The following is a 55,386-nucleotide window of genomic DNA, read 5'->3' as shown; positions in this document are numbered from 1 at the left end:
GCGGGGCAGCTCATAGCGCTCGACCGGGATATCTTTTTTGGCCAACTCCCCCATCTTCTTCTCGATGGCAACAAGGTCTTCGGGGGTGAACGGGCGCTTGTAGCTGAAGTCGTAGTAGAAACCGTTTTCGATTTCCGGGCCGATCGTCACCTGCGCCTCGGGGAACAGCTCCTTGACGGCGTAGGCCAGCAAGTGCGCTGTGGAGTGACGAATAATGGAGAGACCATCGGCATCCTTGTCGGTGATAATGGCCAGATCTGCATCACGGTCGATCACATGACTAGTATCAACAAGTCGGCCGTCGACACGGCCTGCCAGCGAGGCACGCGCCAGACCGGTACCGATGGAGGCAGCGACCTCGTGCACGGAAACCGGTTTATCGAAGGAACGGACAGAGCCGTCGGGCAGGCGAATATCAGGCATGTGAACTCCAACGCAGTATGGCCGGGCAAGGCGCGATCAAATTCGGAAGACAAAAAAAAAGTGCGGCCAAAGCCGCACTTTTTTGCATGGAACATCCCGCAAGGCGCGACTAGCGCGAATAACGGGTGATAGTAGTTCGGAAAGCCATTTCCGGGAATGCTCCAATGCTGAATTTTGGTAGGCACGATTGGATTCGAACCAACGACCCCCACCATGTCAAGGTGGTGCTCTAACCAACTGAGCTACGTGCCTGTCGTCGAGGAGTGCATAATACTCACTGCAGCCATCCTTGGCAAGCCCCTAACAGCAAAAATTCGTGAGACAGACCGCTTCGGGTATACTAGCGCGCTGATTTTACTACGCAAACCTTATTTACATGCTGAAGTTTACCGTACACAAAACGTCCGGCGGCGCCCGCCGGGGGACGCTGGAACTGAACCACGGCACGGTAGAAACCCCGGTTTTCCAACCGGTGGGGACCTACGGCTCGGTCAAGGCGATGAGCCCGGTCGAACTCAACGACATCGGCGCGCAGATCATCCTGGGCAACACCTTCCACCTCTGGTTGCGCCCCGGCCTCGAAGTCATCCAACATTTTGGAGGGCTGCACGACTTTATTGGCTGGAACAAGCCGATTCTGACCGACTCCGGCGGTTTCCAGGTGTTCAGCCTGGGGGCGCTGAACAAAATCACCGAGGAAGGCGTGACCTTCCAGAGCCCGGTCAACGGCGACAAGCTGTTCCTGTCCCCGGAAAAGTCGATGGAAATCCAGAAGGTGCTGAACTCGGACATCGTGATGATCTTCGACGAATGCACCCCGGGCCAAGTTGACCACAACACCGCCGCCAAGTCGATGCGCATGAGCCTGCGCTGGGCGGAACGTTCCCGCCGCGCTTTCGACGACCTGAAGAACCCCAACGCGCTGTTCGGCATCGTGCAGGGCAACCTTTATACCGATTTGCGCCGCGAATCTCTCGAAGGCCTGATGGAGATCGGTTTCGACGGCTACGCCATCGGAGGCTTGTCAGTCGGCGAGCCCAAGCCCGAAATGTACCGCATGCTGGCAGAAATGAAGGACATGCTGCCCGCCGACAAGCCGCACTACCTGATGGGAGTGGGCACCCCGGAGGACCTGGTGCACGGGGTGGCCAACGGTGTGGACATGTTCGACTGCGTGATGCCGACACGCAATGCGCGCAATGGCTGGCTGTTCACCCAGTGGGGCGACGTGAAAATCAAGAACGCGCGCTACAAGGATGACAAGAAACCGCTGGACGAGACGTGCGGCTGCTACGCTTGCCGCAACTTCAGCCGCGCCTATCTTCACCACCTGCATCGGGTCGGCGAAATCCTGGGAGCGCGCCTCAACACCATCCATAACCTGCATTACTACCAGCAATTGATGGCGGAAATGCGCCAGGCCATCGAGGAGGACCGCTTCCCGGCGTTCCAGGTCGATTTTGCCCAGCGCCGAGCACGCGGAGCCGATTGAGGCGATGGAACCAGGACTTCAGACCAGGGTCATACCGGGTTTGCGCTGCCACAACGGTTGGAAAAGCAACACGGCGTGGCTACAATGGCCCGCTTCGGATACTGATAGACAACAAACATAAGGGAGTTAACACGATGTTCATCACCCCCGCATTCGCTGCCGGCACCGCTCCGGGCGGTTTCGACCTGATGGGCTTCCTGCCGATGGTCGTGATTTTCGCGCTGTTCTGGTTCCTGCTGGTACGCCCGCAGCAGAAGCGCGCCAAGGAACAGCAAAGAATGCTGTCCGAAATTGCCAAGGGCGACGAGGTGGTGACCCAAGGGGGTATCGTGGGCCGCGTAACCAAGGCCGGCGAGCAGTACCTGTCGGTGGAAATCGCCAACGGCGTGGAAGTCCAGATCCAGCGTGGCGCGGTATCGGCCAAACTGGAAAAGGGCACCATCAAGTCCCTGTAATACACCCGGGCCGCCTGAACGGGCGGCCATTTCCCTTCTGCCAGACTCTCGCACATGAACCGCTATCCACTCTGGAAATACTTCATCATCGTGGTAGCGCTGGTCGTCTCGACGATCTATACGCTGCCCAATTTCTTCGGCGAAACCCCTGCCGTCCAGATTTCCAGCTCGCGTCAGTCCATTCCGGTGGACACCGCGCTGATGGGCCGCGTCGAAGCCGCGCTGACTGCCCAGCACATTACCCCGGACGGCCTGTTCCTGGACGGCAATAGCCTGAAGGTCCGTTTCCACGACCCGGACACCCAGATCAAGGGGCGCGACGCCATCCAGCAGGCGCTGGGTGACAACTACATCATCGCGCTCAACCTGCTGGCGGCGTCGCCCGACTGGCTCACCAAGCTCAAGGCCTATCCGATGTTCCTGGGGCTGGACTTGCGCGGCGGCGTTCACTTCCTGCTCGAAGTGGACATGAAGGCGGCCACCGACAAGACCATGGAGCGCTACGCCGGCGATATCCGTCGCGAATTCAAGGACAAGAAGGTCCGCTACGGTGCCATCAAGCGCAACGGCAACACGCTGGAAGTGCAATTGCGTGACGCAGCCACGCTGAAGGCGGCCGAGGACGCCGTGGCCCGTGCCCTGCCTTCCCTGAGCTTTACCAGCGACGACAACAGCTACAAGCTGAGCCTGACGCTGAAGCCGGAGGAGATCACCCGCATCCAGAGCGATGCGGTGAAGCAGAACATCACCACGCTGCACAACCGTGTCAACGAACTGGGTGTCGCCGAACCGATCATCCAGCAATCCGGCGCCAACCGCATCGTGGTACAGCTGCCGGGCGTGCAGGACACCGCCAAGGCCAAGGATATTCTGGGTCGTACCGCCACGCTGGAAGTGCGCATGGTGTCAGACGATCAGAGCATGGTGGCCGAGGCACTGGCCGGCAACGTACCGGGTGGCTACGAACTACTGGACGAGCTGACCCCGCGCGGCCCGCAGAAAATCCTGGTAAGCAAAGAGGTCGAGCTGACCGGCGACAACATCAACGACGCCCAACCGGGCTTCGACGAGAACGGCACGCCGGCGGTGCACATCAACCTCGACTCCACCGGGGCCTCGATCTTCCGCCAGGTGACGGCAGAGAACATCGGCAAGCGCATGGCGATGGTGCTGGTGGAAAAAGGCCGCGCCGAAGTGGTGACCGCACCGGTGATCCGCAGCGAGATCGGCGGCGGCCGGGTGCAGATTTCCGGCAGCATGAACGCCGCTGAAGCCAACGATACCGCGCTGCTGCTGCGCGCCGGCTCGCTGGCCGCCCCGATGAACATCATCGAGGAGCGCACCGTCGGCCCGAGCCTGGGCAAGGAGAACATCGAGAAGGGCTTCCACTCCACGCTGTGGGGTTTTGCCACCATCGCCGTGTTCATGCTGATCTACTACCGCGTGTTCGGCCTGATCTCGGCGCTGTCGCTGGGGGTGAACCTGTTCATGCTGGTGGCGGTGCTGTCGATGCTGCAGGCGACGCTGACCCTGCCCGGCATCGCCGCCATCGCACTGACGCTGGGCATGGCGATCGACGCCAACGTGCTGATCAACGAGCGCATCCGCGAGGAGCTGCGTAACGGCGTGCCGCCGCACTCCGCGATCCAGGCCGGTTACCAGCATGCCTGGGCCACGATTCTCGACTCCAACATCACCACGCTGATCGCCGGCCTCGCGCTCTTGATCTTCGGTTCGGGCCCGGTGCGCGGCTTTGCCGTGGTGCATTGCCTGGGGATTATGACCTCGATGTTCTCGGCGGTCCTGGTGTCGCGCGGCTTCGTCAACCTGTGGTACGGCCGCAAGCGGCGCCTGGCCACGGTGTCGATCGGCCAGGTCTGGAAACCTGAATCGTAAGAACCCACGATCTGTTGCGAACGATCCTCAGCGGGGCGAAGCAGGCGGCAAATCAAATGGACATGTTGCCCATTTGATTTTCAAACCGAAGCCGAACCCCGCTCGGGGATGGCGCAACAGATCGTGAACCGGTTCCAGGCGGGCGGCCAAGCCGCTCGCCCTTACCTCTAGAGGACGCAATGGAGCTTTTCCGCATCAAACGGGACATCCCGTTCATGAGCTACGGCAGGCTCACCACGACCATCTCGCTGGTGACCTTCCTGCTGGCCGTATTCTTTCTGTTCGCCAAGGGCCTGAACTTCAGCGTGGAATTCACCGGCGGCACGGTGATGGAAGTGCAGTACCGGCAGGCGGCCAACCTGAACGACATCCGCGACCGCGTGGACGCCCTCAAGTTCGGCGAGGCCACGGTGCAGAGCCTGGGCACGTCGCGCGACGTGCTGATCCGCCTCCCTAGCCGCCAGGGCGTAAGCTCGGCGCAGCTGTCCGAGCGCGTGATGGGCACACTGAAGGCGGCCGACCCGGCGGTGGAACTGCGCAAGGTCGAGTTCGTCGGCCCGAGCGTGGGCGAGGAGCTGGTCACCCATGGCCTGACCGCGGTGATCATCGTGTGCCTGGGCATCATGCTGTACCTGGCGCTGCGCTTCGAATGGCGCTTTGCCGTGGCGGCCATCATCGCCAACATGCACGACGTGGTGATCATCCTGGGTTGCTTCGCCTTCTTCCAGTGGGAGTTCAGCCTCACCGTGCTGGCCGGCGTACTGGCGGTTCTGGGTTACTCGGTGAACGAGTCGGTGGTGGTGTTCGACCGTATCCGGGAGAACTTCCGCAAGGCGGCGATGCGCAACAAGAACGTGTCCGAGATCATCGATAACGCCATTACCGCGACGATGAGCCGCACCTTGATCACGCACGGTTGTACCGAGGCGATGGTGCTGTCGATGTTGGTCTTCGGCGGCCCGGCGCTGCACGGTTTCGCCATCGCGCTGACCATCGGCATCGTGTTCGGCATCTATTCCTCAGTGCTGGTGGCGAGCCCGATCGCCTTGTGGCTGGGCGTGGCGCGCGAGCACATGATCAAGCCGCAGAAACCCAAGGACGAAGCGGTAGTCTGATGACTGCACTGGCCGGCCTGTCCGGCCAGTTTCTTTTGCGATACCCGATCACCACCGGCGAGTAGCTCGCCCTCCCCCTCTTGCTCGCCGTCTCAACGGCTTCGGCCAACCTCCTGTACAATGAACGCCATGGAAGCCCTTCAATTTCTGCTCGATTTCGTGCTACACATCGACCGCCACCTGGCGGTGCTGGTGGCGCAGTACGGCCCGTGGATCTACCTGATCCTGTTCCTGATCGTGTTCTGCGAGACCGGCCTGGTGGTGACGCCGGTGCTGCCCGGGGACTCGCTGCTGTTCGTCGCCGGCACCCTGGCTGCCACCGGCGGCATGAACGCGCACGCGCTGGTGGCGACGCTGATCGCGGCGGCGGTGCTGGGCGACAGTGTCAACTACACCATCGGCCGCCGTCTGGGACTGTCGCTGATGGCGCGCTTTCCGCGCCTGCTCAAGCAGCAATACCTCGACAAGACCCATGCTTTCTATGAGCGCCACGGCGGCAAGACCATCATCCTGGCCCGCTTCGTGCCGATCGTGCGCACCTTCGCGCCGTTCGTGGCCGGGGCCGGCGCGATGAGCTATCGCCGCTTCTTCGCCTACAACATCATCGGCGGCGTGCTGTGGGTGGCCAGCTTCACCTACGCCGGCTACCTGTTCGGCAACCTGCCGGTGGTGAAAAGCAACCTGGAATACCTGATCTTCGGCATCATCTTCGTCTCGCTGCTGCCGGGCCTCGTCGAAATCTGGCGCCACAAGCGCCTGGCACGCAAGACCGCATGAAGCGCATCCATGCCCTGCCCGACCACCTGGTCAACCAGATCGCCGCCGGCGAGGTGGTGGAACGTCCCGCCTCGGCGCTGAAGGAAATGCTGGAAAACAGCCTGGACGCTGGCGCCGACAGGATCACCGTCGATCTCGCCCAAGGCGGCATCAAGCTGATCCGCGTCACCGACAACGGCGGCGGCATCGTGCCGGACGACCTTCCCTTGGCGCTCGACCGCCACGCCACCAGCAAGATTGCCTCACTCGCCGATCTGGAAAGCGTCGCCACGCTGGGCTTTCGCGGCGAGGGCTTGGCCAGTATCGCCTCGGTATCGCGGCTGACGCTGATCAGCCGTCCGCACGACGAGGCGCACGCACACCAGATCATCGCCATCGACGGTGCACTGCACCCGGTGGAGCCGGCGGCGCATGCGCCGGGTACCAGTGTCGAAGTGGTCGATCTCTATTTCAACACCCCGGCGCGGCGCAAGTTCCTCAAGAGCGAGAACACCGAGTACGCCCACTGCGCGGCCACCTTCGAGCGCATCGCGCTGGCGCACCCGCAGGTGGAGTTCCTGCTGCGCCACAACGGCAAGGTAGTATGGCGCCTGCCGGCTCAGTCCCTGGCCGAGCGCGTCGGCGCGCTGCTGGGCAAGGATTTCGTCGAGGCCGCGCTGCCGCTGGAAACTAACGCCGGAGGCTTGCAACTGGCGGGCTTCGTGGCCAGCCCGACCTACTCCAAGGCCAGCCGCGACGCCCAGTACTTCTACGTCAACGGCCGCTTCGTACGCGACAAGACCGCGCAGCATGCCCTGCGCCAGGCCTACCGCGACGTGCTGCACCACGACCGCCATCCGGCCTATGCGCTGTTCCTGACCATCGATCCGGCCGCGGTGGACGTCAACGTTCACCCGACCAAGATCGAGGTGCGCTTCCGCGAGTCGCAGGCCATCCACCAGTTCCTGTTCCACAGCGTCAACAAGGCGCTGGCGGCCACCACGGCCGGGGCGGCCCCCGCCGTGGCCCTGGCAGAAGGGGCCGCCACCCCGTCTTCTGCCAACCTTTCCGGCGCCAACCCGGCACCGGCCGGGCTGTTCGCCACCAGCCAAACCGGCAATGGCCGCACCCCGGTGCAGAGCTACCGCTACGAGCAGCAGAGCATTCCGCTCGGCGTGGCGCGCGAGGCGATCGGGGTGTACGACGCGATGTTCTCCGGGCTGCGCGAGGAAGAACGCCAGGCCGACACCCGCCCGGCAGGACCGCTGCCGTCGCCGCTGCCTGCCGCCACGCTGGCCACCCTGCCCGACAGCGACGACGGCATCCCTCCGCTCGGCTTCGCCCTGGCGCAACTGCACGGGGTCTACATCCTGAGCCAGTGCCAGGAAGGCCTGATCGTAGTCGACATGCACGCCGCGCACGAGCGCATCATCTACGAGCGGCTGAAGAACGCGCTGGAAGCCGACAGCATCCCGATGCAGCCCTTGCTGCTGCCGGTGTCGTTCGCCGCCGACCGCATGGAAGCGGCCACGGTGCACGAGCACGGCGAGGAGATGAAGCGGCTCGGCGTCGAGCTCGCCCCGCTCTCCCCCACCCAGATCGCCGTGCGCGGCGTGCCGGTGTGGCTGAAGGATGGCAACCCGGTCGAGCTGGCGCGCGCGGTACTGAAGGACGTGCGCGAATTCGGCCTGACGCGGGTGCTCACCGAGCGCCGCAACGAGCTCCTGGCCACCATGGCCTGCCACGGCGCGGTGCGCGCCAACCGCCAGCTGACGCTGGCCGAGATGAATGCACTGCTGCGCGACATGGAAGCCACCGAACGCTCCGGCCAGTGCAACCACGGCCGCCCGACCTGGAGCCGCCTGACCATGAAGGACCTCGACAACCTGTTCATGCGCGGGCGCTGACGGCGGCCCGCTCGGCCAAGGTTGGCCGAAGCCCGCAGCGGTGCGACAATGCCGCCTTTACCCCTGCCCGCCACGCCATGTCACAGCACACCTTCTTCTGGCACGACTACGAGACCTTCGGCACCGTGCCGCGCCAGGATCGTCCAGCGCAGTTCGCCGGCATCCGCACCGATGCCGAGCTGAACGAGATCGGCGAACCGGTCATGCTGTATTGCCAACCGGCGCCGGACTATCTGCCCTCCCCCGAAGCCTGCCTGCTCACCGGCATCACCCCGCAACTGTGCCAGCAGCACGGTGTGGCGGAGCACGAATTCGCCGGCGTGATCGAACGCGAACTGGCCACCCCCGGCACCATCGGCGTCGGCTACAACTCGCTGCGCTTCGACGACGAGGTCACCCGCTTCCTGTTCTGGCGCAACCTGATCGACCCCTACGCCCGCGAGTGGCAGAACCAGTGCGGACGCTGGGATCTGCTCGACCTGGTGCGCGCCACCTACGCGCTGCGCCCCGAAGGCATCGAGTGGCCCAAGCACGATACCGGCCTGCCGAGCTTCAAGCTCGAGCACCTGTCCGCCGCCAACGGCCTGGCCCACGAGGCCGCGCACGATGCGCTCTCCGACGTGCGTGCCACCATCGCCCTGGCGCGGCTGATCCGCCAGCACCAGCCCAAGCTGTTCGAGTTCTACCTCGGCCTGCGCAAGAAGGACGCGGTACGCCACCAACTCAGCCTGCACGCCCCGCGCCCACTGCTGCACGTCTCCGGCATGTACGGTGCCGAGCGCGGCAACCTGGCGGTGGTCTGGCCACTGGCCGAACACCCGAGCAACAAGAATGAAGTGATCGTCTGGGATCTGGCTTACGACCCCACCGAATTGCGCGGACTCGGCCCGGACACGATCCGCCAGCGCCTGTTCAGCCGCAGCGACGAGCTGCCCGATGGTGTCAGCCGGCTGCCGATCAAGACCATCCACATCAACAAATCGCCGTTCGTCGTGAGCAACCTGCGCGTTCTGAGCGATGAACGTGCCGATCACTGGGGCATCGACCTGGACGCAGTCAAACGCCACGCCGAGACCGCCCAAGCCCTGCCGAACCTGACCTCGGTCTGGCGCAAGGTCTACCAGCGCGAGACCGGCGCACCCGCCGACGTGGATGAAAACCTCTACGGCGGCTTCGTTTCCAACAACGACCGCCGCGAACTCACCCGGCTGCGCACGCTGTCGGCGGTGCAACTCGCCGGCGAGCGCCCGGTGTTCGACGATACGCAGTTGACCGAGCAACTGTTCCGTTACCGCGCGCGCAACTTCCCCAGCTCGCTGACGGCCGCCGAGCGGGAGCGCTGGCAGAGCTGGTGCCGCAGCAAGCTGATCGACCGGGCAATCCCCGGCCGCTACCGCGCCCAGTGCCTGGAGGAGATTGCCACGCTGGAAGCGACGGCTGACGCGCGTGGCCAGACGCTGCTGGCGGCGATCCGCCAGTTTGTCGACGAAACCGCCCCAGTCTGAGAACGGCCCCCATTAGGCGGCTACGCCTTTGCCTCTTGAGTACCGCGGCGCCCTGCGTGCATTGCGGCTCCTGCTCTCCGGCGGTGCTCAACCTGCCTTGGCTCGCTCGCCTACGGGGATAAGTTCCCATCGCCATGTGGCCAAGCTTGCCCCCGCTGCAAAGGTTGGCCGAAGCCTCGCCCGGTGCGACAATATCGCCTTGTCGCACTCATCGCCGCACCCCATGACCACCCCCACCAAAGCCATCCTGCTGATGGGCCCCACCGCCTCCGGCAAAACCGGATTGGCACTCGAACTGGCCCGCCACTTTCCGGTGGAAATCATCAGCGTCGACTCCGCGCTGGTCTACCGTGACATGGATATCGGTACCGCCAAGCCCAGCCGTGACGAGATGGCGCAGGTGCCCCATCACCTGATCGACATCATCAGCCCGCTGGAAGCGTATTCCGCAGCGCAGTTTCACGCTGATGCCAACCGCCTGATCGACGATATCGCTGCACGCGGCAAGGTGCCGCTCTTGGTCGGCGGCACGATGCTCTACTTCAAGGCGCTGATCGACGGCCTCTCCGACATGCCGCCCGCCGACGTCGCCACCCGCGCCCAACTCGACCTCGAGGCCGCCAAATACGGCTGGCCCGCACTGCACGCACAACTCGCCGAAGCCGACCCGATCACCGCCGCGCGCCTCGAACCGATGGACTCGCAGCGCATCCAGCGCGCGCTGGAAGTCTTCCGGCTTACCGGCAAACCCCTCTCGGCGTGGCACGCAGAAGGACGCAGCCAGGCCGCCCGCTTCCAGATGCTCAAACTGGCGCTGATCCCGCACGACCGCGCCTGGCTACACGAGCGAATCGCCTTGCGCTTCCGGCTGATGCTGGAACAGTTCTTCCTCGACGAAGTCGTGCGCCTGCGTCAACGCTATCCCGAGCTCACGCCCGACCTGCCCTCGATGCGCTGCGTCGGCTACCGCCAAGCCTGGGAGCACCTCGACGGCCAAGCCAGCTACGCCGATTTCCTCGACAAAGGCATCGCCGCCACCCGGCAACTGGCCAAGCGCCAGCTGACCTGGCTGCGCTCGATGCCCGACGTCACCGTCCTCGAACCCACCAGCCCGACTGTCACCACCACGGCGCTGAACGTTTGTCGCGATTTCCTGTCGGCGTCGACGCCACACGCCACTTAAAATCAAACAGAACAACGGCACATCAGCGCCTTAAACCGTACTCTTTCGACTATCATGATAAAGATTGGACGAGTCCGGAAAAATTATGAGAAAAGCTTGGGCGGGATTCACCCTGATTGAACTCTTGATTGCCATCGTCGTAGTGGCCATCCTGATGTCGCTCGCCGTCCCGGCCTATCAGGATTACGTGCGGCGCAGCCGCATCAACGCGGCACTGGCCCAGTTGTCGCAAACACGGGTGAGCCTGGAGCAGTACTACGCCGACAACCGCAGCTACGCCGCCTCCGGCACCACCTGCGGCGCCACTCCTTCTTCCGTCGACTATTTCACCCTGGCCTGTACCGCCAGCGGCAGCTCCGGCTATACCCTCGGCGCCACCGGCACCACGGTAATGGCCGGTTACGTTTACAGCCTGGATCAGAGCAACAGCAAGAGCACCACCCAGTACAAGGGCAGCACGGTTAGCAAGTCCTGCTGGCTGATCAAGGGGGACGAATGTTGAAGCGGATGCGCCAGCGCGGGTTCACCCTGATCGAAATGCTGATCTCGATCGTGCTGATGGCCGTCGTACTGGCTTTTGCCGTGCCCAGTTTTTCGACCTGGCTGATGAATCACCAAATCCGCAACGCAGCCGATACCGCCATGGCCAGCCTGCAACTGGCACGCGCCGAAGCCATCCGCACCAACACGGCCGTGCAGCTGAGCTTTGACTCGACCACCAAGAAAATCTGGCAGATCAAGCGCGTCGACACCGGTGCCGTGCTGCAGCAAAAGAATTTCGCCGAGGATGCCCCGAAGGTAACGATCACCCCGACACCCTCCACCGTCACCACCGTCACCTTCAATGGGCTCGGCCGGATCAGCGACTCCACACCGCTGACGCAACTGAACTTCGACGTCACCACTATCGCCGCGGCCGACAGCAAGGACATGCGCATCACCCTGCAGACGGGGGGCGCGCTGAAGCTGTGCGACCCCAACGTCACCAGTTCGACCGACCCGAGGAAGTGCTGACCATGGCCCGCCCGAGCATCTCACGGCAAAACCAGCAAGGCTCGACCCTGATCGAAGCCCTGATCGCCATGGCCATTTTCGCCATCAGCATCCTCGCCCTGATCGCCCTGCAAGGCTTCACCATCCGCGCCAACAGCGAGAACCAGTACCGCGGGCAGGCCACTTACCTCGCCAACAGCCTGATCGGGCAGATGTGGGCGGCCCGTGCCAGCGGCAGCTTTGCCACCAACTTCGCCTTCAATAGCGGCCATACCTGTGATGGCAGCAGCACCAGTTCCAGCCAGGCCGAGGTCAGCAACTGGCTGAGTTCGATCAGCTCGACCCTACCCAATGCCACTGCGGCTCGCCAATCCGTCACCATCGCCTCGACCCTTAGCGGTTCCGCCAATCAGGTCACCGTCACGATCTGCTGGCAAAACACATCCGACAGCGATGTGCGCCACTTCACCACCACCACGCTGATCCCCACCTCCTGAGGCGATCACCATGAATCAGCCGCATTTACGCTCCCCGCGCCGCCAGTCCGGCATCAGCCTGATCGAAATCATGATCGGGCTGACCATCGCGCTGATCACCACGCTGATGCTGTCGCAGATCATGGGGCTGTGGTGGAACCAGCGCAAAACCACGGACTCGGCCTCGGAGGGCCAGAACCAAGGTTTGACCTCGATGGTTTTGATGGAACAGGCAATCCGCAGCGCGGGCTACGGCACCCAGATCGGGGCCCTGATCAATTGCACCCATCGCTACGCTTATGTCGGCACCAACGGGGCCAGTGGCAGTGAAGACCCCAATTTCGCCGGCGCCGGGTTCGGCGTCTCGATCGCCCCCCTGATCATCGTCGACGGCGGCACCAATGGTGAAGCGGACCAGGTCGAAATCAGGGGAGGTAAAGGCAACCTCAGCTTTGGCCTGGCCACCCTCAGTAAAACCATGCCGCCTAGTTCGTCGGAACTCGACGTCAGCTCCGTGTCCGGTTTCGAAGTCAACACCTTCTCCGTTTTGTACGATCCCAGCACCGGCAATTGCACCCGCTTCGACCTGACCCAGAAACAGAATTCCGCACTAAAGCTGCAACAGAACCCGGGTAACAACGACAACGGCACCACCTACAACCCGGCCACAAACTATGAAAACTCCAACGGCTACCCTACCTACTCTGCCGGCAACTACATCATCAAACTGGGCTCCGACGTCATTACCAGCACTTACTCGGTAGATGAAACCAATCGCCAATTGAAGCTGGCCGATGCCTCGATGCGAACCTCCACCGTCAACTACACGCTGGGCGAGAACATCGTCAATATGCAGGCACAGTATGGGATCAAGAGCGGCAGCAGCTACACTTGGACCGATGCCACTGGCTCTTATGCCAAGTCAGCCCTCGCCGCCGATAGCGCCAGCCTGACCAAGATACTGACCCTGCAGGCGGTGAAGCTGGCCGTGGTATCCCGCGTCCCGAAACGCGAAAGCGGCATCGTCACCACCGCCTGTTCCGGCTTCTCCAACGGCATCTGCATCTGGAGCGGTACCAAGGTACGGCTGGACGGTGGCGCGGGCGGCACAGAATGGCAGCATTACAAATACCGCATCTACGAAAGCGTCATCCCGCTGAGGAACACGATATGGTCCGCCGGCTAGCCATGACGACATGCCCCCTGAAGAGCGCCCAGCATGGCGTCTCGCTGGTCATCACCCTGATCGCCATGATCGCCATCCTGCTCATCGGCGTGGCCATGGTACGGGTGGTGGATTTCTCCGGACTGATGACACGCAACCTCGCCTTCCGGGAAGGCGGCATCCACCTCACGGACGTCGGGCTGCAATACGGCTTATCGGCGCTCGGCAGCTTGAGCAGCACTACGCTGGATGGCTCCAATGCCGCCAGTTGCAGCACCAACTCGACCACCTTCAACAATTGCTACTATCCGGTTGACCTGGACACTAATAGCGACGGCGTACCGGACAACATAGATTGGTCCACGGTCAGCGCCATCAACGTCAGCAACAGTTCGGGCTACACCGTCAAATTCATCATTGAGCGGCTGTGCACCGGCACCCTGGGCACGGCCGTCACCGACAAGGCCGGCAAATGCCAATACGCCATCCCCTCCAGCGGCAGCACCAGCACGCTGGGCGGTAGCAAGAAGATTGGAAGCACCGTGTTTTCCGGGCTCAGTTCAAGCAACAGCATCTACTACCGCGTCACCAGCCGCGCCGAAGGTCCAGGCAGCAGCCTGAGCATTTCCCAGACCATCCTCACCCGATAGGAAACATGATCATGTCCACGGTAAGAAGGATTACCAGGCAATTCGTGCTGGCCGGCATCTTGATGGCGACACCTTGGCTGGCGCAGGCCGACGCGTCGACCACCCTGCCCGATACCCCCCTCGAGGTGTGCACCACCAGCGTCGACAGCTCGCAAGGGGGGTCTGCGGCCGCGGTGACCAACTCCAATATTGTGCAGGGGGACAGCACACTGTTCGCCTCTTACTACGACGACACCGCCACCATGATGACGGGGGACCTCAAGGCCTTCACCATCGACCCCACCACGGGTTCGATCAGCAGCACCGCGCAATGGAGCGCCCAGACGATCCTGACCGCCTTGAGCAACAGCAGCCTGAGCGGCAATAACAGCAGCAGGAAGTTCTACACCAACATCGGTGGCACGGCGACCGAAATTCAGGACACCAGCAGCTTTTGCTCTGCAACCAATCAAACCTATCTCGGTGCATCGAGCGAGTCGGACTGCGAAAACATCGTCAAATTGCTGAAAGGGGTCAACAGCACCACCGGCAACCCCAGCGTGACGCTCGGGACAACGTACCGCATTCCCGCTAAACGTCTAGGTACGATCGTCCATAGCGAGCCTGTCTACGTCTCCGGGCTGAGTATGGTCATTCAGGCCGCCAACGACGGCATGCTGCACGCCTTCACGCACAACAACGGCACCATCGGCGCCAACAACAGCAGCAACGGCAGCGAAGCCTGGACCTATATCCCGAAAGCATTTCTGAACTCCATCGGGCAAAGCGATGCCCCGAACAAGATCAAGGCCTACGTCACCAGCGGCTATACGCACAAGTACTGGCTCGATGCCACGCCCGCAATCGATAAATTCACCTCGACCACTACCGGCAATGGCAATCAAACCACCACAACCACAACTTACTATCTGTCGAGCGGCTTTGCCAAAGGCGCCAAAGGGGTGTACTCGCTGACGCTGGGCACGGCCAACCCGACCCCGCTTTGGACCTTCGACAACAGCAGTGGAGCGACGACAGTGGACAGCGATACCGGCTACCTTTATGGTCGCCCGATCATTACCCAAGCCATCATTGGCTCCACTGTCACCAAGGTGGCGATATTTGCCAGCGGCTTCAGTACATTCGATCTCAGCAGTCTCGCCTCGAACAGCTATTTGTATGTCGTCAACCTGACGACCGGCGCGCTCATCAAAAAATTCAGCGTGAGCGGCAAGGGGCTGAACTATATTGCCGGTTTTGCCGACAGCTATTCGACCTTGAACCAGGTTCAGTATGTTTATGGGGGCGACCTGGACGGCAACGTCTGGCGCTTCGACCTGACCTCGACCGACACCAATAGCTGGAACGTGCACAAACTCGCCAGCCTGGGCGCCCCGATCAGCAGCGAGCCCGAGCTGGGACAAATCACCATCGACGGCACGCCTAAGCGCTTCATCTACATCGGTACTGGGCGTTACCTGACACCATCCGATCTCACCACCGCCAGCGGCAGCATGTACGGCCTGATCGACCGCATCGATACTGTCACCAGTTACAACGACAGCAACGACGCCACTGTTCCCAACCAGCTGAGCACAGTGACCTTGGCCTCCAGTAACTACGACACCAGTGCCAGTACCACCGTCGGGGTCGCCAGCAACCTCTCCAGTTATGGCTGGGCCGCCAACCTGCCGACGGGACAACGCGTGATCAACTCCGCCGCTATTGCCAACGGCAAGGTGCTATTCACCGCCAACAAGCCGTCCAACCCCTGCGACACCAACAACAGCTCGCCCATGGAAAGCTGGCTGTACGTGATCGACTACCAGACAGGCCTGCAAACCGGCTATTTCAGCTTGGCCAGCGCCGCTACCAGTGCCGGACTCTCCGACACCCACTTCCTGGCCAGCCGTCCGACCGTGGTCAAGCTGTCGAGCGGCGATTACCGGGCGATGATCCGTACCACCGACGGCGATACACTGAACGTCGACGTCGGCACACTGCTGACGACCAGCGGCGGCACCGGCAGCGCGGTGAAGGGCGTGTTCTGGCGCGAAGTGATCACCCAGTAAGCCGTCTGCTCCAACAAAAAAAAACCCGGCTCATCGACCGGGTTTTTTTGTGCACACTCACTACTCTCAGCCGCGACTGGCGACGATCTTGATCTCGACTTTCCAGGCAGGATTGGCAAGTTTTGCCTCTACCGTGGCCCGTGCCGGTACGTGACCTTCGACCACCCAGGCATCCCAAGCCTCGTTCATGGCGTCGTAGTCGGACAGCGAAGCGAGGAAAATGGTGGCATCTACAATCTTGGTCTTGTCCGACCCCAGCTCGGCCAGCAGCGTGTCGATCTGACCCAGCACGTTGGCGGTCTGCTCGCGAGCGTCGGAGTCGGTGTTTTCCGGCACCTGGCCGGCCAGGAAAATCATGCCGTTGACGACGGCCGCCTCGGCCAGCCGCTTGCCCGGTTTGTGACGATAGATGGTCATGGCAATCCTTATAGTGGAATTCGCGCCCGGGCTCCGCTTGGAGCCCGACAATAAAAAACGGCGGGAGTGCGTCCCGCCGTCGTGCAGTGTATCAGAACCCGCGCTGACTCATGCCTGATCAGGCAACAGCCACCCTGCGCAGACGCTGGGCATAGCTCTTGAGCGCTTCGATGCCGCTGGCCTCGGCACGGGCGCACCACTCCTGCAGTTCTTTCAGCAGTTGCTCGCGCGTCAGGCTGGAGCGCTCCCACAAACGGGATAACTCCTGGCGCATGGTGTAGATGGTCTGCAGTACATGGCTCTTTTCCAGCAATTCCGCCAGCTGCTTGCGCTCTTCTTCCGGCGTATCCTTGGCTTCCTGCTTGAGCCAGGTCTTCATCTTGCCGGCCAGATTACCTTGGCCCAGCTTCTCGATCTCGCTGCGATAGACGTCTTTCAGTTCGCGCGCATACCGGGCTGCCAAGGCATAGCGGTTGGCGACCACCGCCTGCAGATGTTCGATATCCAGGTGCGGACGCGACGGATCTTCGGCCAACCTGGGCGCGACCTTGCGAACCTTCGCCAACCCCAGCATTTCCAGGATGCGGATATACATCCAGCCAATGTCGAACTCGTACCATTTGTAGGAGAGCTTGGCCGAGGTACCGAAGGTGTGGTGGTTGTTGTGCAGTTCTTCGCCACCGATCAGGATGCCCCAGGGCAGGATGTTGGTGGAGGCGTCTTCGTTCTCGAAGTTGCGATAGCCCCAGTAGTGGCCGATACCGTTGATGACCCCGGCCGCGGTCAGCGGAATCCAGATCATCTGCACCGCCCAGATGGTCAGCCCTATCGGGCCAAACAGCACGAGATCGATCGCCAGCATCAGGATAATGCCCTTGGCGCTGTGGCGAGTGTAGACGTTGCGCTCGAGCCAGTCGTCCGGCGTGCCGTGACCGAACTTCTCCATGGTGCTGCGGTCTTTGCAGGCGGCGCGGTAAAGTTCGGCGCCTTCGAAGAATACTTTGTTGATACCCAGCACTTGCGGACTGTGCGGGTCTTCGGCGGTTTCGCAGCGGGCGTGGTGCTTGCGGTGCACCGAGGCCCACTCCTTGGTCACCATGCCGGTAGTCAACCAGAGCCAGAAACGGAAGAAATGGCTCGGGACAGGATGCAGGTCCAGAGCGCGGTGAGCCTGATGGCGATGCAGGAAGATGGTCACCGAGGCGATGGTAATGTGCGTCAGCACCAGGGCGACGGCGACATATCCCCACCACGGTAAGTCAATCAAACCATTAATCCATTCCATTAAATCGCACACCTCATCAGGGATAAAGTCCCATTGTAATAAATAGTTACGCTCATGTCAGACTCTTTCTTCGCCGATGTGTTCCCCTAGCGCTCTGGTGTAACATATGATGTCTTTTTACACTTTCAGAAGCCGATGCTTGTGCCGCAAAAAAAACGTCTGATCATTGCCGGTGGGGTACTGGGTGGCCTGTTCGTCCTGTACGGCGGGGCCGCCTACTGGGCTGGTCTCAAGGCCGAGGATACGCTGGCCGAACAACACCGCATGCTGGCGGAGTTTCCTCTGTTCAAGGTGAAGTCCCACAGCTATGAACGAGGCTGGTTCTCGTCCACCGAGACCACCGAGCTCACTTTCAACCGCCGCCTGTCGGGGCCGTACGAGGCCATGCTGCCGGACAACCTGCGTCCCCTGCTCGGCTCGACCATCCGCTTTACCCATCACGTCAAGCACGGCCCGCTGCCAGGCATCGGCAGCTTCGACTTCCGCCCGGCACGCGCCCTGGTGTCGACCGAGTTCGCCATGAGCGACGCCACCCGCAAGACGCTGTCGCGGTTCTTTGGCGACAAGGAGCCCATCACCGTCACCAACCGTCTGGGCTTCGGCGGCGGCGGCCTGCTGGAGGTCAACATCCCTTCATTCGACTACGACGAAGCGCTGTCCGGGGTGAAGGTCAAGTGGAAGGGCTTCGACCTCAAGGTCGATTACGCCTCTGGCTACAAGGAATACAAGACCGAGGCTCTCTCGCCCGGGTTCCTGCTCGAAGCGTCGACCAAGGGCTCGTTGGCCTTCGACGGAGTCAAATACCTGTCCGACGTGCGTCCGGGCAGCAGCGGCATCAAGCTTGGCACCAGCGAGCTGACGGTAGGCAACGTCCAGCTCAACTGGAAGGAAAGCGTTCCCTACAACCTCAAGCTCAACGAACTGGTCTACGTGTTGACGCGCATCCGCGTCGGCGAGTTCATCAACCCGTCTGGCGAATTCCGCCCGTCCAACGTGGGGCTGAAAGACCTGCGTTACCAGATGGTGACCAGCGAGCAGGACGAGTTCGTTAATACGCGCGGCAAGTTCGACTTCGCCAGCTTCAATCTCAACGACAAGCACTACGGCCCGATGAAGCTGGATGTTTCGGCCAACCACCTGCATGGCCCGACCCTGCTCAAGCTCGATCAGGAGATCGGCAAGATTCCGTTCGAGGGGGTCGACCCGACCATCCTGCGCCAGCGCTACGTCAATGCCATCAAGACCTACGGTGTGCCGCTGCTGGAAAACAACCCGCGCCTGGTGGTCAACGAGTTCTCGCTACGCATGCCAAGCGGCGAAGCGCGACTCAAGGGCAACCTGACGCTCACCGGCTTCCAGAAGACCGACCTGCAAAACCCGCTGACCTTCCTCAAGCGCTTCGAGGCCGAGGCCAGCGTCAACCTGCCGCGCCAGACCCTGGAAGACCTGGTGGTGGCGCAGGCGCGCAACCTGTTCACCGTCGACGCCTCGGCGGAAGACCAGCCGAACCTGAAGGAAGTGGACGACCTGGCGCGCAGCCTGCTCGACAGCCAGCTGGCGCAATGGACCGAGCAGGGCTATCTGAAGCAGCAGAACGGCCAGATTTCCACCGATCTGGAATACAAGCACGGGGTGATGACCATCAATCACAAGAAGGTCGATCTGCCGTGGGAGGAGAGCGACGCCCCGGACGCGACACCGGCCAGCACCAGCAGCGGCAGCTGATCGCCGCAAACCGACAAGGGGGCCTAGGCCCCCTTGTTCCATTACGGTCTTGCGACCGCTCAGTCTTCCATCTGGCTCTGCAGATAATTCTGCAGGCCGACTTTCTCGATCAGGCCCAACTGGGTTTCCAGCCAGTCGACGTGCTCTTCTTCGCTTTCCAGAATGTCTTCGAGCAGATCGCGGGTGACGTAGTCGCTGACGCTCTCGCAATGGGTGATGGCTTCGCGCAGCAGCGGCAGCGCCTCCAGTTCCAGCTTGAGGTCGAGTTCTAGCATTTCCTGCGGCTTTTCACCGATGTACAGCTTGCCCAGATCCTGCAGATTGGGCAGGCCCTCGAGGAACAGTATGCGCTCGATCAGCCGATCGGCATGCTTCATCTCGTCGATGGACTCGTAATACTCGTGCTCGTTGAGCTTTTTCAGACCCCAGTTCTTGTACATGCGGGCATGCAGGAAGTACTGGTTGATGGCGGTAAGTTCGTTCTTGAGGATTTGATTGAGGAATTTTAGGACTTTTTTATCGCCTTGCATGACAAGCTCCTGTGCGCATATCTTGAAATTATTGCACACGGGTTTGCCAGCGCAAGGCCGAGTGGTGTGACTTGCGGTGCAGTTTGCGCCGGAAGCAGCGCGGCTCAGGCGACTTCGCGAAAGGGGGAATGGGCTTCGGCGGTGAGCTCGGTCAACGTTTCTTTGATCAACTGGTGGGCGCAGCAGGCACAACGGCCGCAGTCGGTCGCAACGCCCAGTTGCTGGGCGACGTCTCGCAGGCGGGTTGCCCCGTCCATGACGGCGTCGCGAATCTGCGTGTCGGTCACACCATGACAAAGACAAACGTACATGTTTTCACCCAGCACATATAAATGTGAATTATTATCATTATGTGGATAAACAAGAACCATTGTCAACTGGAACCGACCACCCCATGAGAATCTGGAAACCGAATGTCACCGTGGCCGCCGTCATCGAGCGCGAAGGCCGCTTTCTGATGGTGGAAGAAGACACCCCCGAAGGACTGCGCCTGAACCAGCCGGCCGGTCATCTGGAACATGGCGAAACGCTGTTCGAGGCAGTACGCCGCGAAGTGCTGGAAGAAACGGCGTGGCATTTCGAGCCGGAAGCGCTGGTGGGCATCTACCTGGCCGACAAGCCGGGCAGCGATATCACCTACCTGCGCTTCACCTTCTGCGGCCGGGCCTTGCGCGAAGAGACGGAGCGCCGTCTGGACGATGGTATCGTCGCCGCCCCCTGGCTCACCGCGGCGGAAATCCGTGCCCGTACCCGCCAGCATCGCAGCCCGGCGGTGGCGCTGAGCCTGGAGGACTGGCTGGCCGGCCAGCGCCCGCCGCTGGCGGTGATCCAGCACCTCAACAACCGGGACAAGGCATGAAGTGGTGGCTCTGGCTTGGGCTGCTGACCGTCAGCAACGTCCATGCGGACGCCCTCCCCCTCTGTTACCATTACGGCTGCAAACGTGATTCCCACTTCGAGGTCGGCGCCGATGACAAGCAGCGCTTGGCCCGTCTGCTGTCCGACGACGCCACGGCCGAGGCCGAGCGCGCCGCCGTCAAAGCCGCGGTGCGGGAGTTGTACTTGATGGCAGGGCGTAGCACCCCCATCTGGCAGGACAAGGGGGGCAACTTCCCGGACGGTACCGCCGATGGACGCATGGATTGCGTGGATCACAGCCGCAACGTCACCACCTTCCTGAATTATCTGCAGGAGCAGGGATGGCTGCGGTTTCACACCGTCGGCAAGCCGGTGTGGCGCGCGCCGCGCTTCCTCGACCTGCATTACACCGCCGTGCTGCACGACAGTGGCAGCGGTGAGGATTGGGCCGTGGACAGTTGGTTCAAGGATTTTGGGGCACCGCCGGAGGTGGTGCCCCTCGCCATTTGGAAAGAAGGATATTCCCCGTGACGGGTAAGAAACGCATTGTCGTCGGCATGTCCGGCGGCGTGGATTCGTCGGTCACTGCGTGGCTGCTGAAGCAGCAGGGCCACGAGGTGATCGGCGTGTTCATGCAGAACTGGGAAGACGACAACGACGACGAATACTGTTCGATCAAGCAGGATGCGCTGGACGCGATGAGCGTGGCCGACATCGTCGGCATCGACATGGAAGTGGTCAACTTCGCCAAGGAATACAAGGACCGCGTGTTCTCGTACTTCCTCAAGGAGTACTCGGCCGGCCGCACCCCGAACCCGGACGTGCTGTGCAACGCCGAGATCAAGTTCAAGGCCTTTCTCGACTACGCCATGGAGCTGGGGGCGGACTGCATCGCCACCGGGCACTACGCGCGCAAGGAAGAACGCAACGGCAAGCACTACCTGCTGAAGGCAGTGGACCACACCAAGGACCAGAGCTACTTCCTGTACCGGCTGAACCAGGCGCAGCTTTCCAAGGCGATGTTCCCGCTGGGCGATATCCGCAAGACCGAGGTGCGCCAGTTGGCCGAACAGGCCGGCCTGCCGACGGCAGCCAAGAAGGATAGCACCGGCATCTGCTTCATCGGCGAGCGGCCGTTCCGCGAGTTCCTGCAGCGCTACCTGCCGACCCAGCCGGGTGACATGGTGACGCCGGAGGGCAAGACCGTCGGCCGGCACGAGGGGCTGATGTACTACACGCTGGGGCAGCGCAAGGGGCTGAATATCGGCGGCGCCAAGGATGGCAGCGGCGAGCCGTGGTTTGTCGCCGGCAAGGACATTCCGGCCAATAAGCTGATCGTGGTGCAGGGGCACGATCATCCGCTGCTCTTGAAGAGCACGCTGGCGATGGGCGATCTGTCGTGGACGCTGGACGAGGCTCCGCTGCCGGGCGACTACGCCGCCAAGAACCGCTACCGCATGGCCGATGCGGCCTGTGCGCTGTCGCCGGTGGTGGACGGCGAGGCCACCCTCACCTTCCGCGACAAGCAGTGGGCGGTGACGCCGGGCCAGTCGGCGGTGCTGTATGACGGTGATATCTGTCTGGGCGGCGGCATCATCCGCTGAGAACCGGCTCATGATCTTGCTGTGCGTCCCTGATCGGGGCTCATGGGTACTGCGTGCGAATCTGTCGCTGAGCGATCGGAAATCATCATGCACTCCAGTACATTCCGGTTTCTTTGCGGCTCTTCACCCCGCTGAGGGTCGTCGCTCGCGACAGATCCTGAAGCAGTTCTGAGCCCCACTCTCTCCGCTATCAACACAACGGCCGCTCGCAGCGGCCGTTTGCTTTTCGTGGCTCAGGATATGGCCTGCGCGGGTGTTTCGCCCGGCACAGTGCCGGGATACGGTTCGTCCGACATCGGATGGCGTGCCGCCAGCCAGTCGTGCAGCAGCTGCGCCGCCTCGGCAGTGCGCCTGGCCGCCGGCAGTGCCAACAGATAGCCGTTCCCAGTGAACACGGTCTGGGCGAACGGCGTGATGACCGTCCCGCGCTTCAACTCCTCTTCCACCAGCACCACATCCGCCAGCGACACGCCGAAGCCTTGCTGGGCGGCGTTCGTCGCCAGGTCCAGGGTGTCGAACACCTGGCCGCTGCCGGGATTGACGCCCTTGACCCCGACCGACTTCAACCACAACGACCAGTCGCGCCGATCGCGCGACGGGTGCAGCAGCGGGAAGCGCGCCAGCTCTTCCGGCTCGTGCAAAGGTTGGCCGAAGGACTCCAGCAGCGCCGGGGAGCAGACTGGCGTCAGCTGCTCGCGGAACAAGGGGGTCTGCCGCGGCTGGCGTGACGGCACCGGCCCGAACACGATGGCGAGATCGAACGCTTCCTTGGCGAAGTCGATGCCGTGCTCGTGAACGCTGGTGACCTCGACCTCGATCTCCGGATGATCCTTGCGGAACAGCATGATCTCGCGCAGCAGCCAGCGCGAGATGCACGATGGCGCCTTCAGGCGCAGGTGGTTGCGCGCCAGCCGCGCCGCTTCCACTCCCTTGCCCAGCGTCGCCAGCGCGCGTGTCACGTAGGGCAGCAAGGCCTCGCCCTCGCTGGTCAGCACCAGCCGGCGCACCTGGCGATGGAACAGCGGGTAGCCCAATTGCTGTTCGAGCTGGGCTACCTGCTTGCTCACCGCGCCCTGGGTCAGGCACAGCTCGTCCGCCGCTAGGGTGAAGCTCATGTGGCGGGCGGCGACCTCGAAAACCTGCAGGCCGTACAAGGGTAATGGACGCTGTGTCATGGTCTCTTCATGCCTGAAAAAAACTCATGCATAACATGCCGACAATTCGTTTGTCGCACAAGCCCCGGCACCCGTTTAATGGGCACGAACGCCACCTGATGGCTCCGACACAACAAACGGGGGACAACATGACCGACTCCATCACGCCGCGCTCCAAGCTGCCGCACGTGGGCACCACCATCTTCACTGTGATCGGCCAGCTGGCCGCCAAACACCAGGCGATCAACCTGTCGCAAGGCGCACCCAACTTCCCCTGCTCGCCCGAGCTGATCGAGCACACCCACCGCGCCATGCTCGACGGCCACAACCAGTACTCGCCGATGGCCGGCCTGTTCGCGCTGCGCGAAGCGGTCGCCGGCAAGGTGGCATCGCTGTACGGCCGACACTACGACCCGGAACGCGAAGTCACCATCACCGCCAGCGCCAGCGAGGGGCTGTTCGCCAGCATCACCGCGCTGGTTCACCCCGGCGACGAGGTGATCGTGTTCGAGCCTTGCTTCGACAGCTACGCGCCGATGATCGAGTTGCAGGGCGCCACCGTGGTGCCGATCAAGCTGGCGCCGCCGGCGTTCGCCATCCCCTGGGACGAGGTCGCCGCGCGCATCACCCCGCACACCCGCATGATCCTGCTCAACAGCCCGCACAACCCGAGCGGGGCGGTGCTGGGCGACGAGGACATCGCCGCGCTCAAGCGCCTCACCGCCGGCACCGACATCGTGCTGCTGTCCGACGAGGTCTACGAGCACGTGGTATTCGACGGCGCGCTGCACCACAGCATGAGCCGCCACCCGGAGCTGGCCGAGCGCGCGGTGGTGGTGGCCTCGTTCGGCAAGACCTTCCACATCACCGGCTGGCGCGTCGGCTACTGCCTGGCACCGGCGGCCCTGATGGAGGAAATCCGCAAGGTGCACCAGTTCGCCATGTTCGCCGCCGACACGCCGATGCAGTACGGCCTGGCGCGCCTGATGCAGACCCCGTCGCATTACCTCGAGCTGGCGGATTTCTACCAGCAGAAGCGCGACTTGCTGGTCGACTGCCTGGCCGGCTCACGCCTGACACTGCTGCCGTCGGCCGGCAGTTTCTTCATGCTGGCGAGCTACGAAAATATCAGCGACCAGTCCGACAGCGACTTCGTGCAGACGCTGATCCGCGAGCACCAGGTGGCGACCATCCCGGTGTCGGCGTTCTATCGCGATAGTACCGATCACCACCTGATCCGCCTGTCCTTCGCCAAGGACGAGGCCACACTGCGCGCCGGGGCCGAGCGCCTCTGCCGCCTGTAGGGGCGCGACCATGCCAAACTCACAGCAGCTCACCGCCGCCGCTATCCAGATGGTGTCCGGCGACGATCTTTCGGCCAACCTCGAACGCGCCCGCGCACTGGTTGGCGAAGCGGCCGCCGCCGGCGCCGACCTGGTGGTACTGCCGGAGTATTTCTACCTGATGCCGGAAGACGAGCGCGAGCGCGTGGCGCTGGCCCGCCCCCTGGGCGAAGGCCCGATCTTTCACTGTCTTGCCGAGCTAGCGGAAAAATACCGGTTGTGGCTGGTCGGCGGCACCCTGCCATTGGCAAGCCCGGAGCCGGGCAAGATGTTCAACTCCGGCCTGCTGTTCGGCCCGGACGGCCGCTGCCACGCGCGCTACGACAAGATCCATCTGTTCGGCTTCGACAACGGCAGCGAGCACTACGACGAAGCGGCCACCATGAGCGCCGGCGAACAGGTCGCCAGCGGCGACACGCCGTGGGGGCCGCTGCGGCTGTCGGTCTGCTACGATCTGCGCTTTCCCGAACTGTACCGCCAGCGCCCGGCGCCGACACTGATCAGCGCCCCGGCGGCGTTCACCCACACCACCGGCGAGGCGCACTGGGAGCTGCTGCTGCGCGCCCGCGCCGTCGACAACCTGGCCTTCGTCATCGGCGCCGGCCAGGGCGGCGTGCACCCTGGAGGCAAGCGCACCTTCGGCCACAGCCTGATCGTGGACCCGTGGGGCACGGTGCTGGCCCGCCACGATGACGGCGAAGGCATCGCACTTGCCACCCTCGATCTCAATCGGCAGGCCGAGCTGCGCCGGCGCCTGCCGGCCTTGCAACACCGCCGTCTGGACTAACCCGGAATAGACACAACAAGACGGTCCGCATCCCCTCTACAAAAGAAGGAAACATCATGAAGAAGCTCATCACGCTGGCCCTGTTGTCGCTGACCGCCCCGCTGGCGGCGCACTCCGCCGAAACCCTGCGCATCGCCACCGACGCCACCTACCCGCCGTTCGAATACGTCGACGCCAACGGCAAGGTGTCCGGCTTCGAGGTGGATTTCGCCTACGCCGTGTGCAAGGAAATGAAGGTGCAGTGCGAGGTGGTCAACCAGCCATGGGACGGTTTGATTCCCGGGCTGCAGGTGAAAAAATACGACGCCATCATGTCGTCGATGAACATCACCGACGAGCGGCGCAAGGCGGTGAATTTCAGCAAGGTCTACTACCTGATGCAGAACCGCTTCGTCACGGCCAAGGGCCACAAGGGCGAAATCCAGCCCGCCGCGCTCAGCGGCAAGACCATCGCGGTGCAGACCGGCACGCCGCAGGATCGCTTCGTCACCCAGCAGTTCGGCAAGTCCGCCACCATCAAGCGCTATGTCAACGCCCAGGACCCGATGATGGAGCTGACCTCGGGCCGGGCCGACTACACCTTCGGCAACACCGTGCAGTTGCAGAAAGGCTTCCTGGAAACCGCACCGGGCAAGGGTTTCGAATTCGTCGGCCCGGTGTTCGACGGACGTCAGGACAAGGTGCTGGGCGAAGGCGTGGCGGTGGCGCTACGCAAGCAGGACGGAGCGCTCAAGGCCCGCTTCAACACCGCCATCGACGCCGTCAAGAAGAAAGGCGTGTACCACGAGCTGCTGGTGAAACATAAGCTCGACGGCCTGTTGGCCGATTGAGCCAATCCCACACGCGGCCACCTGGCCTGGCGAGCAACAAAAAACCCGCTTGAGCGCGGGTTTTTTGTCGAGCTTCGGCCAACTTACTCGCTGGCCGTCGGGACATGGCCGTTATGGCCATTATGGCCATTAAGGATATTGTGACCATTATGGCCATTAATTGCATGACCGTTTTGACCATTGTGATTGTTGCGGCCGGTCAGCTTCAGCTTGCCGGTCAGCCAGGTGTGGTCGTAACTAACCACTTCGAAAGCATTGCCAAACGGATCGACGAACGCCAACGAGCAGAAGAAGTGGTGGTCGTACACCGAGTCGCGAGCGATGGTCTGCCCCTCGCGATTGGTGACACGCTCGCCAGCGAGCTGGTCGATCCACTCCATGAACTCCTGGCCGCTTACCACGAAAGCCACAGCACTGACTGCTGCGCTGAAATCGGCGTCCTCACACAGGGCCAATCGCACGCTGGCACTGGGGTTGGCTACCATGGTGACGCCATGCGGTTCCTCCTGCATATGGCGATAGCGGGGGTCTGGCGTCAGACCCAGCACGCGCTGATACCACTCGACCGCAGTGGGAGTGTCCGTGACACGGACATGAATATGGTCGATTTTTCCAAGATTTAACATGCAATCCTCACCATCGGGTCACTTTATGTGACTCAGCCTCCCTGAATCCCCTGTCTGAAGTATATCGGAAACCATCCCGTTGTCAGCCTATCGCCTGTGAAATCTTGTCGCGATCCAGCAAGGTCGCCAGATAACGGCCGGTATGGCTCACCGGATTGCCCGCCACCTGCTCCGGCGTGCCGGTGGCGATGATCTGGCCGCCGCCGGCTCCGCCCTCCGGCCCGAGGTCGATCAACCAGTCCGCGGTCTTGATGACGTCGAGATTATGCTCGATCACCACCACGGTGTTGCCGTTGCCGCGCAGGCGGTGCAGCACCTTCAAGAGCAGGTCGATATCGTGGAAATGCAGGCCGGTGGTGGGCTCGTCGAGGATGTACAGGGTGCGGCCGGTGTCGCGCTTGGAGAGCTCCAGCGCCAGCTTGACGCGCTGCGCCTCGCCGCCGGACAACGTGGTGGCCGATTGCCCCAGGCGGATGTAGCCCAGGCCGACGTCCATCAGGGTCTGCAGCTTGCGCGCCACCGTCGGCACCGCGCCGAAGAACTCCAGCGCGTGCTCCACCGTCATGTCCAGCACTTCGTGGATGGTCTGGCCCTTGTACTTCACCTCCAGCGTCTCGCGGTTGTAGCGCTTGCCGTGGCAGACGTCGCACGGCACGTAGATGTCCGGCAGGAAGTGCATTTCGACCTTGATCACGCCGTCGCCCTGACAGGCCTCGCAGCGCCCGCCCTTGACGTTGAAGCTGAAGCGCCCCGGACCGTAGCCGCGCTCGCGCGCGAGCGGCACGCCGGAGAACAGCTCGCGGATCGGCGTGAACAGCCCGGTGTAGGTGGCCGGATTGGAGCGCGGCGTGCGCCCGATCGGACCCTGGTCGACGCTGATCACCTTGTCCAGGTGATTGAGACCGGTGATCTCGCGGTACGGCGACGGCTCCTCGCTGGCACCGTTGAGCTCGCGCGCGGCAATCTTGTACAGGGTGTCGTTGATCAGCGTGGACTTGCCCGAGCCGGACACGCCGGTAATGCACACCAGCATGCCCAGCGGCAGTTCCAGTGTGGTGTCCTTGAGGTTGTTGCCACTGGCGCCGGAGAGCACCAGCAGGCGCTCGGGGTCGACCGGACGGCGCTCGCTGTCCACCTCGATGCGGCGGCGGCCGGACAGGAAGGCGCCGGTGACCGAGCGTTCGCTGTCTTCGATCTGACTCGGGGTGCCGGCGATCAGCACCTCGCCGCCGTGCTCGCCGGCGCCCGGCCCCATGTCGACCACGTAATCGGCGGCACGGATGGCATCCTCGTCGTGCTCCACCACGATCACGCTGTTGCCCAGGTCGCGCAGTCGCACCAGCGTCGCCAGCAGGCGGTCGTTGTCACGCTGGTGCAGGCCGATACTGGGCTCGTCCAGCACGTACATCACGCCGGTCAGGCCGGAGCCGATCTGACTCGCCAGACGGATGCGCTGGGCCTCGCCGCCGGACAGGGTGTCGGCCGAGCGCGCCAGGCACAGGTAATCGAGGCCGACGTTGTTGAGGAAGGACACGCGGTCGCGGATCTCCTTGATGATCTTCTCCGCTACCGCCTGTTTCTGGCCGCTGAATTCCACCTGTTCGAAGAAGCGCGCGGCGTCCTTCAATGCCATCTGGTTGATGCCGTACAGGGTCTGCCCCGCCACGTAGACGTAGCGCGCCTCGCGGCGCAGGCGCGAGCCTTCGCAGTGCGGGCAGGGCTGGTTGTTCTGGTACTTGGACAGTTCCTCGCGCACCGCCACTGAGTCGGTTTCGCGGTAGCGCCGCTCGAGGTTGGGGATGATGCCCTCGAACGGATGACTGCGGGTGAACTTGGCGCCGCGTTCGGACAGATAGGTGAACTCGATGTTGTCGCGTCCGGAACCGTGCAGCATGACGTGGCGCACCCGCTCCGGCAGGATTTCGAACGGCAGCTCGAGATCGAAGCCGAAGTGTTCCGCCAGCGCCTGCAGCATCTGGTAATAGAATTGGTTGCGCTTGTCCCAGCCCTTGATGGCCCCGGCAGCAAGGCTCAATTCCGGATGCGCCACCACGCGCTTGGGATCAAAGAAGGTGATCTCGCCCAGGCCGTCACACTTGGGGCAGGCGCCCATCGGGTTGTTGAACGAGAACAGCCGCGGCTCCAGCTCGGGCAGGCTGTAGCTGCACACCGGGCAGGCGAACTTGGCGGAGAACCAATGCTCCTTGCCGGAATCCATCTCCACCGCGATGGCACGGCCTTCGGCGTGGCGCAGCGCGGTTTCGAAGCTTTCGGCCAACCTTTGCTGCAGGTCGGCGCGCACCTTGAGGCGGTCGATCACCACCTCGATGGTGTGTTTCTTGTTCTTGTCGAGCTTGGGCACGGCGTCGAGTTCCGCCACCTCTCCGTCAACGCGCACGCGCACGAAGCCCTGCGCGCGCAGCTCCTCGAACAGGTCGGCGTTCTCGCCCTTGCGCGCCATCACCACCGGCGCCAGGATCATCACCCGCGTCTCTTCCGGCAGCGCCAACACGTGGTCGACCATCTGCGACACGGTCTGCGAAGCCAGCGGCACGCCGTGCTCCGGGCAGTGCGGCTCGCCGACGCGGGCGAACAAGAGGCGCAGGTAATCGTGGATTTCGGTGACGGTGCCGACCGTCGAGCGCGGGTTGTGGCTGGTGGCCTTCTGCTCGATGGAAATGGCCGGCGACAGGCCCTCGATCAGATCGACGTCCGGTTTCTCCATCAGTTGCAGGAACTGGCGCGCATACGCCGACAGCGACTCCACGTAGCGCCGCTGCCCTTCCGCGTACAGGGTATCGAAGGCCAGCGAGGACTTGCCGGAGCCGGACAGGCCGGTGATCACCACCAACTGATGGCGCGGCAGGTCAAGATTGATGTTTTTCAGGTTGTGGGTACGTGCGCCACGGATGCGGATGGAGTCCATGCCTCACTCACGATCAGTCGGGGAACCTGTTAATATACCCGACTTGGCGTACCACGCTCCACCCGCATCGCAGCCCGGATCATGACGGGGCGGGAGTCCGCCTCCGTTTTCACCTCTAGCCGACACATAACAACACTGATGAATCCGCTTGAACTTCGTGCCAGCCTCGGTCTGGCCGGCGTGTACGCCCTGCGCATGCTGGGCATGTTCCTGATCCTGCCGGTGTTCGCACTCTACGCCCAGACGCTGCCAGGCGCCCACAGCCATACCGCCATCGGCATCGCCCTCGGCGCCTACGGCCTGACGCAGGCCTTCCTGCAACTCCCGCTGGGCATGCTGTCCGACCGCATCGGCCGCAAGAAGGTCATCTACGGCGGCCTGCTGGTCTTCGCCGCCGGCAGCTTCATCGCGGCCTGGGCACCGAACATCACCTGGCTCACGATCGGCCGCGTCGTGCAGGGTGCCGGAGCCATCTCGGCCGCCGTCACCGCGCTGCTGGCCGACCTCACGCGCGAGGAAAACCGCACCAAGGCGATGGCGATGATCGGCATGAGCATCGGCACCACCTTCGCGGCCAGCCTCGTGCTCGGCCCGCTCATGGCTCACTACATGGGCGTCGACGGCATCTTCACGCTGACCGGCGTGCTGACGCTGGCCGCGCTGGTCGGGGTGAAATACCTGATTCCCGATCCGGCCGTGTCGCGCTTCCATTCCGATGCCGAAACCAACACCCAGCGCCTGCCGGCCGTGCTGAAGCACCCGCAGTTGCTGCGCCTGAACTTCGGCATCTTCGCGCTGCATGCGGCGCAGATGTCGATGTTCGTGGTGCTTCCCTTCACCCTGATCAAGCACGGCCTCGACAAGGCGCACCACTGGCAGGTGTATCTGCCGGTGGTGATCGTCGGCTTCCTCCTGATGGTGCCGGCGATCATCTACGGCGAGAAAAAGGGCAAGCTGAAGACGGTCTTCGTCGGTGCGGTGACGCTGATGACCGCTGCACAGCTCGGCATGGCGCTGGCGCTCGATTCGTTCTGGATGATCGTGCTGTGGCTGACGCTCTACTTCATCGCCTTCAATATTCTGGAGGCAAGCCTGCCGTCGCTGATTTCCAAGATCGCGCCTGCCGACTCCAAGGGCACGGCCATGGGTGTGTATAATACCGCCCAATCCTTCGGCCTCTTCATCGGTGCCGCTGCCGGCGGCTGGCTGTACAGCCACTACGGCACGGGCGGTGCCTTCGGCTTCGCCGCCGCGCTGATGCTGGCCTGGCTCACGCTGGCCATCACCATGCAGCCGCCGCAAGCCGTGAAATCGGTCATGTTCCACATCGGCGAAAACTGGCAGGGCAACGCCGCCCAGCTGTCGCAGCGGCTAGCGGCACAGCGCGGCGTCAAGGAAGCGGTGGTGGTCGTCGACGAGCGCGTCGCCTACCTCAAGGTATCGCAGCAGGACTGGGACGAGGCCGCTGTCCAGCAATTGATTTTGGAAACCAACTGATGGGGCGGACTGGCCCGGCACACCGAGGCAAACACCATCGGTCCAGCGCCGGCGCTCAGCGCCATCCATTGCATTGAATCGGAGAATGACATGAACAGCATCACTTTCGACGGCCGCCTGGCGGCAGACGCCGAACTGCGTTACACCCCCAGCGGCGAACCGGTGCTGAGCTTCCGCGTGGCCAGCGACATCGGCTTTGGCGAACGCCGCACCACCAACTGGTTCAGCTGCCAGGTGTGGGGCAAGCGTGGCGAATCGCTGAAAAACTACCTGAGCAAGGGTCAGCAGGTGACCGTTTACGGCCAGCTCACCCTGCGCGAATGGGAAGATCGCGACGGCAACAAGAAGCTGTCGCCGGACGTGCGAGTGAACGAACTCAGCCTGCAAGGCGGCAAGCGCGACGCCGCGATGGACGACGACAGCGGCTACGGCGCCCCGCCGCGCCAGAGCGCCCCGTCCGCTCCGCCGGCCGCACCGCGCCGCATGGAGCCGAAACCGGCCAGCAAGGCCGATGATTTCATGGACGACGACATCCCGTTCTAGACCCTACGTCACCATCGAAAAACCGGAAAAGCACTGTGCAACCAGTAGATTGCATGGTGGTTTTCCGGTTTTTTCTTTCCCAAAGGTCAGTGCAGGTGACAGGGCAGATTCAGACCACCGAGGCGGAACCAGCGCGCTAGGTTATCGAAGTCGCGCTGCTCACCCGCGGTCAGTCGGGCATAGCCATCGCGCACCCGCTGCTCCAGAGCCGCATCGATGTCGCGGCGCGGCGTGCTGCGGAACAGCAGCATGAAAGGAGCCAGCGCGGTACGGTAGACACGCAGCTCGCGCCCCAGCAGCGCCGCTGCCTGCCGCAGCTCGGCCAGACTGAACGCTGCGCGCAAGGAATTTAGGAAGTCGATAGTAAATTGCTCAGACTGCAGTTCAATGCGGTCATGAGCAAAGAAAGACTGGGTGGCCCGACGCTTGAGCCGGCCGAAATCGGCCAGATAGACGCCGCCATCTGGGCGCAGCACGCGGCGAATCTGCCGCATGGTCTGCCCCAGCAGCTCGGTATCCGGCAGATGATGCAGCGACATGGTGCATAGCGCACAGTCGACGGCCGCATCGGCAAAGCCATCCAGCCGGCTGATATCGCCCTGCTGCAGGCTGACATTGAGCAAACCGGCCTGCACCAGGTTTTCCCGTGCCAACGCCAGCATGCCAGCAGAGGCATCCAGCCCGACGAAGCGGGCGTCCGGGTGCAGCCGGGCAATCTGCAGCAACTGGTTGGCCGGGCCGCAGGCCAGGTCCAACACCACGTCGCCGGGCCGGATCACCGGCAGCGACATGACGGCGTGGAAGAGATAAATGTAGTTGAGGATGCCGTTAGCGAGGCCACTCTGCATGAAGGCCCGAATCTGATCGGCATTCTCCATCAAGGCCTGCGGCTCCGGCTCGCGCGCCAGCACGGCCGGTGACAACCGCTCCAACAGCAGATGGGCCATCATGACGGGGGCGGACACTTCAGAGCGTCCTTCCCGGCTGGTATGCGCACATGCGGCTCTCCATCAGCAAGCGGCCGGGCGGCAGGCCAGTCTGCGCCACAGCAGCAGCGGCAGGCGCAGGGCGAAACCGAACATCAGGCGGATGTGCATCCAGGTCAGCAGGCGGTTGTCGCGCCAGTAATTGAAATGCGACACCCCCCCCTCTTCCGCCTGGAAATACTTCACCGGCGACGGCAGGTTAACCGGCGGCACGCCATGCCAGCACAGGCGGACAACGGCCTCCGGATCGAAGTCGAAACGGCGCATCCAGCGCTGCCCTTGCATGATCCGGCGCAAGGGCGCCACCGGATAGACGCGGAAACCGAACAGGGAGTCGCCGATACCCATCCACAGGGTTTCCAGGTTCGCCCACCAGTTGGAAATCTTGCGCCCCTTGACCCGCAGGCTGGGCGCACTGGCATCGAATACCGGCAGGCCCAGCACCATGGCAGCAGGCTGCTGCTGCGAACGCGCCATGAAGGCGGGAATCTGCGCTGCTGGATGTTGCCCGTCTGAATCCATGCACAGCACGTGGGTGAAGCCCTGCCGCGTGGCCTGCTCCAGCCCGTGCAACACCGCAGCACCCTTGCCGCGATTTTCCGGCAGCACAAAGACCTGCAGGCCCTCGTCTTCGGCGGCCATTTGCAGCAGCGTCTGCTCCGAGCCGTCGTTGCTACCGTCCACGATCACCCATACCGGGCTCCATTGCGCGCGGGCCGCACGCACCGTGTCGAAAACCTTGGGGCCTGGATTGTAGCTGGGGATGAGAACCACATGCGTCGTTGAAGAAATGGGCATGGCAGACTTACTGAACCGAATATGCCCCCCTCTGAGGGGGGCTGTTTGAATTGGGCAGAACCTAGCCGATGGCTAGCCTGCCGGTCAAGAATGCGTAGTGAATGGCAAGCGCCTCAATCCAGCCGCAACTCCGGGTCGATAGAAAGCCGGATCGACGCTTCGAAATACTGTTGCAAACGGTGTGCGGTTTCATCGCGCCGACCCTGGGCCTTGAATTCCTCGCCGGGCACAGCGCGGTAAATCAGCGGAAATGCAGGAGGACGCCATATTTTCCAACCCTTGCTCAAATAGGGCGAATTGGTGGTAATGATGACGGTCTGCAATGGCGCCTCGGCTTTTTGGGCTATCAGCGCCACCGAGCCGCCAATATCGTTCACCGGCTGTCGCGTGGTGCGGGTACCTTCCGGAAAAATCATCAGCACCGAGCCCTGCTGCACCGCACGAATAGCGGCACGGAACATCTGCTCCGGATAGCGGTTGGAAACATAACCGGCAAGGTAGGCCCCAGCCCCCAGAAACAGATTGGAGCTGATGCTGGCTTTCATCAGACAGACCGCCCGGGGAATGCGAGACAACACCAGAAAGGCATCGATCATACTTGGATGATTGGGCACCAACAGCATGCGCTCCCGGCCGTTCAGCCGATCAAGCGCACGCAAATCCAGCCGCATCAACCCGCTCGCCTGGGCTCCGGCCAGAAAACAGCGGCAGATGGCACTGATGGTCCACTGCACCAGTGGCTGCCGCAGTGGTCTGGGCGCCAGCAGCAGGGGCAAGGCGGCGATGTTGCCCAACAGCAGCATGGAGCCAAGCCAGCACAACATCAGGTAAAACAGGACGATCTGGAACAGCCGGAAACAGCGATTCAACATTATTTCGAATTTACTCCCGGCTTCCGGCCAGCCATCTTTTCTTACTAGGCAGGCCAGAACGGCCAATCATTCCGCGGGATGGATTTAAGGGTGACTGACAGCTGTCATTGCATCGTTGGCTGCTGCCAAAGCGCTTGACGAATCAAGCCCAAGGCAACGCATATGCCATAATTTTACTCTATAATTACTACCTTTTGGTACATGCCACGTCTTGGGTTGAACGCTCATGTTAGAACAAATCATCAAAAACTATCTGGTCAATACCAAGGGCAAGGATCCCGCCCTGTTTGAAGATCCGACGCTGCAGGTTTCCGCCCTGGACCTCGACTCGCTGGACATGGTGGAGATGCTGTTCGAGATCGAGGATCGCTGCGGCTTCCAGTTGCCAGACCCCACCCGCTACCCGCAGATGAGCTTCCGTGACATGCTGGCCGATATCGAAGCTGCCATTCGCGAACATAATAACGGCGAACTGCCGGAACTCAGCCTCGAAGAGAACAAATAGTGGCCAAGGTTTTGATTACCGGCATGGGCGCCATCAGCCCGCTCGGTGCCGACCTGCCCACCAGCTTCGCCCAGGCACTGGCCGGCCACTGTGCCATTGGTGCCGCCACCCCCGACATCGCCAAATGGCTGCCCAATGTATTGCTGGCCCAGGCTGCCGCCGATCCGGCCAGCAAGCTTGACGGCAAGCACGCCAGCCTGGACCGCGCCAGCCAGTTTGCCCTGGTAGCTGCCAACGAGGCACTGGCTGAGGCCAACATCGTCGCCGCGCCTGCCGACTCACGCCGCTTCGGTATTTATGTCGGCATCGGCTTGGGCGGCGCCCATACCCTGGATGGCCTGTACAGCCGCTTCCAGTCTGCCGTGCAAAGCGAAGGCAAGCGCAACCCTGTGGTGGTGCACCCGCTGACGGTCCCACGCATGATGTCGAACGCGCCGGCAGCCGCCATTTCCATGGGCTACGGGCTGCACGGCCCCAGCCACACCTATTCTGTTGCCTGCGCATCTTCCGCCGTCGCCATCGGCGAAGCCTTCCGTGCCATCCGCGACGGCTATCTGGACGCCGCCGTGGTGGTAGGCTGCGAAGCCATGCTGACGCCCGGCGCCATGATGGCGTGGAATGCGCTGCGCGTGATGGCCAAACCGCATGCGGCCGATCCGTCGCGCAGTTGTCGCCCCTTCTCGCAGGACCGCAGCGGTTTCGTGTTGGGGGAAGGCGGTGCCGCCATCGTACTGGAAAGCGAGGCCCGTGCCGCCGCTCGCGGCCAGAGCGCACTGGCCGAGCTCTGCGGCTATGGCTGCAGCAGCGATGCCGCCCACCTTACCGCGCCTTCCAGCGCCGAACAGATCAACGCCATGCAGCAGGCGCTGGACGATGCCGGGTTGCGGGCAGAGGATATCCAGTATCTGAACGCCCACGGCACGGCGACCGATGCCGGCGACGTCACCGAGACCGAATCCATCCGCGGTGTGTTCGGCGCGACGGCCGGACAACTGACCGTCAGTTCCACCAAGTCGATGCACGGCCACCTGATCGGCGCCAGCGGCATCCTGGAATTTGCCCTCAGCGTGATGGCGATGAACAGCGGCTCGCTGCCGCCCACCGCCACCCTGGAGCAGGCGGACCCGCGCTGCGATCTGGATTTCATTCCGCTGACCGCGCGCCATGACTGCGACGTTCGCGCCATCATGTCCAACTCCTTCGCCTTCGGCGGCAGCAACGTTTCGCTGGTGGCACGGCGCCTTCCCGCATGAGCGCACAGGACTACCAGTACCCGATGCGGCTGCTGCGCGGCGATATCGAACAGATATTGCCGCACCGTGGTGCCATTTTCGTCTGCCAGCAACTCACCATCGAGGGGCCGCACCAGTTCCATGGTGTGGCGAGCTGGCCGCACGACAATGCGGTGATCCAGGGTCATTTCCCCGGCATGCCCATCGTGCCGGGGGTGATGCTGATCGAGTCGATGGCGCAGTTTGCCGGCGCCGGGCTCCTGGCCGGCGACCCTTACGTCAAGACCTTGCCGCAGGATTCGGTCGGCGTGCTGGCGGCTGTGCGCAATTGCTGGTTCAAGCAGCCGGTGCTGCCGGATCAACAGGTGGAGTTCTTCATCCAGTGCCGCCAGATGGCGCCCTTGCTGGTGCAGGTCCACGCCCAGGTTAAGGTGGCGGAGCAGGAAGTGGCCAAGCTGGAAATCGCGCTGGCCTATGCGCCGCGCGCGCAGTTGCAGGCCACCGGCGGCTGACCGCAGTCCCGCTGCTCCAGCCGTCAAAACCTGTTTCAGGCTCTCGCGAGCGAAGGGTCAGCCAAGGCGAAACGGGGCGAAAAAGCGGAATGTGCGTTGGGTACATGAGCATTTTGAGCCACGTTTCAACGCCGGATCACCCGAGCGCAGCAGAGCATGGGCAGGTTTAGAGCATGGGCAGGTTTTTAGATCATGCCACCGTTGATGGAGATCACCTGGCCGGTAATATAGCCTGCCTGCTCCGATGCTAGGAAGCCCACCAGGTTGGCGACCTCCTCCGGCCGGCCCACCCGCTTCATCGGCACCATCTGTGCCACCATCTCCTTGTCGAACACATCCTTCGACATTTCCGACTCGATGATGCCCGGCGCCACCGCATTGACGGTGATGCCGCGGCTGGCGAGTTCGATGGAAAGCGACTTGGTGGCGCCGTGCAGCGCGCTCTTGGCGGCGGCGTAGTTAGTCTGGCCGCGGTTACCAGCCAGCGCCGCCACCGAGGTGATAGTGATGATGCGCCCCCAGCGGGTGCGGATCATCGGCATGGTCAGCGGCTGGGTGACGTTGAAGAAGCCATGCAGCGAGACGTCGATCACCCGGTGCCACTGCGCCGGCTGCATGCCGGGAAACACTGCATCATCGTGAATGCCGGCATTGTTCACCAGCACCTGTACCGGCCCCTGCTCCAGCACGGCTTCCAGCGCAGCCGCCGTTGCCGCAGCATCGGCCACGTCGAACTGTAGGGCCTCGGCCTGATGGCCCTGGGCTCGCAGTGACTGGCACAACTGTTCCGCCGCCTCTAGATTGCGGTTGGCATGGATGATGACGTGGAAACCGTCGGCCGCCAGCCGCCGGCTGATGGCTGCGCCAATGGCGCCGCTGCCACCGGTAATCAAGGCTCGTTTCATGGTTTTACTCAATTGGTTATCTTGCCCGCCAGCGCATCGGCATCCAGCACCACGCCTAGGCGGCCGCTGACCAGCAGTTTGTCGCCAGCGTGCAGGGTGAAGCGGTACAGGGCATTGATCTCGCTGCCGGACAAGCGCTGGGCGTGGATACGCAGCGGCTCGGCCACGTCGTCCAGCCGGCGACAATGCCAGTTCAGCTCGCGCACGCTGGTGAGGTAGCCGGCCCTTGCCGGCATGGCATCACCAGCCAGCAGCGCGCCATGCACCGCCATGGCCTGGGCGGCGTATTCGATGGCATTGGCCACGCCAAGGCGGCCGGCGGCGCGCAGCGGATTGTCCGGCTGGCGATGGCTGTCGGCATGGCAGACGATGTCGTTTTCGTCCCAGCACTCCACCCCGGACAACAGACACATGCTGCCCTGATGGGGAATGCGCGCGGCGATCCAGTCGCGGTCCATCATGCCACCACCTCGATGGCGAGACGGCAGTCGTCCAGATAGTCGATCACCACGCGTCCCGGCCGCCCACTGGCCAGCAGGTGCAGCAGCGGCAGGCTGCGCGCACTGGGAATACCCTGACGCAGTGCTTCCAGCTGCGCATCGTCCATGCGGCTGGCTGGCTCATCGCTGAAACTCAGCTGCAGTGCGGCCTTGCTGGCCGCGCTACGCTCCGGGCTCAGTACCATGCCTACACCAAGCGGATAGGGAATGGGGCGCTGCGCATACAGCGGCTCCGGGTAGGCGGTATCGAAAGCAATCAGCAGACAGGGCTTGCCGGCGCTGTGCGCCTGAGTCACGGTTTCCAGGAGCCCGGCACCGAAGGTGGCATCGTAGGCGCACAGGCTGGTGGAGGCCTCGGTGCACTTGGTGGCAATGCCCCAGTAGCCGGCCGGCGCGTTGTGCACCGAATTATGGAAGCGGGTGGGGGAAACCATGCGCTCGGACGAGGCCAGCACTTCCAGCAGGCTATGGCAGTTTTCGCAGTCGCCGCCGGTGGAACTGAACACATTGGGCAGTTGGGCCGCATCCGCGCCGGCATCTTCGACTGCCGCCAGCCCCACCGCCATCGACAGCTTGACCGCTGCTCCGGCACGACGGCGTTCGGTCGCTGGCAGGATGGAGGGTGCTGCCAGCCGCACCTCGTCGACCTGAAAAGGCTGTTGCCCCAAGAGGCGCGGCACGGCCTCGGCCCAGTCGCTCATGCCCGGCCCGAGCAGGCTCAGCCCCTCGAGATAAATCGTTGCCGTACTCATGCGCCCACCCGCGAGAAAACCAGGCTGCAGTTGCTGCCGCCGAAACCGAAAGAGTTGCTCAACACGTGGCGCAGCGGACGCTCCACCGTGGTCAGCAGGTAATTGCACTGCAGGCGGGCATCCAGTTGCTGCGTGCCCACCCCGCCCGGCATCACTCCGTTGTCCAGCGCCAGCGCGCAGATCAGGGCTTCGATACCACCGGCGGCGCCCAGGGTGTGACCGGTGTGGCCCTTGGTGGAGCTGCAGGGCGTGGCGCTGCCGAACAGTGCCAGCACCGCGGCGCCTTCCGCCGCATCGTTGCTGGGTGTGGCGGTGCCGTGCAGATTGATGTAGTCGATGTCGGCAGGCGTAAGGCCGGCCTGCTGCAACGCCTGAGCCATGGCCGCCTTGGCGCCGAGGCCTTCCGGGTGCGGCGAGGACATATGGTAGGCATCGCTGCTTTCGCCCACGCCGATCAGCAGGATGTCGCCGTTCTGCGGCTGCTCGGCACGCTCCAGCAGGGCGAACGCTGCGCCCTCGCCTACCGAGATGCCATCACGCTCGCCGTCGAAGGGACGACAGGGATTGGACGACACCAGTTGCAGCGAGGAGAAGCCGTAGATGGTGGTCAGGCACAGGGTATCGACGCCGCCGACGATGGCAGCGTCGATGAGGCCGGCCGCGATCATGCGCTGTGCCGTGCCGAACACCTTGGCACTGGAGGAACAGGCGGTCGATACTACCGCCGCCGGGCCGGAGAGGCCGAAGAAGCGGCGCACGAAGTCCGCCACCGAATAGGCGTTGTGGGTTTCGCGATAGCGATGCTCCGGCGGCAGTGCGCCGGACTCCGGATCACGCTGACGGTAGGCCACTTCCGAACTGAGGATGCCGGAGGTGCTGGAGCCGAGAAACACCCCCACCCGGCTGGCGCCGTAGCGCGCCACGGCCTGCTCTACGCTGGCAATGAAGCCGTCCTGCTCCACCCCCAGCTGGGCCAGGCGGTTGTTGCGGCAGTCGTAGGGCGCCAGATCCTGCCTCAGCACGACCTCGTCCAGGCCGGCGACTTCTCCAACACACACATCGAATTCGACGGTCTCCCAGCGCTTTCTGACGATGCCGCCGCGCTGCTGGCGCAGGGCATCGAGATGGGAGGCCAGGCCAGCGCCCAAGGCACTGGTCAGGGTATAGGCACTAAGTCGGAGAGCTTGCATAAACAACCGGAGGGATCAGCATGGGTTGGCGAAAGAAAGGGCGGGCCGGCTGGGCACCTGATCAGGCTGATTTGCAGGCCTGCCTCAACGTGACCGGCCTCAGCTGGCGCGCAGCCAACTCTTCCAGCAGGCGTGGCAGCACAGCCAGGATGACCGGCTTGCCGTCAGGAGTGCGCGCGGCGTTGCCATCGTGCAGCAGCAGTATATCGCCCGCGGCAAGATTGCGAACCAGCCGGGCGTACACCGCGTCGGGATCGCGCACGCGCGTATCATAACCACGCCGGGTCCAGCTGGCAAGAAACACCCCGGAGCGCTGCAGCAGCGGGTCGAGAAAAGGGTTGCGCAGGCCGGCGATCGGCCGATAGAACAGGGGCTTTCGGCCGGTGATCGTCTGCAGCGTGGCCTGACCCTCGCCCACTTCGCCGCGCCAGCCGGCCGGTCCGAACAGGGAGGTATGCTTGCGGTGGCGTTGACCATGGTTTTCGATGTCGTGGCCCTCGGCCACGGCGCGGCGGCACAGTTCGGGGTGGCGCAGCGCGCGCTCGCCGATGCAGAAGAAGGTGGCTGGCACCTGGTACTGGCGCAGAATCTCGAGCACGGCCGGGGTCACCGCCGGGTCCGGGCCGTCATCGATGGTGATGGCCACTTCGCCGCGCCGGGCGGCGGCGGCGGGCAGCCGAGTCAGGTTGCCCCCCAGCAGCGAGCAGCGCGGCAACAGCCCAGCCAGCGCGATGCCGCCATGCAGCAGGAACAGCGCCAGCAGCAGCCACGGCCAACTGGACGGCCGCAGGAGCAGGACCGGCACGGCCAGGCCATGCAGGGCGACGCACAGCTTGAGAAACGGCGAGGCCTGCCATGAGGTCATGCTTGCTCCTTTACCGACAACAGTTGGGCCGGCAGCGGGCCGTGATCGAGCCAGTGCTGCCACAGCTGCAGCCAGACCGGCCAGTGGTGCTCGCCTGCCACACGGTGCACCCGTTGCGGCGACAGCAGACCGGCCAGCATCTGCTGCCCGACAACAAAGCGGTCTTGTTCCGCCATGCCCAGCCATACCGGGCAGTCATCTTCGTCGCTCGCCACCTGTTGGCACAGCCAGTGCCACCAGATGCGCTCGTCCTGGCGCGAGGAGGCTGGGCTGTCCGCCCAGGTCTGCGGCCCGCCGGCGGCACTGATTTCCTGCAGGATGTCGGCGGTGCCCGGATACGGCGCCAGCAGCTTGATCCCCGCCAGATGCCGGCTGTACAGGGCGGCATAGTGCAGCGCATTGAAGGCGCCCAGCGAGATGCCGGCCAGCCAGATACGGCGATAGCCGGCCTCCAGCGCCGGCGCCATCACCGCTTCATGCAGGCTCCCGGCCACGGTGCCGGCCATCACCTGCTGGTAGCCGACCTCGGCCAGCACGATGTCCAGCGGCAGGCCGCGCTGGCGCACTGCCGCGATCATCCCCTGGGTGATCAGGTCTTCCAGGCAGGCCTTGGCTGGCGGCAGCAGCACCAACAGGCTGTCGGCCCGCTCTACCGGCTGCCAACGATCAAGAATGGTGCGCACGGGGCTGAATCCTCGCCATCATCGCGGAAAACACCAGAGCCAGCAGAGCGCCGATCGCCACGGTGCTGCCGATGAAGGACAGCACCGGCACGCTGGATGTCCCCAGCAGGCCGAAACTGGTCACCGTCGCCAGGTTGGCCACCACCAGCGAGACTTCCACCTGGCGCTGCTCCACCTCGTTGCCAAGTTGCTGCTTGTTGGCGAAGAACAGCGCGTAGTTGGAGCCGATGGCCACTACCAGCAGCAACCCCACCAGATGCAGGATGGTCAGCTGGATGCCGCTGGCGTCGAAAATGGCCACCGTGCACAGCACGGCGCAGCTCAGCGGAATCGTCACCCGCACCGCCTGCACCCAGCCGCAGGTCAGGCCCAGCAGCAGCAGGATGGCCAGGCTACCCAGCGAGGAGAACACCAGTGCCTCGTGGGTGTAGCTGTCGAAGATGGCGGTGGTTTCCTCCAGCAGGTCGATCACTGTCACCTGTCCCAGCTGATGCCGCTCCAGCGCCGCCCTCACCTTGTCCAGAGCGATCTGGTCGCCCTTCACCCCCTCGCCGGTCGGCCGCAACGGCATCAGCACCAGGTAGCCGTTGGGGCGCTTGATCAGCATCGAATCCAACAACACGCTGGCCGCACTGCCCTGCAGGCTTTGCCGGCTCAACAGCGGCTGGCTGCGACTGCGCTCCACGTCCGCCAGGAAACCCCGGAGCTGATCGGCTTGCAGCGGCATGCCCTGCAGCGCCTGGTCAAGGCGCTGCCTGGCCTCGACAGCCACCGGCAGCGCCGCCTGGCGCGCTCGCTGGTTGGCCAGGCTGGGCAGCAGCTCGTCCGGGGTGTGGAAGCCACCGATGACGCGCTGACGGGCCAGCTCGCGCAGCACGGGGCGGGTGCGTTCGGCCAACCGCAGCGCGCTTTCCTGGTCCGGTGCGCTGAAACTGGCGACGTAGCGCATGTCGTTGCCGCCCAGATCGCCACGCAGTTCGGCGTCCAGCTTGTTCTGCTCTTTGGAAATGGAACTGAGCGCATTCAACTGGCGGTTCCAGATGTCCTGCGGATTGAACGCCAGTACCGCCACCGCCGCCAGCAGGGCCGCCGCCATCACCCAACGCATGCGGATCAGGAAATCCAGGCTGTTTTGCAGCAGCAGGCCGGGACCGCTCAAATCGCGCAGGTTGAGGCGGGCCGGCATCAGGCCCGGCAGGATGTAGCGGGTCACCAGCGCCGCCGTGATCAGGCCGCTGATGGAGTACAGACCGAGCTGGGACAGGCCGGGGAAGCTGGAGCACATCAACGCGGCAAAGCCGGTGATCGAGGTCAGCACCCCGAGCCGGATGGTGCGCCAGAAATGGCTGGGCTCGTTGCCACCGGCACGCTGGATGAACAGGTAGATGGAATAATCGACCGCCTCGCCGATCAGCGTGGTGCCGAAGCCCAGCGTCAGGCCGTGCACGTGGCCGAAGCCCAGGCTGACACTGGCAATACCCACCAGGGCGCCGGACAACACCGGAATCAGCCCCAAGAGCAGCAGCGGCAGCGAGCGGTACACCAGCAGCAGCAGCGCCACCACCAGCACGGTGCCCAGCGTGGCCAGCCGCTCCACCTCGCTCTTGATGGTATCGCGCGAGGCCACCGACAGCACGCTGGTGCCGCTCATCACCAGCCGGGTATCGGCATGGCGTGCCGGCAGGCGGTCGAAGGTTTGCCGCACGTCCGCCAGCGCCGCCGCCTGGGCATCGGTATCCAGCCCGGACTCGGCCAGTTGCAGCAGCAGCACGGCACGCTTACCGTCGCGCGACACCCAGATGTCGTCGCTGCTATTGGGCTGGCTCTCGCCGATAAACTGGTCGAGGATTTGCAGGGTTTCGCCGCTGGGGTCACGCGGCAGAATCTTCTTCACCACCAGGCCGGCGTCGCCGGCCATGGCGTCCAGCGTGTCCTGGACGGCGGCGCGCAGGCCGTCGGCGCTGAAGCGCTGCGACGAGACCGCCGGGCTCAGCAGGTAACGGTTGGCGAAGAAATACTGCTGGTCGCGCTGCTGGACCCGGCCATCGCCGTTCTGCACCGAGGTGAAACGCGGGTTATGCGCCAGCTCACTTACCATGAGGCGCGACAGCCGGCCGCGCTCTGCCGCGTCGCCACCTTCGATCCCCACCAGCACGATACGGGCGATGGCGCCGTCACGCAGCTGGTCGATCAGCATCTGCTGGCGTGCACTGGGCACCTTGGGCATGAAGGCCGACAGGTCGGCGACAAAGCGGGTTTGAACGATCACCAGCACCGAGGCCAGCATCAGCGCCAGCCAGACGAACAGCGCCAGTTTGTGGTGGCGTGGCTTCATTTGGCGCTGGTGCTGGTAATGGCCATTTCCGAACGGTCACCGTCGGCCTGCTGGAATTCGATGGTTTTTACCTGGGCCTGCTTGCCGGCGATGCGGATCTGGCTGATCACCTTCTGCATGCGCGGCTGGATCGGCGTGAGATTGAGCTTCCACTGTTCGGCGTCACCGCTCAGGGCGAGGGTATAGAAGCGTTCCAACCCGCCGCGGTCGCCGGACAGGGTGGCGCGGATGCTTTCGACAAAGGCAGCCACCTCGGGGCGGTCGGACAAGGCCACCGTCATCTTGCGGCCGTCACTGCGCTCCAGCGTCAGCTTGTTGCCTTCCAGCACCACCGATTCCGCCTTCGGCTTGAGCGTGCGTTTTTCCAAACGGTCGGGCGCGGTGAAGGCCAGCTCGCCGGACGATTCCAGCGGCTGCTTGAGCATGGCGATGTATTTCTTCTCGACAAAGGTGGCCGTGCCGGATTTTTTCTGCCCCAGCATCTGCATCAAATCCGCCACGCTCAATTCCGCCGCCTGGCAAAGGCCGGCCGCCAGCAGCACGGCCAGACCGGCCAACGTCTTGCTCATGATAGGTGCACGCATGATCGGTTTAGCTTTCATCCCAAAAATCGTAAAAATTGAACCAGTTGAATGGGTAGGCACGGCAATGACGTTCCAGCGCCGCCACATAGTTGTCGAGTAGCGCGGCCATCGCTTGTTCCCTGCCCTGGCGCCCCGTACCGGAAAAATCCTCCAGCAGCTCGAAATGCACGCGGTAGCGGTTGCCGCCCAGATAGATGCCGGCCATGAAGTACACCGGGTGCTTGAGCATGACCGCCATACGGAAAGGGCCGCTGGGAAAGCGCGCCGGCGCGCTCAACAGGGGGCGGCTCAGATACTGGTCCGGCCCGGAGGCGCGGTCGGCCAGAATGCCCACCAGCGCGCCCTCCTCGAGCCGGCGGTGCACGGCCAGCATGGCGTCCAGCGTCCCCAGCGCGATGATGTCCTGCTGCGCCTGCGGGTTGATGGCCTGCAGGGCCTGGTTGATCTGGCGGGCATTCTCCGGATACATCGCCATGCTCATCTGCAGTTCCGGGTGGCTGCGCGCCATCGCCCGCAAGACCTCGAAGCTGCCCAGGTGGGCACCGAACAGCAACAACCCCTGGCCGCTGTCGTAGTGGCGGTGCAGCGTCTCGGTGCCGGACAAGTCGATGTGGAAGTCGTCGAAACAGTCGCGCAGCAGATAGACCCGGTCGTGGATGGTGCTGGCGAAGCTCAGCACATGCCGGTACTGCTCGTGCCAGCATGGCGGCCGCCCCAGGCTGCGCGTCAGGTAGGCGCGGGAAGCCGCACGCGCCCTGCCGCCAAACAACAGGAAATAGGCGGCGATGCCGTACAGCACCAGCCGCGAGCAACGCCGGCCCAGCAGGCAGGACAGCGTGGACATGACGCGCAGCCAGAAGCGGTTGCCGCGTTCGCGCTGCTGCATCCAGGCCGGCGCGACCGGCTGCGGTCCCGAGGCAGTCGGCTCGCTCACCCGGCCTGCTCCTGGGCGATGGCGAACTTGCCGTCAGCCACCTTGCGCTGTTCATGGAAGAGAGTGAACGCCACAGCCGCAGCGTCCTGGCGGAATTCCAGCCGCAACGCCTGCCCCGGGCTGACCGGGCTATGGAACTTGGCCAGCAGCAAACCGCTTAGTTGCAGTTGGCAGGCGTCCTCGATGGCCAGCATGGCGTGGTCGAGCAGCACCACTCCCGGCAGCACCGGACGGCCGGGAAAATGCCCGGCGTAGGCCGGATGATCGCTGGCGATAGGGAGAGTGGCGTGCTGCATGCTTAGTCCCGCTTAGGAAGATGTTGCACGATCAGGTCCTGCAGGGTGCGGGCCAGAATCTTGCCGTTGCCGTCGCGCGGCAGGGTTTCGACGAATACCACGTGGCGCGGCAGGAAGACCGAATCGATGTGCTGGCGCAGGCCGGCCAGAATGCGCGCGCGGTCCAGTCCCGGTGCGACCACGAAGACGGCCAGGCGTTCCACTTCGCCGTTGCCGCCGCGCTCGGGTACGCAGAATACACCGTCTACCACACCGGGCAGGCCGGTGAGTGTGGCATTGAGGAAGGACAGCGAACTGCGCTTGCCGGCGACGTTGATCATGTTGGCCTTGCGGTCCACCAGGCGGAACCGCTGCGGGCTGAACAGCTCGAGCGTGTCGTTGAGCATCTGCGGCGTTTCATACACCTCGCCCACCGCCCAGAACTCGTCGTCACGCTGTTCCAGCGTGATGCCCTGCAGGGTCTGCCAGTGGCTTTCCCGCTCGGTCTCGCGGGTGGCGACCTGGCCGGTTTCGGTGGAGCCGTAGATTTCCAGCACCGGGCAGCCCAGCTGTTGCCGGGCCTGTGCGGCCAACTCGGCCGAGAGCGGCGCGGTGGCCGACAGGATGACGGCGATTTCCGGCAGGGCGATGTCCGCCTCCAGCAGCTTGCGCAGGTGGAAAGGGGTGATCACCAAAAGGCGCGGAGCCGGCATTTCCGCCAGGCTGGCCGCGATATCGGCCGGGAAGAAGGGGATTTGCGGCGACATGCGCCCGCCGCCGAGAATGGGCAGCAGCACGCTGGATTCCAGCCCGTACATGTGGCGGATGGGCACCGTGCCCACCACCGAGCACGGCGCACCGGCCGCTGCCCACACCCGCTCCGCCCCGGCCAGAACGGCCAGCCGCAGGCGGCCGAAAGTCTTGTAGTGCGGCATCGGCGTGCCGGTGGAGCCGGAGGTGTACATGCAGGCGATACGCTGGTCGAAGGGAACCAGCGGCATCTCGGTCGCGGCAGGCGGCGCCGGTTGCGGCAGGACATCCACCCGGAAATACGGCAGGCCCTCCACCGGGCAGGCGGCCTGGTCGCCCAGCACCAGGAGGCCCGGCTGCTCGGCCGCCACCATGGCGATATGCTCGGGCGCGGCCGAATTGGGCAGCACGGTGAGCATGCCGCGGGCGATGGCGGCAAACAGCGCCACGGCGAACCAGTAGCGGTCGGAACACAGGTTGGTCACCCGCTGCCCTTCCGGCAGCGCGGCAGCCAGCGCCATCACGTGGGCGTGGAAAATCTCCCGGTCAATCGCCTTGCCCTGGCGAAAGGTAAAAGCGGCATGGCGGTCGGCATCGGGAAGCAGCGGAATCAGGCTCATGGAACGGAAAGGATCAAGGTCGGCAGTTCGGGACTATTCAGCGGCGTCCCGGCATTGTGTGTATTTGCGATAGGACTGGATGGTCTGGGCGATGCTGAAGTGTGGCTGCCCCGGCAGCGCGCGCAGGCGGACCAGGTATTCGCCGCCGAACATCAGCCCTAGCGACAGCGGGGTGAACAGCGAGGCGAACAGCGCCCAGGTGGCGAGCTCGGCAAACGCGAACAGCAGCAGCGAGATGCCGGCACTGGCCGCAAAGTACAGAGTCCAGGCCAGGGTGACTTTCCAGGTGTAGCGCAGGTAGCGCGCATCCAGCGGCTCGGCGCTGGCAAAGCGGGCAATGCGCGAGCACAGGGCGCCCTCGTGGCTGCCCAGGGTGCTGCCGAACATGATGCCGAGGCTGGTCATGATGCCGGCGTGCTGAAAGAAGTAGAGCCAGGCGGCGTGCGACAACAGGCGATCGAGATTCAGGGCAACGGCCAGCAGCACGCCCGTGCACAGCAGCATGGCAGGCAGGCGAAAGGCCGAATTCCAGCAGGCGACAATCACCCCGAGAGTCAGCGGGGTGGCACCGATCAGCACTGCGTACAGCGGCGGCTGGCTGGAGGACGAGGCCAGGTAATCAAATACCAGGTAGGCCCCGGCCACCAGGGCCAGCAACACCAGGCGCACGGTGCGCCATAGCCCGGTCATTTGCTGCGGTGCTCGCGGATATAGGACGCCAGCGCGCGCAGGGAGGCAAAAATGGTGGAGTTGTCTTCGCTGTCAGCTTTCATCTGCACACCGTACTGCTTGGACATCACCAGTGCGATTTCCAGGATGTCGATGGAGTCGATCCCCAGCGCGTCACCGTACAGCGGCGCCTCAGGAACGATGTCTTCGGGTGCGATATCAAAGTTTAGCGCGGTAACGATATGCCCGGCGATTTCACGTTCCAGAGCCAGATCCGGTGCAGTAGCTTGTTCCATAATTTGAAATAAATAGGGTCTTGTTTAAAGGAAATGCTGACAATCGCCAACGTCACGCAGTTTCGGTATCATCGCCCTGCCGATTGAAACATGTCATGGGTATAACCCTTCAACATGTCTTTTCGACACCAGCTAAAGTCTGCGCGCGCACGCGGAAAATCCAATCGCGGAGTATAACAAATATTCCCATCGGCATACCACCGCCCCCGCCCGGACACCATTTTCCAAGGAGCCGTTTTGAACAAGGGAGTGATCAGCAAGCCCCCTGGCCAGACCGGGATCATGGCCACCATTCTGGCCCACTTCTGGTTCAAGATGTTCGGCACCATGGGCTTCACCTCGGTATTTTTTGTCGGCTATGTGTACCTGTTGCGGCACCCGGCCTCCGCGGTCACCATCATTCCCGCCACGCCGCTGGACCAGTTGCTCGGCTTCCAGCCATGGGCATTGCCGATTTACCTGTCGCTGTGGGCCTATGTTTCCCTGCCGGCGGTGTTGATGCTGAGCCGGCGTGAAATTGTCGAGTACGGTTTTCGGGTTGCCCTGCCCTGCCTCTTGGGGCTGACGGTATTCTATTTCTGGCCCAACGCCATCGCGCCGGCCGATATCGACTGGAAGCAGTATCCCGGCGTCGCCTTTCTGAAAAATGTCGACACCGCGGGCAATGCCTTTCCTTCGCTGCACGTGGCCACCGCCGTCTTTTCCGCCCTCTGGCTGCACTGGCGCATCCGGCTGCTGCGGCTGGGCCGCGGCCTCGAATGGCTCAATATCGTTTGGTGCGTGGCCATCGCCTATTCCACCATGGCGGTCAAGCAGCATGTGGCGCTCGACGTGCTGGCCGGCACGTTGCTGGGGCTGGGCACGGCCTGGCTGAGCGGCCTGAAGGCCCATGCCCGAGGCGGCAGCCTGCCGCCGCCGCGTTGAGCCGCCCACCCTACCCCATTCACCATTTCGCCGTTGCAGCCGAAACATCCGCATCATGAGTCCAGACACCAGCTTACAGTTTTTCCAGTGTGATCCTTCCGCCTGCGGCGGGCAGCCGCTCCCCGCGGACGCCGGTATCCTGGGTATGAGCAGCCTGCATCATCCAGCGCCAACCCTGCCCTGGCCGGTACAGCGGGTACGCATGCCTCTGCTGGGCGGCATGCAACAACTGCACGAATACTGGCACAGTGCGACACCCTGTCGCCGCGGCCGCCTCCAGGACACCCGCTTCAGCGCCAACGAGGACCTGCTCTACGGCGTGATCGAACTGGAAGAGGGCCATGGCAGCGACACCGGCACCGCCTTGCAGTTGGCCGCGGAAAAAGCCTACCGCCAGCTGTTCTCGCTGCTGGAGGCCGAAGGCTTCCCGCACCTGTGGCGGGTGTGGAACTACGTGCCGCGCATCAATGAGATGGAACACGGACTGGAACGCTACCGGCAGTTCAACATCGGCCGTCACCAGGCATTTGCCGACTTCGCGCGGCCGGTGAACAGCAGCCCTGCCGCCTGCGCGCTGGGCGTGGCCGAGGGCCCGCTGAGCATTGCCTTCCTGGCGGCGCGCCAGGCCGCGCGCGGCATCGAGAATCCGCGCCAGATCAGCGCTTTCGAGTATCCACGGCAATACGGGCCACGCAGTCCCACCTTTACCCGTGCCGCCATCGCCAACAGCGGCCGGCACGATATCCTGTTCATTTCCGGCACTGCCAGCATCGTCGGTCATGGCACCGTGCACATCGACGATGTGGTGGCGCAGACCCGGGAAACCGTGGCCAATATCGCCGTGCTGGTCGAGCAGGCCAGGCAGCTGGCGCCGGCCGCTGGCTACACACTGGCCGGGCTGGACTACCGAGTTTATATCCGCCACGCTGCCGACTACCCCAAGGTGCGCGCCACGCTGGAGCAACTGATCGGCCGGGATATCCGGGCCGTGTTTGTGCAGGCCGACGTCTGCCGCAGCGACCTGCTGGTGGAGGTGGAGGCGCACGGCATCGCCCGCCGCTCCTAGCAGGGTCTGTCGTAAGAGCCTGTTTACGTTCTCGCGAGCTAGAGCGAGACAAGGCGAAAAAGGCTGAGGACGCCGAGTTTACAAGCGGTAAATGAGCATGCCGAAGACGGTTTTAACGCCGTATGCCGACGCGCAGCAGATCGTAAAACAGGTTCTAAGGAAAGAACATGGTCATGAACACCCGCTATGCCGACAGCGAACCGTCACGCGCCGAGATCGACGCGATGACCGGCCCGGTCCTGCTCGAATTCGGCGCGCCGTGGTGCGGCCACTGCCAGGCCGCGCAAGCATTGATCGCCGCCGCGCTCTCCCCCCATCCGGGCGTGTGCCACATCAAGATCGAGGATGGCAGGGGGCGGCGGCTGGGGCGCTCGTTCGGGGTGAAGTTGTGGCCGACGCTGGTCTTCCTGCGCGACGGCCAGGAAGTGGCGCGGCTGGTCAGGCCGGACGACGCGGGGTCGATCGGCCACGCGCTGGCGCAGATCGATGCCGCGCCGTGACCAGGGCTTCGGCCAACCTTGACCACCACCGCAGCACCGCCACGGCGAGACAGGCTCATCGCTGCGCGGACATCACGCCCTGCCCAGACGCTGCGCCTGCTGCGACGGCGAAAAACGCAACGTGACGGCCACGGTGATCTACAAGTGGTGATACGCTAGCCGCGGGTACGATCTCCCAAGCGGGCGGCCAGAATGACGTGACAACGGCGGGGCCTCGCGCTCCCGCCGTTTGTTTTGACGACACGCCTCCCGCCGGCCGCCTGACGCTGGCTGCGGCAAAACGAGGCTCAGGGGAAGGCCGGAATCGTCGGTTCGACACCTTCCAGATGGGCTTCCGGATGAATTTTCCGCAGCAGGTTCTCGATATCCTCGACCTCGGCCACCCGCACATCCACCATCAGCAGAATCTGGCCACGGTCGATGGCCTCGCGGAACGGCTTGAGCCGGCTGTTGGGCACCGAACAGCCGATCATGCTCGCCGCCCAAGGCCCGAACACGGCGCCGATCAGGAAGGTCACCAGCACCACGCCGCCCCACGGCAGGCCGGTGTCGGCCAGGATGAACAAGGCGGCCACCAGTCCCGAAATCAAGCCGGTGGCCCCACCGATGATCAAGCCCATCTCCGCGCTGTGAACGATGTCCGATTCCTGGAACAGGTTGGCACGGTGGAGACTGGACAGATCGACGCCTTCCTTGGCGAGAAAATGGATGTGCTTTTCCTCGATGCGCGCCAGCAGCAAGTCGTTCATCAGGCGCTGGGCATTGGCCAAGTCGGGAATAAGGTAATAAATCCGTTTGCGCATGGCGCCACCTCCCGGATTGCGATTGAAAATCACTACCTTGAAGTCATTTTATAGACCCAAACCCGCCCACTCTCAATCCCGCATCGCCGTGGCCGCCCCACCGCGCCACGCTCGGCTCACCGATCGCCACCGTGCCCTTTGCCCACAATGTGCTAAGTTGAAACCACTGGAATGGCGGACCCGAGCACGCCTGGTCAGGCCCTGTCGAACACGGGGCAACGGTCAGGCGCCGCGGGGTCCGCTGCATCGACTGCTGTGCCAGGCCGGGAGATGTCGTCGATCCGGCACGCTTGCCTGGCGCGATGAAGCCGGCCGGCCACTCACCCGCCCTGCGCCGCTGGAGCCTGCGGCCCGTGACTGTCGTCCCTCATGCCGGACCGGGGTGTTCCGCGAGGAGAACTACGCAGGACCGATACCCTATGGCACTCGCAATCGTCTTGATGGCGCTGGTCGCCGCTGCCGTCCTGTTTCACTTCCTGAGTCCGTGGTGGCTCACGCCGCTGGCCTCCAACTGGGGACAGATCGACACCACGCTGATGATCACCCTCGCCATCACCGGGGCGTTTTTCATCGCCATCAATCTGTTCATCGCCTATTGCCTGATCCGCTTCCGCCAGCGCGACGGCCACCGCGCCGCCCACGATCCGGAAAACAAGAAGCTGGAAGGCTGGCTGACCGGCCTGACCGCAGTAGGCATCATCGCCATGCTGGCCCCTGGCCTGTTCGTCTACGCCGCCTATATCGATCCCCCCGCAGATTCCCTGGTGTTCGAGGCGGTGGGCCAGCAGTGGCAGTGGCGCTTCCGCTTCCCCGGCCGGGATGGCCGGCTGGGGGTCACGGATAGCCGCTTTGTGAGCGCGGAGAATCCGCTCGGACTGGCCCCCAACGACCCTCGCGGCCAGGATGACGTCCTGATCCTCAACTCGGAGGTCCACCTGCCCGTCGGCAAGCCGATCAAGGTTCTGCTGCGCTCCCAGGACGTCTTGCACGACTTCTACGTGCCGCCCTTCCGCGCGCGCATGAACCTGGTCCCCGGCATGGTGACCCATTTCTGGTTTACCCCGACCCGGACCGGCCGCTTCGAGATTCTCTGCGCGCAGCTGTGCGGCGTGGGCCATTTCAACATGCGTGGTTACGTGGTGGTGGAAGAGCCCGCGGCTTTTCAGGCCTGGCTTGGCCGGCAGTCGACCTTTGCCCATGGCGCCCCGCGCACGCCGGTCGCGGCGGCGACCGGTGCCGCCCTGCCGGCGCAGGGCAAGCTGCTGGCGCAAAGCCGGGGTTGCGTGGCCTGCCACAGCGCCGACGGCAGCGCCCGCGTCGGCCCGAGCTGGAAAGGCCTGTACGGCAAGACCGAGACCCTGGCCGACGGCAGTACCGTGCAGGTCGACCCTGCCTATATCGCCGAGTCGATCCGCACACCGAACGCCAAGATCGTGCACGGTTATCCGGCGATCATGCCCCCGTTCAGCCTGAGCGACCCGGAGCTCGCCGCGCTGATCGCCTACATGAAGACCCTGTCGGACAAGACCGTGGCGCAAGCCGGGACGCCCTGAGCGGGCCCGGACCGAAGATTGACAGCAGGAGGGTGTGATGGCGTATTCCTCAGCCGAGCAGCATCACGAACCGCACAGTTTCTGGACCCGCTACGTGTGGAGCCAGGATCACAAGGTGATCGCGGTGCAGTACACGCTCACCGCGATCGCCGTCGGGATGGTGGCCCTGGTGCTGTCCAACCTGATGCGGCTGCAACTGGGCTTTCCGGGCCGTTTCGCCTTCATCGACGCCAACCACTACTACCAGTACGTCACCCTGCACGGCATGATCATGGTGGTCTACCTGCTTACCGCGCTGTTTCTCGGCGGCTTCGGCAATTACCTGATTCCGCTGATGGTGGGCGCGCGCGACATGGTGTTTCCGCTGCTCAACATGCTGAGCTACTGGGTCTACCTGCTGGCGGTGCTGGTGCTGATGGCGAGCTTTTTCGTGCCCGGCGGCCCCACCGGCGCGGGCTGGACGCTGTACCCGCCGCAATCGATCCTGCCCGGCACGCCGGGTTCGGACTGGGGCATCATCCTGATGCTGGTCTCGCTGTTGATCTTCATCGTGGCCGCCACCATGGGCGGGCTGAACTACGTGATCACGGTGCTGCAGGCGCGCACCCGGGGCATGACGCTGATGCGCATGCCGCTGACGGTGTGGGGCATTTTCGTCGCCACCATCATGGCCTTGCTGGCGTTTCCGTCGCTGTTCGTCAGCGGCGTGATGCTGCTGTTCGACAAGGTGCTCGGCACCAGCTTCTTCATGCCGGCCATCGTGTCGATGGGGCAGGCGCTGAGCTACAAGGGCGGCAGCCCGATCCTGTTCCAGCACCTGTTCTGGTTCTTCGGCCACCCCGAGGTGTACATCGTGGCCCTGCCCGCCTTCGGCATCGTCTCGGACCTGATCAGCACCCATTCCCGCAAGAAGATCTTCGGCTACCGCATGATGGTGTGGGCGATCGTGATGATCGGGGCGCTGAGCTTCGTGGTATGGGCGCACCATATGTTCGTCAGCGGCATGAACCCCTACTTCGGCTTCTTCTTTGCCACCACCACGCTGATCATCGCGGTGCCCACCGCGATCAAGGTCTACAACTGGGTGCTGACGCTGTGGCACAGCGATATCCACCTCTCGGTGCCGATGCTGTTCGCCATCGGCTTCATCAGCACCTTCCTGATCGGCGGCCTGACCGGGCTGTTCCTCGGTAACGTCAGCGTCGACATCCCGCTCTCGAACACCTATTTCGTGGTCGCCCACTTTCACATGGTGATGGGGGTGTCGCCGATCCTGGTGATCTTCGGCGGCCTCTACCACTGGTTTCCCAAGGTGACCGGGCGGCTGATGAACGAGACCCTGGGCAAGCTCCACTTCTGGGTGACCTTCCTCGGCACCTACGCCATCTACTTCCCGATGCACTACCTGGGCATCCTGGGCATGCCGCGCCGCTATTACGCCTACGACAACTACGCCTTCATTCCGGCTTCGGCCCAGCAACTCAACGCCTTCATCACGGTGGCGGCGCTGATCGTGGGCGTCACCCAACTGGTGTTCCTCTATAACCTGGTCCACAGCACGTTCCGCGGGCGGCCGGCGGGGAGCAACCCGTGGCGCGCCACCACGCTGGAATGGCAGACCCCGGAGACGCCGCCGGGGCATGGCAACTGGGGCGCGGAGCAGCCGGAGGTGCACCGCTGGGCCTATGATTACAGCGTGCCGGGCATGGCGCAGGATTTCGTGCCGCAGAACAGCGCGGTGGCGGGCGGCGGCGATGACCACGACCAGACAGAGGTCAAAGCGGCGGCGCCCAGGCGCGGGAGGAAAAAGACATGAGCCTAGCGCAGAGCGCCCGCCACGATGCGGGCGGGGCACGGGACGGCATGCCGAGCGCGGGCAAGCCGGCATTGTGGGTGTTCATGGGCGTGGTAACGGTGCTGTTCGCCCAGTTTCTGCACGCCTACATCGTGCGCATGGGCTACGCGGATTGGCAGCGGCTGCCGACTCTGCCGACGGTGTGGCTGAACACTGCGCTGCTGCTCTTGAGCAGCGCGGCCCTGCAGTGGGCCCAGGTGGCCGGGGGTGGCCAGCACCAGCACGCGGCG

At 63.7% G+C, this 55,386-nt stretch carries 56 protein-coding genes, 1 tRNA gene and 1 pseudogene (1 of these 58 running past the window's edge); 32 read left to right on the top strand and 26 right to left on the bottom strand.

Going from position 1 to position 55,386, the window contains the following annotated elements; translation table 11 throughout:
* A protein-coding gene (gene thrS / locus AC3WG5_RS05845) for a threonine--tRNA ligase (RefSeq protein ID WP_482582872.1) crosses the window boundary here: on the bottom strand, positions 1-423 show its start. It extends 1,476 nt beyond the left edge of the window; 423 of the gene's 1,899 nt are visible here — the first part of the coding sequence; its start codon is at positions 421-423; its stop codon lies beyond the left edge, outside the window.
* Between the two features lie 175 nt (positions 424-598).
* A tRNA-Val gene (locus AC3WG5_RS05840) sits at positions 599-675 on the bottom strand.
* 124 nt (positions 676-799) lie between these two features.
* Between AC3WG5_RS05840 and tgt the strand changes: the two genes are divergently transcribed.
* From tgt to AC3WG5_RS05770, 14 genes are all read left to right on the top strand, one after another.
* Positions 800-1,915 carry a tRNA guanosine(34) transglycosylase Tgt gene (tgt, locus tag AC3WG5_RS05835; RefSeq protein ID WP_492568122.1) on the top strand — a complete coding sequence of 372 codons (1,116 nt, stop codon included), beginning with the start codon at positions 800-802 and terminating at the stop codon, positions 1,913-1,915.
* Positions 1,916-2,049: 134 nt separating this feature from the next.
* The gene (gene yajC / locus AC3WG5_RS05830; protein WP_008955139.1) at positions 2,050-2,370 is read left to right on the top strand and encodes a preprotein translocase subunit YajC; all 321 of its coding nucleotides are present in this window, start codon (positions 2,050-2,052) and stop codon (positions 2,368-2,370) included.
* Positions 2,371-2,424: 54 nt separating this feature from the next.
* The gene (secD, locus tag AC3WG5_RS05825) at positions 2,425-4,266 is read left to right on the top strand and encodes a protein translocase subunit SecD (protein WP_008955140.1); all 1,842 of its coding nucleotides are present in this window, start codon (positions 2,425-2,427) and stop codon (positions 4,264-4,266) included.
* A 179-nt stretch (positions 4,267-4,445) separates the two neighbouring features.
* Positions 4,446-5,381 (top strand): protein translocase subunit SecF, encoded by a 936-nt coding sequence (gene secF / locus AC3WG5_RS05820; RefSeq protein ID WP_008955141.1) that lies wholly within the window; start codon positions 4,446-4,448, stop codon positions 5,379-5,381.
* Between the two features lie 120 nt (positions 5,382-5,501).
* Positions 5,502-6,158: a DedA family protein gene (locus AC3WG5_RS05815; RefSeq protein WP_008955142.1), complete on the top strand. Its 657-nt coding sequence runs from the start codon at positions 5,502-5,504 to the stop codon at positions 6,156-6,158.
* A complete protein-coding gene (gene mutL / locus AC3WG5_RS05810; protein ID WP_492568121.1) occupies positions 6,155-8,044 on the top strand; it encodes a DNA mismatch repair endonuclease MutL in 1,890 nt (629 codons plus the stop codon). Before AC3WG5_RS05815 ends, mutL begins: the two co-directional genes overlap by 4 nt.
* A gap of 77 nt (positions 8,045-8,121) precedes the next feature.
* Positions 8,122-9,549 carry an exodeoxyribonuclease I gene (sbcB, locus tag AC3WG5_RS05805; protein ID WP_492568120.1) on the top strand — a complete coding sequence of 476 codons (1,428 nt, stop codon included), beginning with the start codon at positions 8,122-8,124 and terminating at the stop codon, positions 9,547-9,549.
* 223 nt (positions 9,550-9,772) lie between these two features.
* On the top strand, positions 9,773-10,732 hold the full coding sequence (gene miaA, locus AC3WG5_RS05800; RefSeq protein ID WP_482582878.1) for a tRNA (adenosine(37)-N6)-dimethylallyltransferase MiaA: 960 nt from the start codon (positions 9,773-9,775) through the stop codon (positions 10,730-10,732).
* Between the two features lie 85 nt (positions 10,733-10,817).
* The gene (locus tag AC3WG5_RS05795; RefSeq protein ID WP_482582879.1) at positions 10,818-11,234 is read left to right on the top strand and encodes a type IV pilin protein; all 417 of its coding nucleotides are present in this window, start codon (positions 10,818-10,820) and stop codon (positions 11,232-11,234) included.
* Positions 11,228-11,746 carry a GspH/FimT family pseudopilin gene (locus AC3WG5_RS05790; RefSeq protein WP_482582880.1) on the top strand — a complete coding sequence of 173 codons (519 nt, stop codon included), beginning with the start codon at positions 11,228-11,230 and terminating at the stop codon, positions 11,744-11,746. The genes AC3WG5_RS05795 and AC3WG5_RS05790 overlap by 7 nt, the downstream gene beginning before the upstream one ends.
* Positions 11,747-11,748: 2 nt before the next feature.
* On the top strand, positions 11,749-12,222 hold the full coding sequence (gene pilV, locus AC3WG5_RS05785) for a type IV pilus modification protein PilV (protein WP_294867744.1): 474 nt from the start codon (positions 11,749-11,751) through the stop codon (positions 12,220-12,222).
* A gap of 10 nt (positions 12,223-12,232) precedes the next feature.
* The gene (locus AC3WG5_RS05780) at positions 12,233-13,387 is read left to right on the top strand and encodes a PilW family protein (protein ID WP_482582881.1); all 1,155 of its coding nucleotides are present in this window, start codon (positions 12,233-12,235) and stop codon (positions 13,385-13,387) included.
* 2 nt (positions 13,388-13,389) lie between these two features.
* Positions 13,390-14,016, top strand: a complete 627-nt coding sequence (locus AC3WG5_RS05775) for a pilus assembly PilX family protein (protein WP_482582882.1) — start codon at positions 13,390-13,392, stop codon at positions 14,014-14,016.
* Between the two features lie 11 nt (positions 14,017-14,027).
* Positions 14,028-16,067, top strand: coding sequence for a pilus assembly protein (locus tag AC3WG5_RS05770; protein WP_492568119.1), 2,040 nt, complete (start codon positions 14,028-14,030; stop codon positions 16,065-16,067).
* Positions 16,068-16,133: 66 nt separating this feature from the next.
* On the opposite strand, the gene AC3WG5_RS05765 is transcribed toward AC3WG5_RS05770, so the two are convergent.
* Complete coding sequence (locus AC3WG5_RS05765; protein WP_482582885.1) at positions 16,134-16,484, bottom strand: RidA family protein; 351 nt, start codon at positions 16,482-16,484, stop codon at positions 16,134-16,136.
* A 118-nt stretch (positions 16,485-16,602) separates the two neighbouring features.
* The gene (locus AC3WG5_RS05760) at positions 16,603-17,769 is read right to left on the bottom strand and encodes a DesA family fatty acid desaturase (protein ID WP_492568118.1); all 1,167 of its coding nucleotides are present in this window, start codon (positions 17,767-17,769) and stop codon (positions 16,603-16,605) included.
* Between the two features lie 135 nt (positions 17,770-17,904).
* Here AC3WG5_RS05760 and AC3WG5_RS05755 point away from each other — a divergent pair, with 135 nt between their 5' ends.
* Positions 17,905-19,494, top strand: coding sequence for a YdgA family protein (locus AC3WG5_RS05755; RefSeq protein ID WP_482582887.1), 1,590 nt, complete (start codon positions 17,905-17,907; stop codon positions 19,492-19,494).
* A gap of 59 nt (positions 19,495-19,553) precedes the next feature.
* Here AC3WG5_RS05755 and bfr read toward each other — a convergent pair whose 3' ends face one another.
* Positions 19,554-20,024, bottom strand: coding sequence for a bacterioferritin (gene bfr / locus AC3WG5_RS05750; protein WP_492568117.1), 471 nt, complete (start codon positions 20,022-20,024; stop codon positions 19,554-19,556).
* 104 nt (positions 20,025-20,128) lie between these two features.
* Positions 20,129-20,395 (bottom strand): bacterioferritin-associated ferredoxin, encoded by a 267-nt coding sequence (locus tag AC3WG5_RS05745; RefSeq protein ID WP_008955156.1) that lies wholly within the window; start codon positions 20,393-20,395, stop codon positions 20,129-20,131.
* Positions 20,396-20,418: 23 nt separating this feature from the next.
* Between AC3WG5_RS05745 and AC3WG5_RS05740 the strand changes: the two genes are divergently transcribed.
* The 3 genes from AC3WG5_RS05740 to mnmA are packed head-to-tail and all read left to right on the top strand — an operon-like array spanning position 20,419 to position 22,486.
* The gene (locus tag AC3WG5_RS05740) at positions 20,419-20,883 is read left to right on the top strand and encodes an NUDIX hydrolase (RefSeq protein WP_492568116.1); all 465 of its coding nucleotides are present in this window, start codon (positions 20,419-20,421) and stop codon (positions 20,881-20,883) included.
* Positions 20,880-21,413 (top strand): hypothetical protein, encoded by a 534-nt coding sequence (locus AC3WG5_RS05735; RefSeq protein WP_492568115.1) that lies wholly within the window; start codon positions 20,880-20,882, stop codon positions 21,411-21,413. The genes AC3WG5_RS05740 and AC3WG5_RS05735 overlap by 4 nt, the downstream gene beginning before the upstream one ends.
* Positions 21,410-22,486 carry a tRNA 2-thiouridine(34) synthase MnmA gene (gene mnmA, locus AC3WG5_RS05730; RefSeq protein ID WP_492568114.1) on the top strand — a complete coding sequence of 359 codons (1,077 nt, stop codon included), beginning with the start codon at positions 21,410-21,412 and terminating at the stop codon, positions 22,484-22,486. The genes AC3WG5_RS05735 and mnmA overlap by 4 nt, the downstream gene beginning before the upstream one ends.
* 233 nt (positions 22,487-22,719) lie before the next feature.
* Here mnmA and AC3WG5_RS05725 read toward each other — a convergent pair whose 3' ends face one another.
* Positions 22,720-23,661, bottom strand: a complete 942-nt coding sequence (locus AC3WG5_RS05725) for a LysR substrate-binding domain-containing protein (RefSeq protein ID WP_492568113.1) — start codon at positions 23,659-23,661, stop codon at positions 22,720-22,722.
* 128 nt (positions 23,662-23,789) lie between these two features.
* Between AC3WG5_RS05725 and AC3WG5_RS05720 the strand changes: the two genes are divergently transcribed.
* Genes AC3WG5_RS05720 through AC3WG5_RS05710 form a run of 3 tightly spaced genes read left to right on the top strand, consistent with a single transcriptional unit; the run spans position 23,790 to position 26,600 of the window.
* Positions 23,790-24,944, top strand: a complete 1,155-nt coding sequence (locus tag AC3WG5_RS05720) for a methionine aminotransferase (RefSeq protein ID WP_492568112.1) — start codon at positions 23,790-23,792, stop codon at positions 24,942-24,944.
* A gap of 10 nt (positions 24,945-24,954) precedes the next feature.
* Positions 24,955-25,770, top strand: a complete 816-nt coding sequence (locus tag AC3WG5_RS05715) for a carbon-nitrogen hydrolase family protein (protein WP_492568111.1) — start codon at positions 24,955-24,957, stop codon at positions 25,768-25,770.
* A gap of 56 nt (positions 25,771-25,826) precedes the next feature.
* A complete protein-coding gene (locus tag AC3WG5_RS05710; RefSeq protein ID WP_492568110.1) occupies positions 25,827-26,600 on the top strand; it encodes a transporter substrate-binding domain-containing protein in 774 nt (257 codons plus the stop codon).
* Between the two features lie 83 nt (positions 26,601-26,683).
* Here AC3WG5_RS05710 and AC3WG5_RS05705 read toward each other — a convergent pair whose 3' ends face one another.
* Together AC3WG5_RS05705 and uvrA are read right to left on the bottom strand one after the other, a co-directional pair.
* On the bottom strand, positions 26,684-27,226 hold the full coding sequence (locus AC3WG5_RS05705) for a VOC family protein (protein WP_014086509.1): 543 nt from the start codon (positions 27,224-27,226) through the stop codon (positions 26,684-26,686).
* 82 nt (positions 27,227-27,308) lie between these two features.
* Positions 27,309-30,152 (bottom strand): excinuclease ABC subunit UvrA, encoded by a 2,844-nt coding sequence (gene uvrA / locus AC3WG5_RS05700; protein WP_492568109.1) that lies wholly within the window; start codon positions 30,150-30,152, stop codon positions 27,309-27,311.
* Positions 30,153-30,290: 138 nt separating this feature from the next.
* On the opposite strand from uvrA, the gene AC3WG5_RS05695 reads away from it, so the two are divergent.
* Together AC3WG5_RS05695 and AC3WG5_RS05690 are read left to right on the top strand one after the other, a co-directional pair.
* Positions 30,291-31,649 (top strand): MFS transporter, encoded by a 1,359-nt coding sequence (locus tag AC3WG5_RS05695; RefSeq protein WP_492568108.1) that lies wholly within the window; start codon positions 30,291-30,293, stop codon positions 31,647-31,649.
* A 90-nt stretch (positions 31,650-31,739) separates the two neighbouring features.
* Entirely contained in the window at positions 31,740-32,192 is a 453-nt protein-coding gene (locus AC3WG5_RS05690) for a single-stranded DNA-binding protein (protein WP_492568107.1), read from the top strand.
* A gap of 86 nt (positions 32,193-32,278) precedes the next feature.
* Here the strand turns inward: AC3WG5_RS05690 and AC3WG5_RS05685 are convergent, their stop codons facing one another.
* The 3 genes from AC3WG5_RS05685 to AC3WG5_RS05675 form a co-directional block, all read right to left on the bottom strand.
* Positions 32,279-33,157: a class I SAM-dependent methyltransferase gene (locus tag AC3WG5_RS05685; RefSeq protein WP_492568106.1), complete on the bottom strand. Its 879-nt coding sequence runs from the start codon at positions 33,155-33,157 to the stop codon at positions 32,279-32,281.
* A 45-nt stretch (positions 33,158-33,202) separates the two neighbouring features.
* Positions 33,203-33,976, bottom strand: a complete 774-nt coding sequence (locus tag AC3WG5_RS05680) for a glycosyltransferase family 2 protein (RefSeq protein WP_492568105.1) — start codon at positions 33,974-33,976, stop codon at positions 33,203-33,205.
* 113 nt (positions 33,977-34,089) lie between these two features.
* On the bottom strand, positions 34,090-34,848 hold the full coding sequence (locus AC3WG5_RS05675; protein WP_492568104.1) for a lysophospholipid acyltransferase family protein: 759 nt from the start codon (positions 34,846-34,848) through the stop codon (positions 34,090-34,092).
* 226 nt (positions 34,849-35,074) lie between these two features.
* Here AC3WG5_RS05675 and AC3WG5_RS05670 point away from each other — a divergent pair, with 226 nt between their 5' ends.
* Genes AC3WG5_RS05670 through AC3WG5_RS05660 form a run of 3 tightly spaced genes read left to right on the top strand, consistent with a single transcriptional unit; the run spans position 35,075 to position 37,097 of the window.
* A complete protein-coding gene (locus AC3WG5_RS05670) occupies positions 35,075-35,353 on the top strand; it encodes an acyl carrier protein (RefSeq protein WP_294864606.1) in 279 nt (92 codons plus the stop codon).
* On the top strand, positions 35,353-36,606 hold the full coding sequence (locus AC3WG5_RS05665; RefSeq protein WP_492568103.1) for a beta-ketoacyl-[acyl-carrier-protein] synthase family protein: 1,254 nt from the start codon (positions 35,353-35,355) through the stop codon (positions 36,604-36,606). Before AC3WG5_RS05670 ends, AC3WG5_RS05665 begins: the two co-directional genes overlap by 1 nt.
* Positions 36,603-37,097, top strand: coding sequence for a 3-hydroxyacyl-ACP dehydratase FabZ family protein (locus AC3WG5_RS05660; RefSeq protein ID WP_482582911.1), 495 nt, complete (start codon positions 36,603-36,605; stop codon positions 37,095-37,097). Before AC3WG5_RS05665 ends, AC3WG5_RS05660 begins: the two co-directional genes overlap by 4 nt.
* Positions 37,098-37,282: 185 nt before the next feature.
* Here AC3WG5_RS05660 and fabG read toward each other — a convergent pair whose 3' ends face one another.
* The 13 genes from fabG to AC3WG5_RS05595 form a co-directional block, all read right to left on the bottom strand.
* The gene (gene fabG / locus AC3WG5_RS05655; protein WP_014086500.1) at positions 37,283-38,002 is read right to left on the bottom strand and encodes a 3-oxoacyl-ACP reductase FabG; all 720 of its coding nucleotides are present in this window, start codon (positions 38,000-38,002) and stop codon (positions 37,283-37,285) included.
* 8 nt (positions 38,003-38,010) lie between these two features.
* Positions 38,011-38,463: a hotdog family protein gene (locus AC3WG5_RS05650; protein ID WP_008955188.1), complete on the bottom strand. Its 453-nt coding sequence runs from the start codon at positions 38,461-38,463 to the stop codon at positions 38,011-38,013.
* Positions 38,460-39,254: a beta-ketoacyl synthase chain length factor gene (locus tag AC3WG5_RS05645; protein ID WP_492568102.1), complete on the bottom strand. Its 795-nt coding sequence runs from the start codon at positions 39,252-39,254 to the stop codon at positions 38,460-38,462. The genes AC3WG5_RS05650 and AC3WG5_RS05645 overlap by 4 nt, the downstream gene beginning before the upstream one ends.
* Positions 39,251-40,444 (bottom strand): beta-ketoacyl-[acyl-carrier-protein] synthase family protein, encoded by a 1,194-nt coding sequence (locus AC3WG5_RS05640; protein WP_482582914.1) that lies wholly within the window; start codon positions 40,442-40,444, stop codon positions 39,251-39,253. Before AC3WG5_RS05640 ends, AC3WG5_RS05645 begins: the two co-directional genes overlap by 4 nt.
* Before the next feature lie 61 nt (positions 40,445-40,505).
* Positions 40,506-41,309 (bottom strand): polysaccharide deacetylase family protein, encoded by an 804-nt coding sequence (locus AC3WG5_RS05635; protein WP_492568101.1) that lies wholly within the window; start codon positions 41,307-41,309, stop codon positions 40,506-40,508.
* Positions 41,306-41,992, bottom strand: a complete 687-nt coding sequence (locus AC3WG5_RS05630; protein ID WP_492568100.1) for an alpha/beta fold hydrolase — start codon at positions 41,990-41,992, stop codon at positions 41,306-41,308. Before AC3WG5_RS05630 ends, AC3WG5_RS05635 begins: the two co-directional genes overlap by 4 nt.
* Positions 41,976-44,327, bottom strand: a complete 2,352-nt coding sequence (locus tag AC3WG5_RS05625) for an MMPL family transporter (protein ID WP_492568099.1) — start codon at positions 44,325-44,327, stop codon at positions 41,976-41,978. Before AC3WG5_RS05625 ends, AC3WG5_RS05630 begins: the two co-directional genes overlap by 17 nt.
* Positions 44,324-44,911, bottom strand: coding sequence for a LolA-related protein (locus AC3WG5_RS05620; RefSeq protein WP_492568098.1), 588 nt, complete (start codon positions 44,909-44,911; stop codon positions 44,324-44,326). The genes AC3WG5_RS05625 and AC3WG5_RS05620 overlap by 4 nt, the downstream gene beginning before the upstream one ends.
* Before the next feature lie 7 nt (positions 44,912-44,918).
* Positions 44,919-45,845, bottom strand: a complete 927-nt coding sequence (locus AC3WG5_RS05615; protein WP_492568097.1) for a lysophospholipid acyltransferase family protein — start codon at positions 45,843-45,845, stop codon at positions 44,919-44,921.
* The gene (locus AC3WG5_RS05610; RefSeq protein WP_492568096.1) at positions 45,842-46,141 is read right to left on the bottom strand and encodes an ApeI family dehydratase; all 300 of its coding nucleotides are present in this window, start codon (positions 46,139-46,141) and stop codon (positions 45,842-45,844) included. The genes AC3WG5_RS05615 and AC3WG5_RS05610 overlap by 4 nt, the downstream gene beginning before the upstream one ends.
* A 2-nt stretch (positions 46,142-46,143) precedes the next feature.
* Positions 46,144-47,490 carry an AMP-binding protein gene (locus tag AC3WG5_RS05605; protein WP_492568095.1) on the bottom strand — a complete coding sequence of 449 codons (1,347 nt, stop codon included), beginning with the start codon at positions 47,488-47,490 and terminating at the stop codon, positions 46,144-46,146.
* Between the two features lie 33 nt (positions 47,491-47,523).
* Positions 47,524-48,180 (bottom strand): COG4648 family protein, encoded by a 657-nt coding sequence (locus tag AC3WG5_RS05600; RefSeq protein WP_014086489.1) that lies wholly within the window; start codon positions 48,178-48,180, stop codon positions 47,524-47,526.
* Positions 48,177-48,455 carry a phosphopantetheine-binding protein gene (locus AC3WG5_RS05595; protein WP_008955199.1) on the bottom strand — a complete coding sequence of 93 codons (279 nt, stop codon included), beginning with the start codon at positions 48,453-48,455 and terminating at the stop codon, positions 48,177-48,179. Before AC3WG5_RS05595 ends, AC3WG5_RS05600 begins: the two co-directional genes overlap by 4 nt.
* 282 nt (positions 48,456-48,737) lie before the next feature.
* Between AC3WG5_RS05595 and AC3WG5_RS05590 the strand changes: the two genes are divergently transcribed.
* The 3 genes from AC3WG5_RS05590 (at position 48,738) to AC3WG5_RS05580 (ending at position 50,945) form a co-directional block, all read left to right on the top strand.
* Complete coding sequence (locus AC3WG5_RS05590; RefSeq protein ID WP_492568094.1) at positions 48,738-49,379, top strand: phosphatase PAP2 family protein; 642 nt, start codon at positions 48,738-48,740, stop codon at positions 49,377-49,379.
* A gap of 145 nt (positions 49,380-49,524) precedes the next feature.
* A complete protein-coding gene (locus tag AC3WG5_RS05585; RefSeq protein ID WP_492568093.1) occupies positions 49,525-50,445 on the top strand; it encodes a chorismate transformation FkbO/Hyg5 family protein in 921 nt (306 codons plus the stop codon).
* A 173-nt stretch (positions 50,446-50,618) separates the two neighbouring features.
* On the top strand, positions 50,619-50,945 hold the full coding sequence (locus AC3WG5_RS05580; RefSeq protein WP_492568092.1) for a thioredoxin family protein: 327 nt from the start codon (positions 50,619-50,621) through the stop codon (positions 50,943-50,945).
* 287 nt (positions 50,946-51,232) lie between these two features.
* Here the strand turns inward: AC3WG5_RS05580 and AC3WG5_RS05575 are convergent, their stop codons facing one another.
* Positions 51,233-51,748, bottom strand: a complete 516-nt coding sequence (locus tag AC3WG5_RS05575) for a hypothetical protein (protein WP_014086485.1) — start codon at positions 51,746-51,748, stop codon at positions 51,233-51,235.
* A gap of 419 nt (positions 51,749-52,167) precedes the next feature.
* On the opposite strand from AC3WG5_RS05575, the gene AC3WG5_RS05570 reads away from it, so the two are divergent.
* The 3 genes and pseudogenes from AC3WG5_RS05570 to AC3WG5_RS05560 all read left to right on the top strand — a co-directional run.
* Positions 52,168-53,301, top strand: a complete 1,134-nt coding sequence (locus AC3WG5_RS05570) for a c-type cytochrome (protein WP_492568091.1) — start codon at positions 52,168-52,170, stop codon at positions 53,299-53,301.
* Positions 53,302-53,338: 37 nt separating this feature from the next.
* Positions 53,339-55,117, top strand: a complete 1,779-nt coding sequence (gene ctaD, locus AC3WG5_RS05565; RefSeq protein WP_492568090.1) for a cytochrome c oxidase subunit I — start codon at positions 53,339-53,341, stop codon at positions 55,115-55,117.
* Positions 55,114-55,386, top strand: a pseudogene (locus tag AC3WG5_RS05560) (cytochrome c oxidase subunit 3); the annotation flags it as partial. The gene ctaD and the pseudogene AC3WG5_RS05560, both read left to right, overlap by 4 nt.

The sequence above is a fragment of the Pseudogulbenkiania sp. FW507-F1 genome (assembly GCF_058781125.1).
The sequence above is the reverse complement of the archived record's forward strand: the minus strand, read 5'-3'. Positions and strand labels throughout refer to the sequence as shown.

What these genes read in the sequence shown, in the direction of transcription:
- AC3WG5_RS05770 (WP_492568119.1), top strand. Translation starts at nt 14,028, where the DNA reads ATGTCCACGGTAAGAAGGATTACCAGGCAATTCGTGCTGGCCGGCATC.
- AC3WG5_RS05745 (WP_008955156.1), bottom strand. Translation starts at nt 20,395, where the DNA reads ATGGTTCTTGTTTATCCACATAATGATAATAATTCACATTTATATGTG.
- AC3WG5_RS05735 (WP_492568115.1), top strand. Translation starts at nt 20,880, where the DNA reads ATGAAGTGGTGGCTCTGGCTTGGGCTGCTGACCGTCAGCAACGTCCAT.
- AC3WG5_RS05760 (WP_492568118.1), bottom strand. Translation starts at nt 17,769, where the DNA reads ATGGAATGGATTAATGGTTTGATTGACTTACCGTGGTGGGGATATGTC.
- pilV (WP_294867744.1), top strand. Translation starts at nt 11,749, where the DNA reads ATGGCCCGCCCGAGCATCTCACGGCAAAACCAGCAAGGCTCGACCCTG.
- AC3WG5_RS05605 (WP_492568095.1), bottom strand. Translation starts at nt 47,490, where the DNA reads ATGAGCCTGATTCCGCTGCTTCCCGATGCCGACCGCCATGCCGCTTTT.
- AC3WG5_RS05580 (WP_492568092.1), top strand. Translation starts at nt 50,619, where the DNA reads ATGAACACCCGCTATGCCGACAGCGAACCGTCACGCGCCGAGATCGAC.
- AC3WG5_RS05705 (WP_014086509.1), bottom strand. Translation starts at nt 27,226, where the DNA reads ATGTTAAATCTTGGAAAAATCGACCATATTCATGTCCGTGTCACGGAC.
- AC3WG5_RS05695 (WP_492568108.1), top strand. Translation starts at nt 30,291, where the DNA reads ATGAATCCGCTTGAACTTCGTGCCAGCCTCGGTCTGGCCGGCGTGTAC.
- mutL (WP_492568121.1), top strand. Translation starts at nt 6,155, where the DNA reads ATGAAGCGCATCCATGCCCTGCCCGACCACCTGGTCAACCAGATCGCC.
- AC3WG5_RS05650 (WP_008955188.1), bottom strand. Translation starts at nt 38,463, where the DNA reads ATGATGGACCGCGACTGGATCGCCGCGCGCATTCCCCATCAGGGCAGC.
- AC3WG5_RS05590 (WP_492568094.1), top strand. Translation starts at nt 48,738, where the DNA reads ATGGCCACCATTCTGGCCCACTTCTGGTTCAAGATGTTCGGCACCATG.
- tgt (WP_492568122.1), top strand. Translation starts at nt 800, where the DNA reads ATGCTGAAGTTTACCGTACACAAAACGTCCGGCGGCGCCCGCCGGGGG.
- secF (WP_008955141.1), top strand. Translation starts at nt 4,446, where the DNA reads ATGGAGCTTTTCCGCATCAAACGGGACATCCCGTTCATGAGCTACGGC.
- AC3WG5_RS05595 (WP_008955199.1), bottom strand. Translation starts at nt 48,455, where the DNA reads ATGGAACAAGCTACTGCACCGGATCTGGCTCTGGAACGTGAAATCGCC.
- AC3WG5_RS05575 (WP_014086485.1), bottom strand. Translation starts at nt 51,748, where the DNA reads ATGCGCAAACGGATTTATTACCTTATTCCCGACTTGGCCAATGCCCAG.
- AC3WG5_RS05755 (WP_482582887.1), top strand. Translation starts at nt 17,905, where the DNA reads ATGCTTGTGCCGCAAAAAAAACGTCTGATCATTGCCGGTGGGGTACTG.
- AC3WG5_RS05765 (WP_482582885.1), bottom strand. Translation starts at nt 16,484, where the DNA reads ATGACCATCTATCGTCACAAACCGGGCAAGCGGCTGGCCGAGGCGGCC.
- AC3WG5_RS05710 (WP_492568110.1), top strand. Translation starts at nt 25,827, where the DNA reads ATGAAGAAGCTCATCACGCTGGCCCTGTTGTCGCTGACCGCCCCGCTG.
- AC3WG5_RS05645 (WP_492568102.1), bottom strand. Translation starts at nt 39,254, where the DNA reads ATGAGTACGGCAACGATTTATCTCGAGGGGCTGAGCCTGCTCGGGCCG.
- AC3WG5_RS05740 (WP_492568116.1), top strand. Translation starts at nt 20,419, where the DNA reads ATGAGAATCTGGAAACCGAATGTCACCGTGGCCGCCGTCATCGAGCGC.
- AC3WG5_RS05600 (WP_014086489.1), bottom strand. Translation starts at nt 48,180, where the DNA reads ATGACCGGGCTATGGCGCACCGTGCGCCTGGTGTTGCTGGCCCTGGTG.
- AC3WG5_RS05725 (WP_492568113.1), bottom strand. Translation starts at nt 23,661, where the DNA reads ATGACACAGCGTCCATTACCCTTGTACGGCCTGCAGGTTTTCGAGGTC.
- AC3WG5_RS05620 (WP_492568098.1), bottom strand. Translation starts at nt 44,911, where the DNA reads ATGCGTGCACCTATCATGAGCAAGACGTTGGCCGGTCTGGCCGTGCTG.
- AC3WG5_RS05720 (WP_492568112.1), top strand. Translation starts at nt 23,790, where the DNA reads ATGACCGACTCCATCACGCCGCGCTCCAAGCTGCCGCACGTGGGCACC.
- AC3WG5_RS05790 (WP_482582880.1), top strand. Translation starts at nt 11,228, where the DNA reads ATGTTGAAGCGGATGCGCCAGCGCGGGTTCACCCTGATCGAAATGCTG.
- ctaD (WP_492568090.1), top strand. Translation starts at nt 53,339, where the DNA reads ATGGCGTATTCCTCAGCCGAGCAGCATCACGAACCGCACAGTTTCTGG.
- secD (WP_008955140.1), top strand. Translation starts at nt 2,425, where the DNA reads ATGAACCGCTATCCACTCTGGAAATACTTCATCATCGTGGTAGCGCTG.
- AC3WG5_RS05675 (WP_492568104.1), bottom strand. Translation starts at nt 34,848, where the DNA reads ATGTTGAATCGCTGTTTCCGGCTGTTCCAGATCGTCCTGTTTTACCTG.
- AC3WG5_RS05660 (WP_482582911.1), top strand. Translation starts at nt 36,603, where the DNA reads ATGAGCGCACAGGACTACCAGTACCCGATGCGGCTGCTGCGCGGCGAT.
- fabG (WP_014086500.1), bottom strand. Translation starts at nt 38,002, where the DNA reads ATGAAACGAGCCTTGATTACCGGTGGCAGCGGCGCCATTGGCGCAGCC.
- AC3WG5_RS05680 (WP_492568105.1), bottom strand. Translation starts at nt 33,976, where the DNA reads ATGCCCATTTCTTCAACGACGCATGTGGTTCTCATCCCCAGCTACAAT.
- sbcB (WP_492568120.1), top strand. Translation starts at nt 8,122, where the DNA reads ATGTCACAGCACACCTTCTTCTGGCACGACTACGAGACCTTCGGCACC.
- uvrA (WP_492568109.1), bottom strand. Translation starts at nt 30,152, where the DNA reads ATGGACTCCATCCGCATCCGTGGCGCACGTACCCACAACCTGAAAAAC.
- AC3WG5_RS05780 (WP_482582881.1), top strand. Translation starts at nt 12,233, where the DNA reads ATGAATCAGCCGCATTTACGCTCCCCGCGCCGCCAGTCCGGCATCAGC.
- AC3WG5_RS05715 (WP_492568111.1), top strand. Translation starts at nt 24,955, where the DNA reads ATGCCAAACTCACAGCAGCTCACCGCCGCCGCTATCCAGATGGTGTCC.
- AC3WG5_RS05795 (WP_482582879.1), top strand. Translation starts at nt 10,818, where the DNA reads ATGAGAAAAGCTTGGGCGGGATTCACCCTGATTGAACTCTTGATTGCC.
- AC3WG5_RS05585 (WP_492568093.1), top strand. Translation starts at nt 49,525, where the DNA reads ATGAGCAGCCTGCATCATCCAGCGCCAACCCTGCCCTGGCCGGTACAG.
- bfr (WP_492568117.1), bottom strand. Translation starts at nt 20,024, where the DNA reads ATGCAAGGCGATAAAAAAGTCCTAAAATTCCTCAATCAAATCCTCAAG.
- AC3WG5_RS05635 (WP_492568101.1), bottom strand. Translation starts at nt 41,309, where the DNA reads ATGACCTCATGGCAGGCCTCGCCGTTTCTCAAGCTGTGCGTCGCCCTG.
- AC3WG5_RS05640 (WP_482582914.1), bottom strand. Translation starts at nt 40,444, where the DNA reads ATGCAAGCTCTCCGACTTAGTGCCTATACCCTGACCAGTGCCTTGGGC.
- AC3WG5_RS05625 (WP_492568099.1), bottom strand. Translation starts at nt 44,327, where the DNA reads ATGAAGCCACGCCACCACAAACTGGCGCTGTTCGTCTGGCTGGCGCTG.
- AC3WG5_RS05610 (WP_492568096.1), bottom strand. Translation starts at nt 46,141, where the DNA reads ATGCAGCACGCCACTCTCCCTATCGCCAGCGATCATCCGGCCTACGCC.
- miaA (WP_482582878.1), top strand. Translation starts at nt 9,773, where the DNA reads ATGACCACCCCCACCAAAGCCATCCTGCTGATGGGCCCCACCGCCTCC.
- AC3WG5_RS05775 (WP_482582882.1), top strand. Translation starts at nt 13,390, where the DNA reads ATGACGACATGCCCCCTGAAGAGCGCCCAGCATGGCGTCTCGCTGGTC.
- yajC (WP_008955139.1), top strand. Translation starts at nt 2,050, where the DNA reads ATGTTCATCACCCCCGCATTCGCTGCCGGCACCGCTCCGGGCGGTTTC.
- AC3WG5_RS05570 (WP_492568091.1), top strand. Translation starts at nt 52,168, where the DNA reads ATGGCACTCGCAATCGTCTTGATGGCGCTGGTCGCCGCTGCCGTCCTG.
- AC3WG5_RS05815 (WP_008955142.1), top strand. Translation starts at nt 5,502, where the DNA reads ATGAACGCCATGGAAGCCCTTCAATTTCTGCTCGATTTCGTGCTACAC.
- AC3WG5_RS05690 (WP_492568107.1), top strand. Translation starts at nt 31,740, where the DNA reads ATGAACAGCATCACTTTCGACGGCCGCCTGGCGGCAGACGCCGAACTG.
- AC3WG5_RS05670 (WP_294864606.1), top strand. Translation starts at nt 35,075, where the DNA reads ATGTTAGAACAAATCATCAAAAACTATCTGGTCAATACCAAGGGCAAG.